The following is a 55,353-nucleotide window of genomic DNA, read 5'->3' as shown; positions in this document are numbered from 1 at the left end:
GCTACAAGCCGCAGGAAGCCAGCAAAGCGGTGTCGGCCATCAAGGACAAGAACCTGAGCAGCGAAGACATGATCCGCCGAGCCCTGAAGGGAATGATTTAAGTGATTGAAGCTGATCGTCTGATCGCGGCCACGGGCCCCCGTGACCGTGAAGAAATCCAGGATCGCGCCATCCGCCCCCTGAGCCTGGCCGACTACATCGGCCAGCCCACCGTGCGCGAGCAAATGGAGTTGTTCATCCAGGCCGCGCGTGGGCGCAGTGAATCCCTGGATCACACCTTGATCTTCGGCCCGCCGGGGTTGGGTAAAACCACCCTGGCCAACATCATCGCCCAGGAAATGGGGGTGTCGATCAAGTCCACCTCCGGGCCGGTGCTGGAGCGCCCGGGCGATCTGGCGGCGTTGTTGACCAACCTCGAACCGCACGACGTGCTGTTTATCGACGAAATCCACCGGCTGTCGCCCATCGTCGAGGAAGTGTTGTACCCGGCGATGGAGGACTTCCAGCTCGACATCATGATCGGTGAAGGCCCAGCGGCCCGCTCGATCAAGCTCGACCTGCCGCCGTTCACCCTGGTGGGCGCAACCACACGTGCGGGCATGCTGACCAACCCGTTGCGAGACCGTTTCGGTATTGTTCAGCGTCTAGAGTTCTATAGCACCGCAGACCTGGCGACCATCGTCAGCCGTTCGGCCGGCATTCTCGGCCTGCCCCTGGACCCCGAAGGCGCGTTTGAAATCGCCCGTCGGGCGCGGGGCACGCCACGGATCGCCAACCGCTTGCTGCGGCGCGTGCGTGATTTTGCCGAAGTGCGGGCCAAGGGGCATATCACCAAGCCTGTGGCCGACCTGGCGTTGAACTTGCTGGACGTGGATGAGCGCGGCTTCGATCACCAGGATCGACGGCTACTCTTGACCATGATCGAGAAGTTCGACGGTGGACCGGTGGGCGTGGACAGCCTGGCGGCCGCCATCAGTGAAGAGCGCCATACCATTGAGGACGTGCTGGAGCCGTACCTGATCCAGCAGGGCTACATCATGCGCACGCCGCGGGGCAGGGTGGTTACCCGGCATGCCTATTTGCACTTTGGGCTAAACATTCCGTCACGATTGGGCGAGATGCCCGTGGTAGACGAATTCCTCGATGCGGTGGACGATTAAAAAGGCTTTGTTCGTCGATTTATTCGAGGTTTGTGCTGTCCTAGTGGCTGGCGTCGTCATTCAGTCAGTGAAAATGTTTCAGCGAATGAAAAAACAGTTGCCTGAGCGGATTGGCAACCTGAGGAGTAAGCACTAGAGTATGCGCGCGCAAAACGGGGATCAGTCGTTCGCACATCGCTGTCGCGTTTATTACGAGGACACCGATGCGGGCGGCATCGTGTATTACGTCAATTACCTCAAGTTCATGGAGCGGGCTCGAACCGAGCGGCTACGGGAGCTGGGCTTTGCCCAATCCCAGCTGGCAGGAGAGGACCTGTTGTTTGTCGTGCATTCCAGCGAGGCGCGTTATTTCGCACCCGCGCGATTGGACGATGAGCTGCTGGTCAGCGCTGAAGTAATCGAATTGAACCGGGCCAGCCTGCGCTTTAAACAGCAGGTCAGGCGGGCTACGGATGCAACGCTGCTCTGTGAGGGGCAGTTTCTGGTGGCGTGTGTGCGCACCAATAGTTTGAAACCTCGGGCCATTCCCGAAACTCTACGTGCGGCCTTTGCTGCCGTGAGCGGCGCGGGTAAACAATCAAAGCAGGAGATTTAGCGTGGAACCTACCGTCGTCGACCATTCCTCCATGTGGAGCCTGGTCAGTAATGCCAGTGTCGTGGTTCAACTGGTGATGCTGATCCTGTTAGCCGCATCGGTTACATCCTGGGTCATGATTTTTCAGCGCAGCAACCTGCTGCGTGCCGGTCGACGAGCCCTGGAGAGCTTCGAAGAGCGCTTCTGGTCGGGTATCGACCTGTCCAAACTGTATCGCCAGGCGGGCAGCAACCCTGACCCGGATTCGGGCGTCGAGCAGATCTTCCGTGCCGGCTTCAAGGAATTCTCGCGCCTGCGCCAGCAGCCGGGCGTCGACCCGGAAGCGGTCATGGAAGGCGTGGCCCGTGCCATGCGTGTGGCCATCTCCCGCGAAGAAGAGAAGCTGGAGCAGAGCCTGCCGTTCCTCGCCACCGTGGGTTCCGTCAGCCCGTACATCGGCCTGTTCGGTACCGTGTGGGGGATCATGAACTCCTTCCGCGGCCTGGCCCAGGCCCAGCAAGCGACCCTGGCCACCGTGGCTCCGGGTATCGCCGAAGCCCTGGTCGCCACCGCGATCGGCCTGTTCGCTGCGATCCCGGCGGTAATCGCCTACAACCGCTTCGCCGCGCGCGGTGAAACCTTGATCAGCCGTTACTACACCTTCGCCGACGAATTCCAGGCGATCCTGCACCGTAAAGTGCACACCAGCGAAGAATAAGCAGGTAATTCCCAATGGCTTTAATCGCTCGAGCTCGCAAAAAGCGCAAGCCGGTCGCCGAGATGAACGTAGTGCCTTACATCGACGTGATGCTGGTGCTGCTGGTGATCTTCATGGTGACCGCGCCGATGCTCAATCAGGGCGTGAAGGTTGATCTGCCCAAGGTTTCCAGCGAAGCCTTGCCGCAGGACAACAACACTCAGGTCCTGACCATTTCGATCAAGGCTGACAAGACCTATTACTGGAACCTTGGCAGCGAAGTCGACACCCAGAAACAGCAGGACAAGGCCATGACCTTGCCGCAGATGACCGATGCCGTGACCAAGATCATCCGGTCCGGCAACGAGGGCGGCAAGCACACCCAGGTGTTCATTCGCGGCGATAAAGTCGTCGACTATGGCTCCGTCATGGGCGCCATGGGCGGGCTGCAGAAGGCCGGCGTCGGTAACGTTGGCTTGATTACCGAGGCGCCCTGATGCACCAACAGCGAGAGCCGTCCGCCTCGGAAAGCTTCTTCTGGCCTAGCGTCTGGGCAATTGCCCTGCACGTCCTGGTGTTTGGCATGCTGTTCGTCAGCTTTGCCATGACCCCGGACCTGCCGCCAGCCAAGCCGATCGTGCAGGCGACCCTGTATCAGCTGAAATCGAAAAGTCAGGCCACCACCCAGACCAATCAGAAGATTGCGGGTGAGGCCCAGAAGTCGGCTGCGCGCCAGACTGAAGTCGAGCAGATGGAACAGAAGAAGGTCGAGCAGGAAGCGGTGAAGGCTGCTGCGGAACAAAAGAAAGAAGAGGCGGCTCAAAAGACCGAGGAATCGAAAAAGGCTGACGAAGCGAAGAAGGCTGACGAGGCGAAAAAGGCTGATGAAGCCAAAAAGTCCGAGAAGGCTGCCGAAGCTAAAAAAGCTGAAGAGAAACAATTGGCTGATATAGCCAAGAAGAAATCTGAAGAAGAAGCCAAAAAAGCTGCCGAAGAAGAGGCCAAGAAAAAGGCCGCTGAAGAAGCCAAGAAAAAGATAGTCGAAGACGCGAAGAAGAAAGCCGCCGAAGACGCCAAGAAAAAAACTGAAGCAGACGAGGCGAAGAAGAAAGTCGCCGACGACGCGAAGAAGAAAGCTGCCGCCGACGCCAGCAAGAAAAAGGCCCAGGAAGCAGCGCGTAAATCCGCCGAAGAGAAAAAGGCCCAGGCCTTGGCAGATTTGCTCTCCGACACGCCGCAGCGTCAGCAAGCCTTGGCCGATGAGCGTGGCGATGAAGTCGCGGGCAGTTTCGATGACCTGATTCGGGCACGGGCAGCAGAAGGTTGGACACGTCCACCTTCGGCACGCAAAGGCATGACAGTAGTGCTGCAGATCGGCATGTTGCCGGACGGTACGGTGACTTCGGTCAGCGTGGCCAAGTCCAGTGGTGACGGTTCGTTCGACAGTTCGGCGGTCGCGGCGGTCAAGAATATTGGCCGGTTGACCGAGATGCAGGGAATGAAACCAAGCGACTTCGCTCCCTATCGTTCATTCAAGATGACATTCACACCTGAGGATTTAGCCTTGTGAGAAACCTTCTTCGAGGAATGCTTGTCGTTATTTGCTGCATGGCAGGGATAGCGGCGGCGGATGAAAAGAACATCCTGGTCACTAGCGGTAGCGATCGGGCCACCCCGATCGCCGTTGTGCCGTTCGGTTGGCAGGGCGGCAGCGTGCTGCCGGACGACATGGCCCAGATCGTCAGCGACGACCTGCGCAACTCCGGTTATTACGCGCCGATTCCGAAAGGCAACATGATCAGCCAGCCGACCCAGGCCAGCGAAGTCATCTTCCGTGACTGGAAAGCCGTAGGCGCCCAGTACCTGATGGTCGGCAGCATCGTGCCCGCCGGCGGTCGCCTGCAGATCCAGTACACCTTGTTCAACGTGGCGACCGAGCAGCAGGTCTTGACCGGCAGTGTATCGGGCACCGCCGAGCAATTGCGGGACATGGCCCACTACATCTCGGATCAGTCGTTTGAAAAACTCACCGGTATCAAGGGTGCTTTCTCGACGCGTCTGCTCTATGTAACGGCTGAGCGTTTCTCCGTAGATAACACGCGCTACACGCTGCAGCGTTCCGACTATGATGGCGCGCGGGCCGTGACCTTGCTGCAATCGCGTGAGCCAATCCTGTCGCCGCGCTTCGCGCCGGACGGTAAGCGCATTGCCTACGTGTCCTTTGAACAGAGGCGTCCGCGCATCTTCGTCCAGCACATCGATACTGGCCGTCGTGAGCAGATCACCAACTTCGAAGGCCTCAACGGTGCGCCAGCCTGGTCACCGGATGGTTCTCGCCTGGCATTCGTGCTGTCCAAAGACGGCAACCCGGATATCTACGTGATGAACATGGCTTCGCGCCAGATCAGCCGCGTAACCAGCGGTCCTGGTATCAACACCGAACCGTTCTGGGGTAAAGATGGTTCGACCATCTATTTCACCTCCGACCGTGGCGGCAAGCCTCAAATTTATAAAACGAGCGTGGGTGGCGGTGGCGCGGAACGCGTGACCTTTATTGGTAACTACAACGCCAACCCTAAGCTTTCGGCTGATGAAAAGACGTTGGTGATGATTCACCGTCAGGATGGTTTCACTAATTTCCGGGTTGCGGCCCAGGATTTGCAGCGCGGAACCGTAAAAATCCTTACAGATACCAACCTTGATGAGTCAGCCACTGTTGCGCCCAACGGCACCATGGTAATCTACGCCACCCGCCAGCAGGGCCGGGGAGTCTTGATGCTCGTGTCCATTAATGGACGCGTAAGGCTCCCGCTTCCTACCGCACAAGGCGAAGTCAGAGAACCATCCTGGTCCCCTTACCTGAACTGACGCGGCGCTACATGATTTGCTTAACACACTGGGGTTCATTAGGAGTTTCACGATGGAAATGCTGAAGTTTGGTAAGTTTGCTGCTCTGGCTCTGGCTCTGTCCGTAGCCGTTGGTTGCTCGTCTAAAGGCGGCGACAATGCCGGTGAAGGCGCAGCTGTTGATCCAAACGCTGGTTACGGCGCTAACACTGGTGCAGTTGACGGCTCCCTGAGCGAAGAAGCTGCTCTGCGCGCAATCACCACTTTCTACTTCGAATACGACAGTTCGGACCTGAAACCAGAAGCCATGCGCGCTCTGGACGTTCACGCGAAGGACCTGAAAGCTAACGGCGCTCGCGTTGTTCTGGAAGGTAACACCGACGAACGTGGTACTCGCGAGTACAACATGGCACTGGGCGAGCGTCGTGCGAAAGCCGTTCAGCGCTACCTGGTACTGCAAGGTGTTGCTCCAGGCCAACTGGAACTGGTTTCCTACGGTAAAGAGCGTCCAGTTGCTACTGGCCACGACGAGCAGTCCTGGGCTCAAAACCGTCGCGTCGAACTGCGTAAGTAATTCGTCATGCGAACGTGCCGTCGTGCTCTAACTGTATTGGCTCTCAGCCTCGCACCGCTTGCGGTGTGGGCTGCGGTTCCTGTGGAAGATAGCAACTCAGGCTATAACAATAGCGGGAGCAGTTATCCGCCAGCGGGTTATGGCACGAACGGCGCCTATGCTGGGGGGGCGGCTACGTCCGCTCCCTCGGCACAGGGCGAACTGTTCAACCAGCTGCAACGCATGCAGGATCAATTGTCGCAGCAACAAGGCACCATTGAAGTTCTGCAGAATCAAGTGAACCAGCTGAAGCAAGAAGGCCTGGAGCGATACCAGGATCTTGATCGACGTATAGGAGCCGGCGTTACACCTGCCGCTACTCCTGATAATTCTTCTGCCGGTGGCGCGCCAAGTGCCGCCACCGGTGGAGCAGCAGCAGGGGGCGCCGCCGCGGCCCCTGCTGCCAGCAGTGAACCGGGTGATCCGGCGAAGGAAAAACTGTACTACGACGCAGCCTTCGACCTGATCAAAGCCAAGGATTTCGACAAGGCCAGCAAAGCCTTTACCGCATTCCTTGGTCGCTACCCAAACAGTCAGTACGCGGGCAACGCCCAGTACTGGCTGGGTGAGGTAAACCTGGCAAAGGGTGATCTGCAGGGGGCGGGCCAGGCATTTGCCAAGGTCAGCCAGCTTTACCCCAAGCACGCCAAGGTGCCGGATTCGCTGTACAAACTTGCTGACGTAGAACGCCGCCTGGGTCACACCGACAAGGTCAAAGGCATTCTGCAGCAGGTCGTTGCCCAGTATCCGGGGACTTCCGCTGCACAGTTGGCTCAACGCGACCTGCAGCGCCTATAAGCGATGCAGTCCGTTTAGAAGAAACCCGCGCCTGGCGCGGGTTTTTTCGTTAGAATCCGCTCCCTTTTATGAAACACGCTTCCTGGGGTTGACGCGTTGGCGTAATTCCTTGAAGTGCCTGACGGAGGCGGACAGCCTGTTTAGCTGTTACGCCCGTGGCGACTATGCAAGACACATTACGCATCACCGAAGTTTTTTACTCGTTACAGGGTGAAACGCGAACGGCCGGCCTGCCCACAGTATTTGTGCGCCTGACTGGTTGCCCCCTGCGTTGCCAGTACTGTGACAGCGCCTACGCCTTCAGTGGCGGCACGGTGCGCACCCTTGAAGACATCCTGGAGCAGGTTGCCGGTTACCGGCCACGCTACGTCTGCGTGACAGGCGGCGAGCCGTTGGCGCAACCCAACGCCATCCCCTTGCTCAAGCAGCTATGTGACGCCGGTTACGAGGTGTCCCTGGAAACCAGCGGCGCTCTGGATATTTCCGCTGTGGACCCGCGTGTAAGCCGGGTGGTCGACCTCAAGACCCCGGGCTCCAAAGAGGCGCATCGCAACCTCTACGAGAACCTGAACCTGCTGACAGCCAACGATCAGGTCAAGTTCGTGATCTGTTCGCGCGACGATTACGACTGGGCGAGCACCAAGCTGATCCAGTATGGTTTGGACCGCCGCGCGGGCGAGGTGCTGTTCTCGCCAAGCCATCACGACCTCAACGCACGCGACCTGGCCGACTGGGTGGTGGCTGATAACCTGCCGGTCCGTCTGCAACTGCAGCTGCATAAATACCTTTGGAACGACGAGCCGGGACGCTGAAATGACCGAACAACCGATTGATCAAAAACGCGCAGTGATCCTGCTGTCCGGTGGCCTCGACTCCGCCACGGTGGTGGCCATGGCGCAGGCTGAAGGCTACACCTGCTACACCATGAGTTTTGACTACGGCCAGCGCCATCGCGCCGAGCTGAACGCCGCTGCCCGCATCGCCCGCGAAATGGGGGTTGCCGAGCACAAGGTCATTGGTCTGAACCTAAACGGCATCGGCGGCTCGGCCCTCACCGACAGCAGCATCGACGTGCCGGAAGCGCCCAGCGAAGGCATCCCGATCACCTATGTACCGGCGCGCAACACCGTATTCCTGTCCCTGGCCCTCGGCTGGGCAGAAGTGCTGAATGCCCGCGATATCTTTATCGGCGTTAACGCAGTGGATTATTCCGGTTACCCGGACTGCCGCCCAGAGTTCGTCGAGTCGTTCGAGCGCATGGCCAACCTGGCGACGAAGGCCGGCGTAGAGGGGCAGGGCTTCCGTATCCTGGCGCCGCTGCAGAACCTCAGCAAAGCCGATATCGTGAAGGCTGGCGTAGGACTTGGCGTCGATTACTCGCTGACTGTTTCCTGCTATCAAGCAGACGCTGACGGCCGCGCTTGTGGGAAATGCGACAGCTGCCGACTGCGCGCAGATGGCTTCCAAACGGCCGGAATTACGGACCCGACGCGTTATTTCTGATTTATTTCAAATAAGGTGTTGAATAATCCTTAGAAATCAGTATTATACGCGCCACAACACAGCGGGTCGTTAGCTCAGTTGGTAGAGCAGTTGGCTTTTAACCAATTGGTCGTAGGTTCGAATCCCACACGACCCACCATTTTTGGCGGTTTAGAAAATCCGGAAGGCCCACGCAAGTGAGGATTTCCGGGTTTTTTTTTGCCTTGTGAAAAAGTCGACGTGCCATGTCCCACCGCACGCAATCCGCCTTCCGATGCTGAAACGCGGCTCCGCTTATGCGTGCGTGCTGACGCGGAGGTCGCTTCGACCTATTCCCCGCCCAGCGAGCCGCCCAGCCGGCCCTTGATGACCTTTTGCAGGAGTAAGGCCAACGTCTCAGTGGCGTAGGGCTTTTGCAGCAGCACAAAGCGCTTGGTTTCTTCCTGGGCGATGCGCGCGTATTCGTCGTTGTAGCCTGTAGTGAGCACCACGGGCAGCCACGGGTAGAGTGCTTCGATTGCGTCGAGCAGTTCCAGGCCGCTCATACCCGGCATGGAGATGTCGGAGAACACCACCTGGAAACTTTCCGGGTTAGGGGCCAGGGCTTCCAGCGCGCTCTTGGCGTTCGGCACCCACAACACGTGAAAGCCCATCTGCTCCAGTGTTTGCGAGGTGTAGAGGCCAACGTCGGCGTTGTCCTCGACCATCAGCACGCACAAGTTCGAGACAATCGGTGCGCTAGGGTTGTCCTGGGAGGTCGGCATCGTGCTGGCCTCGACCTTGGGCAGGTACAACATAAACTGGCTGCCCTTGCCGCATTCGCTCTGCACCAGAATTTCCCCGCCCGACTGTTTGGCAAAGCCAAACACTTGCGACAAGCCCAACCCGGTGCCTTGGCCGATGCCTTTGGTGGTGTAGAAGGGCTCGAAGATGGCATCGAGTTTTTCCGGCGCAATACCTGTGCCGGTGTCGCTCAGCGTGATGGTCACGTAGTCGGCGACCAGCCCCGGGTGGGCACGTACCGACGGTAGCCAGGCGGCTGTCGCGACCTGGATGGTCAAGTGGCCATTGCCGGACATGGCATCCCGCGCATTGACCACCATGTTCACCAACGCGGTATCGAACTGGCTTTCATCGGCGTTGATAAAGCAGGGTTCATCCGGCACCTCGATGGTGACCTTGATCCGCGAGCCGGTCAGGCTGTCCATCATCTCGCCCACCCGCAACACGCTGTCTCCGACGTTGAACACTTCCGGGCGCAGGGCCTGGCGGCGGGCGAAGGTCAGCAGTTGCGCGGTCAGGCGGGCGGCGCGGTCGACCGTGTTGGCGATGGCTTCCACGTATTTGATGCGCCGCACTTCGCTCAGCGACGGGGTCTTGAGCAAGTCGGCGCAGGATTTGATCACCGTCAGCAGGTTATTGAAATCGTGTGCGACACCGCCAGTGAGTTGGCCAATGGTTTCCAGTTTCTGGGACTGACGCAGGGCGTCTTCCGACAGGCGTAGGGCGTCCTTGGCTTCTTCTTCAGCCTGGATATCACGGCCCACCGCATGGATGTAGTCGCTATCGGGCACGGCGGTCCAGGCGATCATGCGGTAGCTGCCATCCTGGTGGCGGTAACGGTTCTTGAAGTTCGGGAAGTTCTTGCCGTCTCCCAGGCGGCTGACTGCCGATGAGGAGTCGGCCAGGTCGTCCGGGTGTACCAGGGCCAGCAACTGGCTGCCCACCAAGTCGTGTTCGGTGTGACCGAGCATGCGAGTCCAGGCTGGGTTGACGGCGGAAATCACGCCGTCGAGTTGGGCCACCAGCATCAAGTCCGGAGACAGCCGCCAGATGCGGTCACGGTCGCGGGTGCGTTCTATCACCCGTTGTTCCAGGGATTCGTTGAGCTTGCGCAACGCCTCTTCGGCTTCACGTAGGGCCGTGATGTCGCGGGATACGCAGAGGATCTGTTCCGGTCGGCCGTTACTGCCCAGGATCGGGCTGACCTGTACATGCCACCACTTCAGGTTACCGGCCAGGGTCTGGGCCGGGCCGATAAAGCTGGCACTCTCGCCGTTTTTGGCGGCCTGTACGGCGGCCTTGGCGTCTAGGTTGCCTTGATCCTGCCAGAAATCGGGCCAGGAGCAGCCACGGATAGTGTTGAAGTCACTGACCTCCATGATTTTTTGGCCGCCTTCGCTCATGAACGTGAGGCGGGCATCGAGATCGAGTACTTTGATGCAATCGTTGATGCTGGCCAGTACGCGCTCGGTGAACGCTTCGTTTTGGCCCAGGCCGGAGGTGGCCAGTTCGCTGGCCTCAGAGCCCATCCCGACGGTGCTATTCATTTGAGTTTGGCCGAGCGGGTTAAATGGCCTTCATCATGTCATTAAGATACCTCCCCCCACCAGCGACTTCCTTACGCACTGCACTGCTTTTGCTGTGGGAAGGCATTCGATAATGCCGGCACGTTCTGTACATATTCCTACGAGCGATCGCGCGGTATGTGTTGCCGTGACTTACAGCTCCTGAGTCTGCGCGATGCGGCAAAAAGGCAGTTTTTTGACGTGGCTCTTTGCCACTTATTTCGGCTTTAATGCTGTCAATCGCGGCTTATCTTGACTAGATTGGAGGCTACTAAGCTTTTAAGACACGGACTGTCATGACTACGCTAACTCCGATCATCGCTAGCAATCCACTCATTGTTCGCGCGGCAGCCACACCGCTCGCCATTTCGGCGAACACTGTCGATGTCTCGCCGGTGCGACCTGCATCGGTGGTCAGCCTCGGTAATCCGGCTGCCGATGTCGTTGATATCTACTCCCGAGACGGGCAGATGCCGGGTCGGGAAAGTGTGCGGGCCTGGGAAAATAGCAGCCAGGACGCAGTCAGCAAGATCATCAATACCAGCTTTAACTCGGCCTCCACGGCCAGTCGCTACAGCGGCTTGGGGGCAGCATTGCTGGCGCAGTTCGCCAAAGGCGGCGGCGCGGGCATTTCACAGTCGGTGCTCAACACCACGGCCGACCGGGCCGGGGACGCCGGTGCGATCAAGGCCGACCAGACCGTGCTGCACAGTAAGGCCGAGAATCAGGTCAGCCTCAGCATCAAGACCGCCAGCGGCAAGACCGTCACCTTCAGCTTGTCGAGCCAGAAAGATGGGCTGGGCGTGCAGGCCACGGTGGAGGGGGGCGATTTAAGTGCTGACGAGCTCAAGGCCGTCGGTCAACTGGGCAGTGCCTTCCAAGCCTCGGTTGATGGGCTGACCGCTGTGCCGCCAAAACTCGACCTAAGCCAATTGACTCAGTTTGATTCAAAGGTGCTGGCGTCCGTAGACCTTAATGCCAAGGTGAAGTCCCAGGGCGGCGATGACCTGACTCTGGCTTTTCACGCCGACAGCCAGAGCCGCACCACACGCATGAGTGGCCCGGCGGGTAGCATTGACCTGGCGGTGGACCTGAAAAACGCGGCGATCCTCGGCGATGCCAAACAGCAGGCCAACGCGCTGAAAACCTACCTCGCCCAGTTCGACCGGGTGGAAAAGCGAGGGAGTGCCAACACTGACTTGATGGCGATGTTCAAAGACGCGTTCAGCGCCATGAACAGTAACTATCCACAAGGCGCTGGCGCCGTGGAAGCCTTGAGCAACAATCCGAGCGACAAAGGCTTGCTGACCGGTCTGGCTGACTTCAAGGCTTCCATCAAGCAGGCCGTAGACAGCTCCAACCCGATGCGCGCTTCAGAGGTCGACAGCTTTTCCTACAATGTGTCGCAGAAAACCCAGGTCAATGGTCGCAGCAGCGCGGATCGCAGCGTCACCCAGAACCAGCAATCGGTGCTTTCGGCGAGCTTCCACAAAGGCCTTGATGGTGGGAAACCGCCGGTGTTTGATGGCAGTCGCGAATCGCAGAATTACCTGTATGTGCAATTGCAGGACAGGGCCAGCAGCACCGCGAGCTTTGCCTACAAAGACGGCCAATTGACCCGTGCTTCCGTCACACAGTCGGCTTCCCAGAATACCCACACGCAGAAGTATGTGATGGCCAACCTGGTAGAAGACACCGTGGTGCCGAAGGAAGGCTCATCCAAGCGTGACTACCTGGCACTGCTCGAACACGCGGGCAGGGAAAGCAAAAAATCCAAGGATGCGCTGGAGCAGTCGACGTTGAAGGATGCATTGGCGAAGATGCATGACTCAGTCCTATTGCAGGATGATCCGGATGTGCTGATGCGCTGATGCGCTGAGGTTAATCGTGGTCAACGCGGGAAGGCCCAGTGATGGGCCTTCCCGCTTTTTTTTGTCCGACAGATGCGCCGCGCCGTGCCAGATTAGGCTTTTGAATCCATTCGATATTCTGTAGCCTTGCGCAGCTTCACCTTAACCCGTGCTTGATGACACATCACTTCGTCCGGCGGCGCCCGAAGGGCTCCAGAGCCGGTGGTACACTCGACTTTCGCGCAACGGCGCCTGCAGGTCTTGCGAACATGACGCAAATTTCCGAACGCCTTCTGGTTCAAGCCCACCTCGATGCCAAGCAGCCCAAGGCCCTCAGCGCCGAGGAAGAGGCCAGCCTGCGTACCGCCATCGCCGCCGAGCTCAAAGCTCAGGACGCGGTGCTGGTCGCCCACTTCTATTGCGACCCGGTGATTCAGGCCCTGGCCGAAGAAACCGGCGGCTGTGTCTCCGATTCCCTCGAAATGGCGCGCTTCGGCGCCGCCCACCCGGCCAAGACCGTACTGGTCGCCGGCGTGCGTTTCATGGGCGAGACTGCCAAAATTCTCACCCCTGAAAAACGCATCCTGATGCCGACCCTGGAAGCCACATGCTCCCTCGACCTGGGCTGCCCGGTGGATGAGTTTTCGGCGTTCTGCGATCAGCACCCTGAGCGCACCGTGGTGGTGTATGCCAACACCTCGGCGGCGGTCAAGGCGCGGGCGGATTGGGTGGTGACCTCCAGTTGTGCACTGGAAATCGTCGAAAGCCTGATGGACAACGGCGAGACCATTATCTGGGGGCCGGACAAACACCTGGGCACTTACATTCAGCGCCAGACCGGTGCCGACATGCTGCTGTGGGACGGTGCCTGCATCGTCCACGAAGAGTTCAAGTCCAAGCAACTGGAAGACATGAAGGCGCTGTACCCGGACGCGGCGATCCTGGTCCACCCGGAATCCCCGACCTCGGTGATCGAACTGGCGGATGCGGTGGGTTCCACCAGCCAACTGATTGCTGCCGCTCAGCGTTTACCGAACAAAACGTTCATCGTCGCCACCGATCGCGGCATTTTCTACAAGATGCAGCAGCTGTGCCCGGACAAGGTCTTTATCGAAGCGCCTACCGCCGGCAATGGCGCGGCGTGCCGCAGTTGCGCGCACTGCCCGTGGATGGCGATGAATACGCTGGAGCGCACGCTGCAGTGCCTGCGTGAGGGCAGTAACGAGATCTTCGTCGAGCCTTCGGTGATCCCGCAGGCTGTACGCCCGCTCAAGCGCATGCTTGATTTCACCCAAGCTGCGCGCCTGAAGCAGGCCGGCAACGCCTGACCCGGTCGAACATGTGGGAGGGGCTTACCCCCTCCCACATTTTGATCCGCACCAGCAGGGCGTTATTTTTTCCGCTTCGGAACCTGCACCAACCGCGTGTCAGAGTAGATGTCATGCCAGCTGCGTTTCTGCTTGTCGAACAGCGACCAGATAAAACCCAGCCCCACGCATAACCACGATGCGATCGACACCACAAAGCGCAACAGCGCCTGCCACAGGCTGATCCGCGAGCCGTCGGCGTTCTGTACGCGCACGCCCCACACCTGCATGCCCAGGGTCTGCCCGGAATGGGTCCAGAACTTGGCGAAGAAACCAAACAGCACGAAGAATAGAATCGTCGACAGCAACGGGTCGCCGTCCAGCGTGCCGGATTCGGTGAGGGTGCGCATTTTGGCTTCGCCCACGAACGCGATCCACACCAGCTTGTAGATAAAGGCCGTGACAATCAGCAGCGCAGTGCAGAGGAGGAAGTCATAGAACATCGCTGCCAGACGACGGCCCAGGCCAACGGCGGGAAATTCGCCTTGGGGGCTCAGCAGGGGTTTGGACATGGCAGGGCTCTCTGAAGAAAAAAGCATTTTACGGCGCAACACCCTTCACGCGCCCATAAAAAAACCCCTGATGTCACCATCAGGGGCTTTTTGTCGCAGGAAGGATCAGGCTTCGGGGATCACTTCATCAGCCTGCATACCTTTCTGGCCTTGCACGGCGACGAAAGACACTTTCTGGCCTTCTTTCAGGCTCTTGAAGCCGTTGCCCTGAATAGCGCGGAAATGTACGAACAGATCCGGACCGCTTTCTGGAGTGATAAAACCAAACCCTTTTTCGTCGTTGAACCACTTGACGGTACCGCTCTGACGTTTATCCGACATTTTCTTATTTCCTTGACGCTAAAAATGAATGACAGCCCCTTTCGCATGAAAGAGTACTGGGCTGGGTTGCAGGAAAGTAAGAGACGTCGAACGGGTTGTAGCAAACTTTGGCTACTGCCCAGGTCAGGTTTCAAGCGACCCATGCAAACACAGTGGACAAACTCTACGACAACTAATGCAGAAAAAACAAGCCCTGCAAAAAGCCCAGGTTTTGCTAGGCCTAGTGACATTTCGTTGAATACTCGTGTACCGACTTATTCGATAGAATTGGTCACTTGTTATAGGTTAACCCCTATAACAATGACTATCGAAAATGCACTGTTTTATGGCGGTCGCGTTACAGTTTAGTGCGCGTTATTGCGACCGCGTTACTTATAGAAGCAGTCAATCAGCCGCGGTAGTAACGTTGCGGCACAAATGGCATTTTACTTACACGTAGTGGCACCTTTTTCCCACGCACCAGTGCAGACACTTCGGTATCCAGCGCAATGAACGCGCTGTCCAGGTAGGCCATCGCCAACGGGCCACCGAGGCTTGGGCCAAAGCCGCCGCTGCAGACGCTGCCGATCACGGTGCCGTGTTCGTCGACGATTTCCGCACCTTCACGCACGGGCGTGCGCTCTTGAGGCAGCAGGCCGACACGTTTGCGGCTTACACCGGCTTGCTGCTGGGTAAAGATCCGGTCGGCGCCGGGAAAGCCACCCGCACGTGCGCCGTCAGCGCGACGGGCCTTGGAGATCGCCCACAGCAGGCTGGCTTCGATCGGGGTGGTGTCGGTGTTCATGTCGTGGCCATACAGGCACAGGCCGGCTTCCAGGCGCAGGGAGTCGCGGGCGCCCAGGCCGATGGCTTGTACTTCGGTCTCGGCCAGCAGGCTGCGGGCCAGGCTTTCGGCGGCGGCGGCGGGCACCGAGATTTCAAAGCCGTCTTCACCGGTGTAGCCGGAACGGCTGACGTAGCAGTCCACACCCAGCAGGCGCAGGGATGCGAACTGCATGAAGGTCATCTTGGCCACTTCAGGGGCCAGGCGCGCCAGTACTTTCACGGCTGCCGGGCCTTGCAGGGCGAGCAGGGCGCGTTCTTCGAACAACGGCTCGATGGTGCACTGGTCGCCAATCTTGGCGCGCAGGTGCGCCAGGTCCTGGTCCTTGCAGGCCGCGTTGACCACCAGGAACAGCTCGTCATTACCCAGGTTGGCCACCATCAGGTCGTCGAGAATGCCGCCCTGGTCATTGGTGAACATGGCGTAGCGCTGCATGCCTACCGGCAGGTCGATGATATCCACCGGCACCAGGGTTTCCAGGGCCTTGGCGGCATTGGCGCCGGTCAGGCGGATCTGGCCCATGTGGGACACGTCGAACAACCCGGCCTGATCACGGGTGTGCAGGTGTTCTTTCATCACGCCCAGCGGGTATTGCACCGGCATGTCGTAGCCGGCGAAGGGCACCATGCGCGCGCCGAGTTCGATGTGCAGCGCGTGCAATGGGGTTTTCAACAGGGTTTCGGTGGACATATTCAGCTCCTGAAAAACGTGCGGACGCGCGTCTAAGCGTCAGCACTCGATAATGTTGACCGCCAAACCGCCACGGGCGGTTTCTTTGTATTTGCTTTTCATATCGGCGCCGGTCTGGCGCATGGTGCGGATAACCTTGTCGAGGGACACAAAATGCTGCCCATCACCGCGCAAGGCCATGCGCACGGCATTGATGGCTTTGACCGAGCCCATGGCATTGCGCTCGATGCACGGCACTTGCACCAGGCCGCCAATCGGGTCGCACGTCAGGCCGAGGTTGTGTTCCATGCCGATCTCGGCGGCGTTTTCCACCTGGGACACGCTGCCGCCCAATACTTCGCACAGCGCACCGGCGGCCATCGAGCAGGCCACGCCGACTTCACCCTGGCAGCCAACTTCGGCGCCGGAGATTGATGCGTTTTCCTTGTACAGAATTCCGATGGCGGCGGCGGTGAGCAGAAAGCGCACCACGCCGTCTTCATTCGCGCCGGGGATAAAGCGCATGTAGTAATGCAGCACTGCCGGCACAATCCCGGCGGCACCGTTGGTGGGCGCCGTAACCACGCGCCCGCCATTGGCGTTTTCTTCGTTGACCGCCAGCGCGTACAGGTTGACCCAATCGAGTACCGACAACGGGTCGCGCAGGGCTGACTCAGGGTTCTTGCATAGCTGGCGATGCAGGGCAGCGGCACGACGCTTGACCTTCAAGCCTCCCGGCAAGATCCCTTCGTTGCGACAGCCGGCGTCCACACAGTCCTGCATCACCTGCCAGATCTTCAGCAGACCGTTGCGGGTTTCGGCTTCGGGGCGCCAGGCACTTTCATTGGTCAGCATCACTTGGCTGATGGACAGCCCGTAGGTGGCGCAATGACCGAGCAAGTCCTTGGCGCTCTTGAACGGGAAGGTCAGGGGGGTGGCGTCTTCGACGATCCGGTCGGCGCCGGCGGCGTCTTCATCCACCACAAAACCGCCGCCCACCGAGTAGTACTCGCGGCTGCGGATCTGGATACCGGCGGCGTCAAAGGCGCGAAAGATCATGCCGTTGGGGTGATAGGCGAGGGGTTTGCGAATCATCGCCAGGTGTTCTTTCTCGTTGAACGCAATGCTGTGTTCGCCGAGCAGGTTCAAGCGGCCGTCGCTGCGCATCTGTGCCAGGCGCGCGGCGATGGTTTCTGTGTTCACGGTGTCCGGGTGTTCGCCTTCCAGGCCTAGCAGCACGGCCTTGTCGCTGCCGTGGCCTTTGCCGGTAGCGCCGAGTGAGCCATAGAGTTCCACCTTGACGCAGGTGGTGGCGCTCAGCAGGTCGTCACGGCGCAACCCCTCGACAAAGCGCGCGGCGGCGCGCATTGGGCCGACGGTGTGGGAGCTGGAGGGGCCGATGCCAATCTTGAACAGGTCGAACACGCTTAACGACATGGGTTGTTCTCCGGTTTCTTATTAGGTGTCGGGTGTACCCGATCAAAGTGTGGGAGGGGGGCTTGCCCCCGATGGCGGTGTGTCAGTCGATCAATAGATAACTGATCCACCGCTATCGGGGGCAAGCCCCCTCCCACATTTTTGATCCGGTTATGCGTAGCTCTCGATTGAAGGGCACGCACACACCAGGTTGCGATCGCCGAACACGTTGTCGACCCGGCCAACCGGCGGCCAGTACTTGCCGTCGATCAACGACGCCACCGGGTACACCGCTTGTTCACGGCTGTAAGGGTGGCTCCATTCGCCCACCAGTTCTGCGGCTGTGTGCGGGGCGTTTTTCAGGGGGTTGTCGTCCTTGTCCAAGGTGCCGTTTTCGACTGCGCGGATTTCTTCGCGGATGGCGATCATCGCGTCGCAGAAGCGGTCCAGTTCTTCCTTGGATTCGCTTTCGGTCGGCTCGATCATCAAGGTGCCGGCCACCGGGAACGACATGGTCGGCGCGTGGAACCCGAAGTCGATCAGGCGCTTGGCCACGTCATCTACGCTGATGCCGCTGCTGTCTTTCAACGGGCGCAGGTCGAGGATGCATTCATGCGCCACCAAGCCGTTGCTGCCGGTGTAGAGCACCGGGTAGTGCTCTTCCAGGCGACGGGAAATGTAGTTGGCATTCAGGATCGCCAACTGCGAAGCGCGCTTGAGGCCCGCGCCGCCCATCATGCTGATGTACATCCAGGTGATCGGCAGGATGCTTGCGCTGCCGAACGGCGCGGCGCACACAGCGCCTTCCTTGTGTGCCATGGTCGCGTGGCCGGGCAGGAATGGGCTCAGGTGCGATTTGACGCCGATCGGGCCAACGCCCGGGCCGCCACCGCCGTGCGGGATGCAGAAGGTCTTGTGCAGGTTCAGGTGGGACACGTCGCCGCCGAACTTGCCCGGCGCGCACAGGCCAACCATGGCGTTCATGTTGGCGCCGTCGATGTACACCTGGCCGCCGTTGTCGTGAATGATCCCGCAGATCTCGCGGATACCTTCTTCGAACACGCCGTGGGTCGACGGGTAGGTGATCATCAGCGCAGCGAGGTGGTCGCGGTGCTCGATGGCTTTGGCGCGCAGGTCTTCGATGTCGACGTTGCCTCGGGTGTCGCAGGCGGTCACCACCACACGCATGCCGGCCATGTGGGCGGTGGCCGGGTTGGTGCCGTGGGCCGATGACGGGATCAGGCAGATGTCGCGGCGCTCATCGTCACGGCTCTGGTGATAGGCACGAATCGCCAGCATGCCTGCGTATTCACCCTGGGAACCGGCGTTCGGTTGCAGCGAGATCGCGTCATACCCGGTGGCCGCACAGAGCATGGCTTCCAGCTCGGTGGTCAGTTGCAGGTAGCCGGCGCTTTGTTCGGCTGGGGCGAACGGGTGCAGGGCACCGAACTCGGCCCAGGTCACCGGGATCATTTCGCTGGCGGCGTTGAGCTTCATGGTGCAGGAGCCCAGCGGGATCATGGTGCGGTCCAGCGCCAGGTCCTTGTCGGCCAGCTTGCGCAGGTAGCGCATCAGTTCGGTTTCGGAGTGATAACGGTTGAACACCGGGTGGCTGAGGATCGGCGACTGACGCAGCAGCGCGGCCGGCAGGCTGCCTTCGACCTTGGCGGCGAAGTCCGGCAGGGCTTTACCGTCGGCGAAGAGTGCCCACAAGGTTTCGATATCGGCCTGGGTGGTGGTTTCGTCGACCGACAGGCCGAGACGCTCACCGTCCACCACACGCAGGTTGATGCGCTGGGCGCGTGCTTGATCGTGCAGGGCGGCGGTGCGCGCGCCGGTGTTGAGGGTCAGGGTGTCGAAGAAGTGTTCTTGCTCGACCTTCAGGCCCAGGGCGCTCAAACCGTTGGCCAGGATCGCGGTCAACTGGTGAATGCGCTGGGCGATCTGGGTCAGGCCTTTCGGGCCGTGGTACACGGCGTACATGCTGGCAATGTTGGCGAGCAGGACCTGGGCGGTGCAGATGTTGCTGGTGGCTTTCTCGCGGCGGATATGTTGCTCGCGGGTCTGCATGGCCAGGCGCAGGGCCGGCTTGCCGAAGCGGTCGACCGAAACCCCGACCAGGCGGCCCGGCATGTCGCGCTTGAACGCATCCTTGGTAGAGAAGTACGCCGCGTGCGGGCCGCCAAAGCCCAGCGGGACGCCGAAGCGTTGGGCGCTGCCGATGGCCACGTCGGCGCCGAACTCACCCGGTGGGGTCAGCAGGGTCAGGGCCAGCAGGTCGGCGGCCACGGCCACCAGGGCATTGGCGGCGTGGAAGCGTTCGGTCAGCTCGCGATAATCAAACACGTCGCCGTTGCTGGCCGGGTATTGCAGCAGGGCGCCGAAGAATGGGCTGACATCGCTCAGTTCGCGCTCATCGCCCACCACCACGTCGATGCCCAAGGGCTCGGCACGGGTGCGCAGCACGTCGAGGGTTTGCGGGTGGCTGTGGATCGAGGCGAAGAAGGCATTGCTGCCCTTGTTCTTGCTCAGGCGTTTGCAGAAGGTCATGGCTTCGGCGGCGGCGGTGGCTTCGTCAAGCAGCGACGCGTTGGCAATCGGCAGGCCGGTGAGGTCGCTGATCAGGGTCTGGAAGTTCAACAGCGCTTCCAGGCGGCCCTGGGAAATCTCCGGTTGGTAGGGCGTGTAGGCGGTGTACCAGGCCGGGTTTTCCAAGAGGTTGCGCAGGATCGGCGACGGCGTATGGCAGTTGTAGTAGCCCTGGCCGATGTAGGTCTTGAACAGTTGATTCTGACTGGCGATGGCCTTGATCTTGGCCAGGGCCTCGGCTTCGCTCAAGCCATCTTCCAGGCCGAGCACGCTGGTGCCCTTGATGCTTTCCGGGATCACACTGGCGCTCAGGGCTTCCAGGGAATCAAAGCCCAGGCTGGCGAGCATCTGCAGCTCATCTTCCTGGCGCGGGCCGATGTGGCGGGCGATGAATTCGTTGGCGGTGCTCAAGTTGATCGTCATGGCGCGCTCCTCAGGCTTGTGCGTTGGCTTTGATCAGGCGGTCATACGCATCCTGATCCAACAGCGTAGCCACTGCATCGGCATCGGCGGGTTTAAAGCGGAAGAACCAGCCTTCGCCCATCGGGTCTTCGTTGACCAGTTCCGGGCGGCCCTCCAGCTCGGCGTTCACTTCGAGGACGTCACCGTCCAACGGCATGTACACGCCACTGGCGGCTTTGACTGATTCCACGGTGGACGCTTCGGCGCCCTTGTCGTAGGCCTGCAACTCCGGCAGTTGCACGAAAACCACATCACCCAGCGCGTTTTGCGCGAACGCGGTGATACCTACGGTGACGCTGCCGTCAGCTTCGGCGCGCAGCCATTCGTGATCTTCAGTGAAACGCAACTCGCTCATGGAAACTCCTCGGGGCCAGATTCGTCTGGTGGACGGGATTGGAATAATGGGGAGTTACTTAGCAATATCGCGGCCAATGTCATTAATCACTTATAAATCAATAACTTGATAAAAGTGGCCTGCGCGATCGCGCCTGAGGCTGTAGCGATTTCGCTACACTTCGCCGCAAGAAAAAAAGCCTATGTGGATCAAAGCCTTGCATGGCGCGCAAAAAGCAGGGTTGTAGCGATATCGTTACGCTGTAGCGCTTTCAGTACAGATCAAGGTCGTATTTGATGACACGCTGCCCCTCCCCCATTTGATCCGTGTTCAGTCAGGGCTTGTTGGGGATGCCGTATTTGCGCAGGCGATGGGCGATAGCGGTGTGGGAGGTGTGCAGGCGGCTCGCCAACTGGCGGGTCGACGGGTAGCTGGTGTAGAGCTTTTCCAGGAGGCTGCGTTCGAAGTCTTCCACGGCCTGTTCCAGGCTGTCGATTTCGCTGTCGCTCTGGCGTGCGACCGAGGTGCCGGCGATGTCCAGGTCGCCGATGTCCACCAGGCTGCTTTCGCAGATGGCGGCGGCGCGGAAGATCACGTTCTGCAACTGCCGCACATTGCCCGGCCAGCGGTTGCCCAGCAATGCCGGGTAAGTACCGGGCGCCAGGCGGCAGACCGGGCGCTGGATCTGCGCACAGGCCTGCTGCATGAAGTAGCGTGCCAGCAGCAGGATGTCCTGGCCTCGCTCGCGCAGGGGCGGCACTTCGACATTGAGGACGTTGAGGCGATAGAACAGGTCTTCGCGAAAGGTGCCCTCGGCGACCATCTTTTCCAGGTCGCGGTGGGTGGCGCTGAGGATGCGCACGTTCACCTTCACTTCACGGTCGCCGCCTACTCGGCGAAAACTACCGTCATTGAGAAAGCGCAGCAGCTTGGCCTGCAGGTACGGCGACATTTCGCCGATCTCATCGAGGAACACCGTGCCCTGGTTGGCCAGTTCCATCAGCCCCGGCTTGCCGCCGCGCTGGGCCCCGGTGAAGGCGCCGGGGGCGTAGCCGAACAGTTCGCTTTCGGCGAGGTTTTCCGGTAGCGCCGCACAGTTCAACGCCAGGAACGGCGCACTGCAGCGCGCGCTGATAGCGTGGCAGGCCCGCGCCACCAGTTCTTTGCCGGTGCCGGTCTCGCCCTGGATCAACAGCGGTGCATCGAGCACCGCGACGCGCTGCGCACGCGCCTTGAGGGTGCGAATCGCCGGCGACTCGCCGAGCAGCGCATCGAAGCCTTCCGCATGGTCGTGGTGCAGGGCCGACAACTGTTCGCCGATGCGGTTGGGCTGGTAGAGGCTGAGCAGGGCACCGGCATCGGTGATCGGCGTGGCCTCCAGCAGCAGGGTCTGGCCATTGACGCTGATCTCGCGCAGAGGCAAGCGAAAGCCTTGCTCCAGCAAGGTGTCGAGCAATGCCGGGTCGTTGAACAGCTCGCTGATGCTTTCGCCGGCCGGTTCGCGACCGTACAGGGCGATCAACGCCGGGTTGGCCAGCAGGATCTTGCCCGCACTATCCAGGGCCAGCACCGGGTCGGTCATGGCCGCGAGCAGTGCGTCGAGTTGCAGGTGGCGGCGTTGGCCGGGGAGGATGTCCACCACCGTCACCGCCTGCACGCCGTTGACGCTGAACAGCGCGTCCCGCAGCTCTTCGAGGACTCCGGCGCTCAGGGTCGGCGCGTCGATGTAGACATTGGGCGGGATCATTTCTACCGCGTCCAGGTTGAGATTGCGCCCACCGAGCAAGGCCAGGACTTCCTGGGTAATGCCGACGCGGTCGATGAAGCTGACGTGGATACGCATGGGGCGGCTGACAATTCTGGGGAGCGAGAGGCGGCAAGTATGCCAGACAGGGGGGGAGATCAAAAATGTGGGAGGGGAGCAAGCCCCTCCCTCATTTTGACCGAGTTATGCGAGGTGTTCGGGTTTGACCGGATCACCCGGTTTTACATTCAACTGATGCCGAACGTCCTCGAACATCAAGTCGTACTGCTTGTGCATATCGCCGTTGAGCGTCGCGATCTTCGGCATCCCGTACTTCTGCGCGATATTCATCGCATGCCGGGCAAAGTCGAACGCCTGGTCCTTGGGCAGGAAAAACTCTTCCTTGAGGTCGTTGCCCTGCACCGAGCCATGCAGCTTGAACAGCATCCCCTGGCCTTCCTTGGGGTGCTGGCTGACTTCATAGTCGATGTGCAGGTTGTAGCTGTAGTCGGCGTTGTTCAGCGCGTGTCGTTCGATGTGCAAATGCCCGGGTTCAAAGGTAGCCATAGGCGTTTTTCCTCAACTTCACAGATAACGGATGCCTGGGGTTGCCGTGCTGATACGGGTGCCGGCGTGGCCCTGGACGATGGCTTCGATGTCCGAGAGTGAACCGATCACAGCGGTTTTGCCAGTCTGGCGCGCGAACTCGCAGGCCGCTTGCACTTTCGGCCCCATGGAACCGGCGGCGAAACCAAGCCTTTCCATTTCATCCGGGTGGGCCTGGCCGATGGCCTTCTGGGTCGGCTTGCCGAAGTCGATAAAGGCGGCATTGACGTCGGTGGCAATCACCAGCAAATCGGCTTCCAGTTGCGAAGCCAGCAGCGATGAGCACAGGTCCTTGTCGATCACGGCCTCGATGCCCTTGAGCTTGCCGTCTTCGCCGTACATCGTCGGGATACCGCCACCGCCGGCGCAGATCACGATGCTGCCTTTTTCCAACAGCCATTGGATCGGGCGAATTTCGAAGATGCGTTTCGGCCGCGGGCTGGCGACGACGCGGCGGTATTTATCGCCATCCGGGGCGATGGTCCAGCCTTTTTCAGCGGCGAGTTTCTCGGCTTCGGCCTGGGAGTACACGGGGCCGATCGGTTTGCTGGGTTTCTTGAAGGCCGGGTCGTTGGCGTCCACTTCAACCTGGGTGAGCAGGGTGGCAAACGGGACTTCGAAGTCCAGCAGGTTGCCCAGTTCCTGTTCGATGATGTAGCCGATCATGCCTTCGGTTTCCGCGCCGAGCACGTCCAGCGGGTACGGCGAGACGCTGGTGTAGGCCGCCGCCTGCAACGACAGCAGGCCGACTTGCGGGCCGTTACCGTGGGCGATCACCAGCTCGTTGCCGCAATGGATCTTGGCAATCTGTTCGGTGGCGATTCGGATATTGGCGCGTTGGTTGTCCGCTGTCATGGGTTCACCACGGCGGAGGAGGGCGTTACCGCCCAGTGCAACGACGATACGCATAATGCAATCCTTCTAGAGTTCAGCGTGTGAACACAGGACTAAGTGTGGGAGGGGGCTTGCTCCCGATGGCGGGCTAACATTCAATACTTGTATCGACTGATACGCCGCTATCGGGGGCAAGCCCCCTCCCACATTGACTGTGTTCCAGCAGTAAAAGTTAGATATCCGCCAACGTCGACACCAGGATCGCCTTGATGGTGTGCATGCGGTTTTCCGCTTGCTCAAAGGCGATGTTGGCCGGGGATTCAAACACCTCTTCGGTCACTTCCACGCCATTGGCCAGGTTCGGATAACGTGCGGCGATGTCCTTGCCAACCTTGGTTTCGCTGTTATGGAAGGCCGGCAGGCAGTGCATGAACTTCACCCGAGGGTTGCCCGAGGCTTTCATCATCTTGGCGTTGACCTGGTACGGCAGCAGTTGCTCGATACGCTCGTCCCACGCTTCAACCGGCTCGCCCATGGACACCCAGATATCGGTGTGGATGAAGTCCACGCCCTTCACCGCCGCGACAGGGTCTTCGGTGATGGTGATGCGCGCGCCGCTTTCCTCGGCAAAGGCCTGGCACTGCTTGATGAAATCTTCGTGTGGCCACAGGGCTTTCGGCGCGCCGATGCGCACGTCCATGCCCAGCTTGGCGCCGATCATCAGCAGCGAGTTGCCCATGTTGTAGCGGGCGTCGCCCAGGTAGGCGTAGCTGATGTCATGCAGCGGCTTGTCGCTGTGTTCGCGCATGGTCAGGGTGTCGGCGATCATTTGGGTCGGGTGGAATTCGGCGGTCAGGCCGTTGAATACCGGCACACCGGCGAACTTGGCCAGCTCTTCGACGATTTCCTGCGCGAAGCCACGGTATTCAATGGCATCGAACATCCGGCCGAGGACGCGGGCGGTGTCTTTCATGCTTTCTTTGTGGCCGATCTGCGACGACATCGGGTCGATATAGGTGACGTGGGCGCCCTGGTCGTGGGCCGCTACTTCGAAGGCGCAGCGAGTGCGGGTCGAGGTTTTTTCGAAGATCAGTGCGATGTTCTTGCCCAGCAAGTGCGGACGCTCGGTGCCGGTGTATTTGGCGCGTTTGAGGTCGCGGGACAGGTCCAGCAGGTAGTTGAGCTCGCGAGTGGTGTGGTGCATCAGCGAGAGCAGGCTGCGGTTGCGCATGTTGAAAGCCATGGTGGATCTCCTTCTGTTTAGGTTATCCCCTTGGCCGACGCCTCGTGAGCGGCGGCCAAGGCGTGAAAATTAATAATCGATTGGGTCGCGGATGATCGGGCAAGTCATGCAGTGGCCACCGCCACGGCCACGGCCGAGTTCACCGGCGCTGATGGTGATGACTTCCACGCCGGCCTTGCGCAGCAGGGTGTTGGTGGAGGTGTTGCGGTCGTAGCCGATCACCACGCCAGGCTCCAGGGCTACCACGTTGTTGCCGTCGTCCCACTGCTCGCGCTCGGCGGCGAAGCTGTTGCCGCCGGTTTCGACGACGCGCAAGGCCTTGAGGTTGAGCGCTGCGGCTACGGTGTCGAGGAAGTTGGTTTTCTCCCGTTGGATATCGATGCCGTGCGGCTTGCTTTCGTCAGGGCGCAGGGTGAAGGCGACGATCTGGTTGACCACTTCAGGGAAGATGGTGACCAGATCGCGGTCACAGAAGCTGAACACGGTGTCCAAGTGCATCGCCGCGCGGGATTTTGGCAGGCCGGCAACGATCACTCGTTCCACGGCTTTGTTTTTGAACAGGTTGCGCGCCAACTGGCCGATGGCCTGGTGGGACGAGCGCTCCCCCATGCCGATCAACACGACGCCATTGCCAATCGGCATGACGTCACCGCCTTCCAGGGTGGCAGCACCGTGTTCCAGGTCAGGGTCGCCGTACCAGATCTGGAAGTCCGCGTTGGTAAACTCGGGGTGGAATTTGTAGATGGCGCTGGCCAGCAGGGTTTCCTGACGTCGCGCCGGCCAGTACATCGGGTTCAGCGTCACGCCACCGTAGATCCAGCAAGTGGTGTCGCGGGTGAACTGGGTGTTGGGCAGCGGCGGCAGAATGAAGCTGGAGTGGCCGAGGAAATCGCGGAACATCTCGATGGTCTTGCCACCGAAGCTGCTCGGCAGGTCATCGGCCGACACGCCACCAATCAGGAACTCGGCGGTCTTGCGTGGCTCCAGGCTGCGCAGCCAGGAGCTGACTTCATCGACCAGGCCCAGACCCACTGTATTGGCGGTGATCTTGCGTTCCAGAATCCAGTCCAGGGCTTCGGGGATGGCGACGATATCGGTCAGCAGGTTGTGCATTTCCAGCACATCAATGTCCCGCTCGCGCATCTTGGTGACAAAGTCGAAATGGTCGCGCTTGGCCTGGGCCACCCACAGCACGTCATCGAACAGCAATTCATCGCAGTTGTTGGGGGTCAGCCGCTGGTGGGCCAAACCTGGGGAGCACACCATGACTTTGCGCAGTTTGCCGGCTTCGGAATGTACGCCGTACTTCACTTTTTCCGTGGTCATTACAGATCCTCCAGTGAACAACAATTACATAGTCAGGAAGCCGGCGTAGAGGCCGTAGGCAGCCACCAGGGCGCCAACAACCACTGCGGCGAAAATCAGCTTCTCGACGTTGGTGAAAATCGGTTTGCCCAGTTCATGCTTGGCCTTGGCGAACAGGATCGCGCCAGGGGCATAGAGCAGGGCGGAGAGCAGCAGGTATTTGGTGCCGCCGGCGTAGAGCAGCCAGACCGCGTAGATCAGTGCGATCGCGCCGATGATCAGGTCCTTCCTGCGGTCGGCCGAGGCGTTTTCGTAGGTTTCGCCACGTACCGCCAGCAACAGCGCATAGGCTGCCGACCACAGGTAAGGCACCAGGATCATCGAGGTGGCGAGGTAGATCAGCGACAGGTACGTGCTGGCGGAAAACAAGGTGATAACCAGGAACACCTGGACCATCGCGTTGGTCAGCCACAACGCGTTGGCCGGTACATGGTTGGCGTTTTCCTTACGCAGGAACTCCGGCATGGTGTGGTCTTTGGCGGCGGCGAACATGATCTCCGCACACAGCAGCACCCACGACAGCAGTGCGCCGAGCAGCGAGATGATCAAGCCGACGCTGATCAGCACCGCGCCCCAGTGGCCCACGACGTGCTCCAGCACGGCAGCCATCGACGGGTTCTGCAACTTGGCCAGTTCCGGTTGGGTCATGATGCCCAGCGAAAGTACGTTCACCAGCATCAGGAACAGCAGCACGGTGATAAAACCGATCACGGTGGCCTTGCCCACGTCGGAGCGTTTTTCGGCCCGCGCCGAGAAGATGCTCGCGCCTTCGATGCCGATGAACACCCATACGGTGACCAGCATCATGTTGCGCACCTGGTTCATCACGCTGCCCAGGTCGGGGTTTTTCAGGCCCCAGATGTCAGCGGTGAAGATGTCCAGCTTGAATGCAAACACCGCAATCAGCACGAACAGCACCAGCGGCACTATCTTGGCGACGGTGGTCACGAGGTTGATGAACGCCGCTTCCTTGATCCCGCGCAGTACCAGGAAATGCACGGCCCACAGCAGCACCGAGGCGCCAATCACTGCGGCCGGGGTGTTGCCCTCGCCAAAGATCGGGAAGAAGTAGCCGAGGGTGCTGAACAAGAGTACGAAGTAGCCGACGTTGCCCAGCCACGCGCTGATCCAGTAACCCCAGGCAGACGAGAAGCCCATGTAGTCGCCGAAACCGGCCTTGGCATAGGCGTATACGCCGCCGTCGAGGTCGGGTTTGCGGTTGGCCAGGGTTTGGAATACAAAGGCGAGGGTCAACATGCCTACAGCAGTAATCACCCAACCGATCAGAACGGCACCGACATCGGCGCTGGCTGCCATGTTTTGCGGCAGGGAGAAGATCCCGCCGCCAATCATTGAGCCCACGACAAGTGCAACCAGTGCACCAAGTCGAAGTTTTCCGGGAGATTCAGACATTGCATAACTCCAATGCAGGAGAAGAGAGAGCACAGAATAATTCTGTGTGCTATTCAAACAACTGACTTAGATCACATCATTGGCACATTCCATTGTGAATTAATGACTTAGGCCGAAAATGCTGCGAGCGCAAGGGCTTGGCGCAGCACCTTGTAGTAGAGCCTTTATGCGCTGTTTATTGTTAAGGTTTGCTAATTGCAGAGACATTTCAAGCTAGCCCCTTTTTGTGAATGTGCAAACTTTTTCCAGGGCGATTCGGCAAACCATTGATGTTCATAAAGTTCAATACATATTTAATTTATAAATTTCCCTAAACTCTAGTTATTGACATGCCTTTGGGTTATTAGAACCCGCGTTTTGTTCGCAATACCTGATAAACGCGGGAGCTCTCGTGCAAATTAGTTGAGTACACAATCGTTCGCTCATTTGTTTTTGACTCTGGAGAGTTCATGTCGCAATCGTCTGAAAAGCTTCGACTCAGCGCCTTGATCGCCCTGGTGGTGGGCTCCATGATCGGCGGGGGGATTTTTTCCCTGCCACAAAATATGGCCGCGCGCGCCGAAGTCGGCGCGGTATTGATCGGCTGGGCGATCACCGCCGTGGGCATGCTGACCCTGGCGTTTGTGTTCCAGACCCTGGCCAACCGCAAACCCGAGCTGGATTCCGGGGTGTATGCCTACGCCAAAGCCGGTTTCGGCGACTACATGGGCTTCTCGTCTGCCTGGGGTTACTGGATCAGCGCGTGGATGGGCAATGTCGGCTACTTCGTACTCTTGTTCAGCACCCTCGGCTACTTTTTTCCGGTGTTCGGCGAGGGCAATACGCCGGTGGCCATCGGCTGCGCCTCGCTGTTGCTGTGGGCCGTGCATTTCCTGGTGATGCGCGGGATCAAGGAGGCGGCATTCATCAACCAGATCACCACGGTGGCCAAGCTCGTACCGTTGCTGATGTTCGTGGTCATCGCCGGCGTGGCATTCAAGGCGGATATCTTCACGGCTGACATCTGGGGCTTGGGCAAGCCGCAATTCGGCAGCGTGGCGGACCAGGTGCGCAATATGATGCTGGTCACGGTGTTCGTGTTTATCGGCATCGAGGGCGCCAGCGTGTATTCGGCGCGGGCGCAGAAACGCTCCGACGTGGGCCGGGCCACGGTGATCGGGTTTCTCGGCGTGCTGGCGCTGCTGGTGCTGGTGAACCTGCTCTCCTTGGGCATCATGAGCCAGCCGGAACTGGCGAAATTGCAGAACCCGTCCCTGGCCGGCGTGCTGGAGCACATCGTCGGGCCCTGGGGCGCGCTGCTGATCAGCATCGGTTTGGCGGTATCGCTGCTGGGCGCGTTGCTGTCATGGGCGCTGCTCTGCGCGGAAATTCTCTACGCCACGGCCCATGACAAGACCATGCCGGCCTTCCTGAAAAAGGAAAACGCCAACCAGGTGCCGGTCAACGCCCTGTGGCTGACGAATGTGATGATCCAGATATTCCTGGTCATCACGTTGTTTTCCGAAAGCACCTACACCACCCTGATTTACCTGGCCTCGTCCATGATCCTGGTGCCTTACCTGTGGTCGGCGGCCTACGCGGTGTTGTTGAGCGGGCGCGGGGAAACCTACGAAGGCGCCCAGCGCCAGCGCCTGAAAGATCTGCTGGTGGGCCTGATTGCACTGGGCTACGCGGTGTGGCTGCTCTACGCCGGGGGGCTGAAGTACTTGTTGCTGTCGGCGTTGCTGTATGCGCCGGGCGTGGTGTTGTTTGCCCTGGCCAAGCGCGAGCAGGGCCAGCCGTTGTTTACCCATGTGGAAAAAGGCATTTTTGCCTGTGTGATGGCGGGCGCGGGGTTGGCGGCATATGGGCTGTATAGCGGGGTGTTGCGGTTATGAGACTTTGGCGTTTTGATCAGCGCAACTGTGTGGTGTGGTGAGCTGGGTGGATTGATCGTGCGGGTGAGGGCCTTATCGCGGGCCAGCCCGCTGCCACATTCGGCCACGGTACAAATGTGGCAGCGGGCTGGCCTGCGATGGCGACCTTCAATTCACCACTGAGGCCGGTGCGACCCCAACTCTCCCGCCGGCAAATCCCACTGCAACGGTGTGCCGCTGATGGCCAGCGGCGCGAGCAATCGGTGCGCCGGTCCCCAGGCCGTTTGTTCCTCCACCAATCCCTGATCTTCAGGTGCCTCGGCCCGCAATGGCGGTTGCTCCGGAACCGGTCCGGCGTCCAGCAACAATTTTGCCGTGCGCGCCAACGACAACCGCGCCGAACCGCCACGGCCGGAGGCCAAGCGCTCGCGCAGTGCCTGGATGGCGCTGGCTGCCATCAAGTAGCCGGTGGCGTGATCCAACGCCTGCAACGGCAGCGGCACAGGTTTATCCGCGTGTTTCCAGGCCATGCCCGCGTCGGCGATGCCGCTGCTCATCTGCACCAGGCTGTCGAAGCCCCGGCGGTTGCGCCACGGCCCGCTCCAACCGTAGGCATTGAGGCTCACGTCGATCAGGCCGGGGGCGAGTTGTTGCAGTGTGCTGGCGGTGTAGCCCAGCTGCTCCAGGGCGTCGGCGCGGTAGCCGTGGAACAGGATGTCGGCCTCTTTGAGCAGACTTTCGAAAACCTGGCGGTCTGCGGCGGTTTTCAGGTCCAGGCGCGCGCAGCGTTTGCCCAGGGTCATTTCCGGCACTACGCCTGGCTCGTTCCAGGTCGGTGAGTCGATGCGCAGCACGTCCGCACCCAGCCCAGCGAGAAAACGGCTGGCGACGGGGCCGGCCAATACGCGCGTCAGGTCCAGCACCTTGATACCGGCCAGTGGTCGGGCCGCTGAGCCGCGCCAGGGTTTAGCGGTGGTGGTGTCGAAACTCTGGCGCTGAACCAAGGCCTCTGCATTCACCGCCAGGCCCTGCGGATGGGTTTGCCAGGCCTGCCACGTGCGCATCTGCGCGGCGCACCCGCCGGCCTCGACAATCGCCTGCTCCAGTTCAGCGGCATTCCAGGCCGCGACCTTGCTTGCCATCTGCGCACGCTCGGCGACCCTACCGAGCACCTGCTCGGCAGCGGCACGGTGATGGGGCGCGTTGGTGTGCAAGCGAATCCAGCCGTCGGCGCTGGCGTAGTCTCCGGCCACCGGGTCCCACAGGGGTGGCACTTGCCAACCGACGGGGCGGATCGAGGAAGAGCACCAGAACGAGGCGAGGCGTCGGTCCACGCTCACGCTGGGCAATCGCCCGGTCTGTTGCAGGATGAGGTGGGCAACGGCCTGACCGGCGGCGCCGATACTGGCGCCGGCCAGGTCGGTCACGGCGAAGATCGAAGGCAGGGCGCCGGCCTCGGTCAAGGTCAGTGGGGTGAGCGGTAGATCGAGTGCGGCTTGGATGGGAGTCAGCAGGTCAGTCATCGAAGGCCCTCCATAAGAGAAGGGCCACTATAGAAGATCATCACGCCGGTGTGACAACCCCCGGCGTCAATGGCAGGTCGATACTGGCGCTAAAACCGCCGTCGGGATGATTGGCCAGGATCAGGTTACCGCCATGGCGTTCCGCCGCCCGCCGTGCAATCGCCAGGCCCAGGCCGTGGCCCTGCGCCGTTTGGCCGGGCGCGCGGTAGAACGGCTCGCCCAACTGGCTCAGGTGCTCGGCCTCGACGCCGGGGCCGTGATCGCGCACGCTGATCAGGATGCGTTCGCCCAGGCGGCGAGCCTGCAATTCGATCGGTTGGCCTGGCGGATTGAAGCGCTGGGCATTGCGCAGCAGGTTATCCACGGCGCGTTCGATCATGGTCGGCCAGCCTTTGAGGCGCAGGTCGGGATCGGCGTTCAGTTGCACCACCTGGTCCGGCGCGCTGAGTTGGGCGTCCTTTTGCAGGGTCTTGAGCAGCGGGATGAGGTCCACCTCTTCGGCGCTGGCGTTGTCGGCGTCGACCCGGGCCAGTACCAGGATTTCGCTGATCAGCGCTTCCAGGCGGTCGCACTCGCGGGTCAGGCGTGGCCAGAGTTTTTCGCGCTCCTCGGGCCCGGCACGTTCGGCCAGGGCCAGGGCGATACGCAGGCGGGCCAGGGGCGAGCGCAGTTCGTGGGACACGTCCCGCAGCAACTGGCGCTGGCTGCCGATCAGGCTCTGCAGGCGCGCGCCCATGCGGTTGAAGTCGTTGGCGAGGACGCCGAATTCATCGCGGCGGTTGGCCAGTTGCGCCAGGCTGTTCTGCTGGTAGGTGGCCTGGCCGAGGTCATGCACCGCGCCGCGCAGACGGCTCAAGGGGCGGGTGATGGACAGCGTCACCAGCAGGCTGAACAGGGTCAGCACCACCAAGGCAATCGCCAATGCGCTCAACGGCCACATCAGGCTGTTGCGGTGCCAGGCGTCCAACTCCGGATGGGGGATGCGGTAGATCAGCAGGTAGGTGTCGCCGGTTTTCTCGCTGGTGTACTCGGCGGTCAGGCGCCGCCAGGGCAGGTGGCCATCCTTGCTGTCGTTCTGCCGGGCTTCGAAGGCGGCGGCGCGGCGCGGAAAGGTGCCGCGTACCACGGGCTCGCCGCTTTCGTTGAGTACTTGCACGTCAATGTGGTACTGGCGCTTGCGCTGTTGCAGCAAGTCTTGCGCGGCGTCCTCGCCCTGGGCTTCGTAGAGCTGGGTCCACTCTTGGGCCAGGTTATTGAGACCGGGATGGCGGCTGAGAATCCAGGCGTCCTGGTTGAGCATATGCCCCAGTAGGATCGACAGCCCGGCAACCAAGGCGATGGCCAGCCAGAAACTGGCCAGGATACGCCAGAACAATGAACGCACAGGAAACCCTCAAACAGGAAAAGCCCAGCGGCGCGAACCGCTGGGCTGGGGCAGTGAAGCTAGAACATTATTGCGCTTTTTGCGGCTGCTGCGCTTTCCAGGCCTGGAATTCCTTCCACTCGGCGCGGCGTTGTTCTTCCTTCTTGACGATCTCGTCGAATTTCTTCTGCTGGTCAGGCTTGAGCACGGCACGGACGTCGGCCTGGGTTTTCTGCCTGCCGGCGGCGATTTCATCCTGCATGGCTTTCTGGTCAGCGGCCGGGAGTTTGTCCAGGTACTTTTTGACCAGGTCTTTGCGAGCGTGCCATTGGTCGCCCATCAGCTTGCCGATCTGCTGGCGTTGTTCCTTGCTCAAATCCAGCTGGCTGAACGGGCCACCTTTGCCACGCGGACCGTGTTCACCGTCAAAGCCTGGACCCCCCATCATGTGGCCTTCAGGGCCGCCCATCGGGCCTGGGCCTTCAGGCATTGCTGCCATGGCAACGGTGGGCAGGGCTGCGGCGAACATCAGGGCGATTAGGGTCTTGCGCATGGTGATTCTCCTGTCTCTATTCCGGTGAGTCCGGATGTGAGTAGATTACGGAGATCAAGGTCAGCGGCGGTCAGGTGTGGGTAAAGCTTGGGTAAAGAGGGTTTTGGTGGAAGCTGACAAAACCCTGGGGGCCGAGCAGATCAAATGTGGGATCAGCGTGTTGCTGGGCTCATAGGCTGTAGTAGTAGCCGCGGCTGCGCAACGCCACGATCCGTGGCCGGCCATCCGGGTGCGGGCCGATCTTTTTGCGCAGGTTGCTGACGTGCATGTCGAGGCTGCGATCATAGAGGGTCAGCTTGCGGCCGAGGGCGATCTGCGCCAGTTCCTGTTTATCCAGCGGTTCGCCGGGCTGGCGCAGCAAGGCTTCGAGCAGGCGGCTTTCGGAAACGGTGAGGGTGAATTCCTGATTGTCGATGCTGACCACGCCGCGCACCGGGCTGAAGCACAGGTCGCCCAGTTCCAGTTGCGTTGACACGGCGGCCGGGTGGCTGCGGCGCAACACGGCGCGCAGGCGGGCAGTCAGCTCCCGTGGGTCACACGGCTTGGCCAGGTAGTCGTCGGCGCCCAGTTCCAGGCCGAGGATACGGTCCAGCGGCTCGCCCCGGGCCGACAGCATCAGCACCGGCAGCTCCGGATGGTCGTTGCGCAATTGCTTGAGCAACTCCAGACCACTGCCATCGGGCAGCATCACGTCGAGCACCACGGCCGCCGGGGCGCTGTCGGCCAAGGCTTTGCGGGCGCTCAAACCGTCGTGGCAGGCGCGCACCTGGAAGCCTTCCTGGCTCAACCAACTGGTCAGCAGCTCGCAGAGCTCCTGGTCATCATCTATCAGTAACAGCTCGCTCATGACTCACTCAATTTAGCCATTGTCGACGGCGACGGTGCCCACCGCTGGCGAAGATCCCGCACAGCAGGGCGATCAGTGCGACGGCCCCGCCGGTGACAAACCACTGCTGTTGCTCGGTCAGCCATCGGGTCAAGCCGCCGCCCTGTGTCTCTTTGAGTTGCTGGGCCAGGCGTTGGTTCTCTTGGCGCAAGCGACTCAGCTGGGCGCTTTCACGGGCAGCATCCGTGGTTTGCAGTTGCTTGCTCAGTTCTTCACGCAGCCGCTCGCTTTCTTTCAAGCGTTGCTGCAATTCGGTGATCTGGCTGCCGGCACTCAAGGACAGGGGCGTAGAACTGCCGGTGTTTGAGGTTTCTTCAGCGTGGGCCGTAGCCCCGATCATTAACACTGCCAACAGACACAACTGACGTAAGCGCATCGGAACTCCTGATTCCACACGAATATTCAGAACGTTGTCGGCAGGTTACCCAGAATAATGAGCAATTAGGAGTGCGCCGAACCGAATTGGTTCGGCGCGACCGGGGTCAAGGCAGGACTTGCTTGAACGGTTTGATCACTACATCCGCGTAGACGCCGGCCGCCATATACGGGTCAGCCTTGGCCCAGGCTTGGGCATCGGCCAGGGACGCGAACTCGGCAACGATCAGGCTACCGGTGAAACCGGCAGCGCCCGGGTCGTTGCTGTCGATCGCCGGGTGCGGGCCGGCCAACACGATGCGGCCTTCGGCCTGCAGCACTTTCAGGCGCTCGACGTGAGCCGGGCGCACGGACAGGCGTTTTTCCAGCGAGTTGGCAACGTCGGTGGCAATGATGGCGTAGAGCATGTCAGTCCTCGGTTTTCGGCGTAGTGGGGTCGGTTTCATGCAGGTGGCGCGACAGGTAGATGCCCTGGCCCACCAGGAACAATACGGTCATGCCCAGGCTGCCGAACACCTTGAAGTCGACCCAGTAGTTCTGGAAGGTGAAGGCCACAAATAGATTGGCGCCGCCGCAGAACAGGAAAAACACGATCCAGGCCACGTTCAGGCGTGTCCACACCGGCTCCGGCAGGGTCAGGGCATGGCCCATGATCCGCTTGATCAACAGGCGATCGCCAACGAAGTGGCTACCGATGAACGCCAGGGCGAACAGCCAGTTCACCACCGGGGCTTTCCATTTAAGGAAGGTTTCGCTGTGGAAGGCCAGGGTCAGGCTGCCGAAGACCAGGCAGGCGACCAGGGTCAGCCATTGGCTTTTTTCGAGTTTGCGCTGGGAGATGAAGATGGCGCCGTAGACCACGATGGAGCTGATGATCAGCACGGCGGTGGCGCTGTAGATGCCCCCGAAGGTCAGTTCATGGCCGGCGAGATCGATGACCCTGGGGTCGAGTTTGTAAACGATGAAAAACAGCAACAGCGGGATGAAGTCGATGAATTGTTTCACAGTAAGAGCCAGAAGCTGGATGTGGCGGCATAATAACAAACATCCTTGGTAGCGAAAGCGCCACCTGACTTGAGGTTACACACTTCCGTGAATGTTGATTTGCACTGCCACAGTACGGCCTCCGATGGCGCCCTGGCGCCTGCGGTATTGGTTGCGCGTGCGTTTGAAAAAGGCGTGCGAGTCCTGTCGTTGACTGACCACGATACCCTCGAAGGCCTCGACGAGGCCCGCGAAGCCGCCCAGGCGCTGGGCATGCAACTGGTCAACGGCGTGGAATTGTCCTGCACCTGGGGCGGCGCCACCATTCATGTGCTCGGCTACGGTTTTGACCAAAAAGCCCCCGCGCTGGTGGAGGCCATCGCCCAATTGCACGATGGCCGCTGGCTGCGCTCCGAAGAAATAAGCCGCAAGCTCGGCCTCAAAGGCATGCCCAACGCCCTCGACGGCGCCCGGGCTATCCAGCAGGAACTGGGCGACAGCGGCAACGCACCGGCCCGGCCGCATTTCGCCGATTGGATGGTGCGCGAAGGGTTTGTCCGGGACCGCGCCGAAGCCTTTCGCAAATGGCTGGGCGCCGGCAAACTGGGCGACGTCAAGCAGCATTGGCCGACCTTGGACGCCACCGTCGAGACCCTGCGGGCCTCCGGGGCCTGGGTCAGCCTGGCACATCCCTGGCATTACGATTTCACCCGCAGCAAGCGTCGCAAGCTGATTGGCGACTATATTGGTGCGGGCGGCCACGCAATTGAAGTGGTCAACGGGCATCAACCCGCCGAACAGGTTGGCAGCCTGGCGATTCTTGCCCGCGAATTTGGTCTGCTGGTCAGCGCCGGCAGTGACTTTCATGGCCCAGGCGGCTGGTCCGAGATCGGCGAATATCGCCCGGTCCCGGAAGACTTGCCGCTCTTGTGGGGGCGATTCAAGCATGACCCCATTATTGCCACCGTCTGAACAGGTAGAGCACGTGAGTCAATTCTTCCAGATTCATCCGGAAAACCCTCAGCCACGCCTGATCAAACAGGCCGTGGAGATCATTCGCGCCGGTGGCGTGGTGATCTATCCAACTGATTCGTCCTACGCCATCGGTTGTCAGATCGGCGACAAAAACGCGGTCGAGCGTGTCAGACGCCTGCGTCAGCTGGACGACAAGCACAACTTTGCGCTGATCTGCAGCGACCTGTCCCAATTGGGCCTGTTCGCCAAGGTCGACACGGGCACCTTCCGCCTGCTCAAGGCCCATACGCCGGGGCCGTACACCTTTATTCTCAACGCCACCCGCGAAGTGCCGCGCCTGTTGCTGCATCCGAAGAAGCGCACCATCGGCCTGCGTGTGCCGGAACACCCGATCGCCCTGGCGCTGCTGGCCGAGTTGGGCGAGCCGCTGATGAGCGTGTCGTTGATCATGCCCGGCGCCACCGAACCGCTGGAAGACCCCTACGAGATGCGCCAACTCCTGGAAAAACACGTCGACCTGATCATCGACGGCGGTTTCGGCGGCGGCAAGGCGTCAACCGTGATCAACCTGGCCGACGGCGACCCCGAAGTGATCCGTGTCGGCTGCGGCGACCCCGCGCCGTTTATGGTCGAGGCCTGAATGTCGGCCGTGGAAACCGTCGACAGCCAGGCCGGCGCCCAGCAGGAACTGCCGTTTGCCATGGTGTATGGCCAGGCGGTCATGGAAATGCCGCTGGACCTGTACATCCCGCCGGATGCCCTGGAAGTGTTCCTTGAAGCCTTCGAAGGTCCGCTGGATTTGCTGCTGTATTTGATCCGCAAGCAGAACATCAACATCCTCGACATCCCGGTGGCGGAGATCACCCGTCAGTACATGGGCTATGTCGAGCTGATGCAGTCGGTGCGCCTGGAACTGGCCGCTGAGTACCTGGTGATGGCCGCCATGCTCGCCGAGATCAAGTCGCGCATGCTGTTGCCGCGCTCGGAGACGGTCGAGGCCGAAGAAGACGACCCGCGCGCCGAGCTGATCCGCCGCCTGCAGGAGTACGAACGCTTCAAGGCCGCCGCCGAAGGCATCGACGGCCTCAGCCGCGTGGGCCGCGATGTGGTGGTGCCCAAGCTCGATGCGCCGGAAGCCCGGGCGCGCAAGCTGTTGCCGGACGTGAGCCTGGAAGAGTTGCTGATGTCCATGGCCGAGGTGCTGCGCCGTGGCGACATGTTTGAACACCACCAGGTCAGCCGCGAGGCATTGTCCACCCGCGAGCGCATGAGCGATGTGCTCGAACGCCTCAAGGGCGGCGGTTTTGTGCCGTTTGTCGAGCTGTTCACCGCCGAAGAAGGGCGCCTGGGGGTGGTGGTGACCTTTATGGCGATCCTCGAGCTGGTCAAGGAGTCCTTGGTCGAGTTGGTCCAGAATGAGCCTTTTGCGGCTATCCACGTGCGGGCGCGAGCCGAATAAAGAGCTGAATCGATGAATCTGACTGAACCCCGCGAACTGGCCCCGCTGCTGGAGGCCTTTCTTCTGGCTTCGGGTAAGCCGCAATCCCTGGAGCGCCTGTTCGAACTCTTTGAAGAGGCCGAACGCCCTGAACCGCCGGTTTTCAAGAAAGCCCTGGAGATTCTGCGCAAGTCCTGCGACGGCCGTGCCTTTGAGCTGCGCGAAGTGGCGTCGGGTTATCGCCTGCAGATCCGTGAGAAATTTTCCCCGTGGGTCGGCCGCTTGTGGGAAGAACGCCCGCAGCGTTATTCCCGGGCGATGCTGGAAACCATGGCGCTGATCGCCTATCGCCAGCCGATCACCCGTGGCGAAATCGAGGACGTGCGCGGCGTGGCCGTCAACAGCCATATCGTCAAGACGTTGCTGGAACGCGAGTGGATTCGTATCGTCGGTTACCGCGACGTGCCCGGCAAACCGGCGATGTTCGCTACCACCAAGGTGTTCCTCGACCACTTCAACCTGAAAAACCTCGACGACCTGCCACCGCTGGCCGAATTGCGCGAGATGGAAACCGAGCCGGTACTCGACTTCGACGACGCCCCGGTCCCGGCGAGCCTGCAGGAACTGGCCGACGCCTCCGCCGAACCGGAAGAGCCGAAGGACGAAACCAGTTTCCACACCTTGCTGCTGGAATTGGACGACATGGAGCAGGGCATCAAGACCGACTTCGATGATTTGCTGCGTGATGGTGCGGCAGCGCCGGACGCCCAGGAGCTGCATGTTGAGGGGGCGGCTGAAGTTGAAATTGAAATCGAGTCCGAGTCCGAGCCTGAGCCCGAGGAAGACATCCTCGGCGTCGCCCAAGCCCGCGAAAAACTCCTGGCGGCCGTCGCCGCCCTCGAACAGCCGCCGCTGAGCGACGAAGAAGACGAAGCCCGCGCCCTGGCCGAAGCCATCGAGGCCGAGCGCCGCCAATTCGAAGACTGACGCGGTCCAATGTGGGAGGGGAGCAAAGCATGACTTCAACCAAAGACCCCTGCATCAGCCTGTGCAAGTTCAACGCCGACATCTGCGTCGGCTGCGGCCGCAGCAAGCGTGAGATCCGCGCCTGGAAGAAGCTCGACAAAGTCGACAAGCGCACGGTGCTCGCCGAAGCCGAGCTGCGCCTGTTGGCGTTGGGTGCCACCGGTCGGCGGAAAAGCCGCTGACTCGGCACTTATCGACTAGTCTCTGATGCGCAACGCGCGCCATGCGCGTATGATTCGCGACCCTTTGGCGATGTATTCGCCCAAAGCCCCGCTTTCAACACTCTTCAGGCCACGCCTGAATCGACCCACCGGGAGGTGCTTAAGATGAACGACAAAGACCAGAACGACAGCCAGGAAATCGGCCCTGCAGGCGAAAAACTGCAAAAGGTGCTGGCGCGTATCGGCGTGGGCTCGCGCCGCGACGTCGAAGCCTGGATCACCCAGAAGCGCATCAAGGTCAACGGCGTCGAGGCCACCCTCGGCCAGCGCGTCGACCTGCACGATGCAATCACTATTGATGGCAAGGTCATCAAGCGTGAAGAGGCCGCCGAATCGGTGCGCCGCGTGATCATGTACAACAAGCCCGATGGCGAGATTTGCACCCGTGACGACCCGGAAGGCCGTCCGACCGTGTTCGACAAGATGCCTAAGCCAAAAGAAGGCCGCTGGATCAACATCGGTCGTCTCGACATCAACACCACCGGCTTGCTGATGTTCACCACCGACGGTGAGCTGGCCAACCGCCTGATGCACCCATCCTACGAGATGGACCGCGAATACGCCGTGCGTGTGCGTGGCGAAGTCGATGACGAGATGATTGCGCGCCTCAAGGCCGGCGTCGTGCTGGAAGATGGCCCGGCGAAGTTCACCGACATCAAGCAGGCTCCAGGCGGCGAAGGGTTCAACCACTGGTATCACTGCGTGGTGATGGAAGGCCGTAACCGCGAAGTACGTCGCCTGTGGGAATCCCAGGGCCTGGTGGTCAGCCGCCTGAAACGCGTGCGTTTCGGCCCGGTGTTCTTGAACTCCGACCTGCCGATGGGCCGCTGGCGCGAAATGAGCCAGTACGAAGTCGACATCCTCAGTGCCGAAGTGGGCCTGACGCCAGTCGCGATGCCACAGATGAACGCCAAGAGCAAAGACAAGCTCGACCGTATGCAGCGTAAATCGTCGCGTCCGGTTGCGCGTACCGAGCGCGTCGCTCGCACCCTGCGCCCGGCGCTGAATGCACCGGCTACCGGCGGGCGTATTTCCCGTGAGCCGCACATTGAAGGTGAGCGTCGTCCAACGGCGCCATCGCGTCAGGAAGGCGAACGTGCGCCACGCACTCCGCGTCCTGCCGGCCGTGGTGAAGCGCCAAGCGGCGGTCGCGGTAATCGCGGTGAAGCCGGTCGCGGTGAGCCCGCAGGTCGTCCGGCAGACAACGCTAGCACCAAGCGCCCAGCCAAGCCCGCGCCGAAAAAGCGCCCAGGCTTGAAACTGGTGGCGGACGAGCCGTCGGGCAAGCGCCGTGGCGCACCGGCCGGTTCTGGCCAGCGTCCGGGTTTTGGTCGCAAGAAGCCGCAGTGATGTAAGCGCTGCATAAAAACGCCAACCCTCGGGTTGGCGTTTTTTTTGGATCTGCATTTGCAATGCAATCAACGGTGGGAGGGGCGGTGGATTTGATCAGAACGCAAAGGTGCCATCGAACACCGGCTTGTCATCCAGCGCCAACACCCCACTGGCGAAGATCAAATCCAGGTGATGGCTGCCTTTCTGCCCGCCACCCAACCCAAGGTGCAAGCCGCAGTGGCGTTCTTCGAACCCGGCGTTGCGCGCATACAGATCCTTGACCCCTTCATTGGTACCGATCCCCAGTTCCTCCACGCGGCGGTTCGATGGGTTGGCGTTCAGGTACTTGTTGAAGTCGTCCGCCAGCCCGGGGATGTCACTGGCGACGCTGCAGATGGTCGAGTTTTCGATCCACAGCTCCAGCGGTGATTGCAGCACGCCATATTTGCGCGCGAAGGGGATGGTGCTGAGGAAGGTGCCGACAAACCGCACCTGACCATTGATGGCCTCGCTGTGGGTGGCGATCTCGCCGGGGGCCAGGTCATGGTTGCCGATGCCGTTGATATTGGTCCACTTCTTGATGCTGTTCAGCGGCGCTTGCAGGCGTGAGCCGTGCCGGTCGGTGAAGCTCAGCAGCGTGGCCTGGGACATGCGCCGGATCAGCGTGGCGTTGAGGTCGGCGATGCGTTGTGGCTCGACGCTGAAGGTGTCGTAGAAATAGTCGCCGTAGTCCTTGAACAGCAGGGATTTCTTCCAGTGCTCGGCCATTACGCCGTGCAAGGCGTGGATAAAGTCCGGGCCTTCGGCGCGGGGGTTGGGCAGGGTCGAGGCGTCGTAGAAAAACAGGTACAGGTCGCAGGTGTCGATGGCCTCGGCCAGGGTGGCGCTGGGGGCCAGGTCCAGGCGCTGCACCTGGAGGTTGAAGCGCGCGGCACTGCTGTGGGTGATCGCCTGGGCAATGGCCTCGTAGCGTTCGGTATGGCCCAACAGCACGGTCGGACAGCTCAAGCCGCTGAGGGCCGGGTGGTGGGCGAGGTAGTAGAGAAAGTGTTCGACGGCGCGGGCCTTGTCCATGACGAGTGTCCTTCTGTGCCTTGGGTAAGGGGGCAGGTGCAGCGCACTGCACCTGCCGGATGCCTGCCGGGGGTTAGAAAGGCCACATCGCCGTGCCAAAGGGCACGACGGCATCGGCTTGCATCATTTCAACGGCGGCCTCATGGGTCGGCGCTTCAAACCAATCGTCGAGTTGCAGTTCGGTTTCCAGGTCGTTTTCCAGTGCTTGCATGGTGTATCTCCTAGAGGACGTTGTTTGAGAACGGCTTGCCCGCGGGCTTCGCTGGGCAAGTGAAAGAACCTAGGTGAGAGTGTTTCGGAATGCAAAAAATTTATTGACACGGTCTCATTTGGATTTTTTGTTCTGTTTTAATTCGCGATTTTTTCCCCATGCAAAACAGCGCACTGGGGCTGGCGACTGCTCGGATATTTCCTACCGCCAATTATTTGTGAACTGACAGATACAGGCTGGGTGTAACGCCAGTTTTCCGCGCTGTAACGATTAATTTACGTGAAGCGCGCGCGGTATCGGGCCGGCGCAGCGCTGTAAGGAATAGCTGACAGATTGTCGCGGTTGCTCGCCAGGGCCGTCCGCAAGCGGTCGAGCGGTGTACAATGCGCCGCGTTTTACTGTGACCCCCTTGCGTAACCACGCAAAAGGCCAAGACCTCAGGGTTTATCCACCCTGATCACTCCGCCTGGCCACGAGCCAGACGGGTTCGATTTCGTCACAGATAAAAACAAACAGGTGACGCATGACCGTTAGAACGACGCTGTATTCCTGGTGCCTGCGCTGGGGTTTGAGCGGCGCTGCTTGAGTCGCACATCAAGGCAGCAACCTGCATTCAACATTATCAAACCTTGCGTGAGAGCCTTTTCATGAGTGGACCCGATTCCTCTTCAGGCGAACTGAAACGTGGCCTGAAAAACCGTCATATCCAGTTGATCGCCCTCGGTGGTGCCATCGGCACCGGCCTGTTCCTGGGCTCGGCCGGGGTGCTCAAATCCGCCGGCCCGTCGATGATCCTGGGCTATGCCATCTGCGGCTTTATCGCCTTCATGATCATGCGCCAGCTCGGCGAAATGATCGTCGAAGAGCCGGTGGCCGGTTCCTTCAGCCACTTTGCCCACAAATACTGGGGCGGTTTCGCTGGCTTCCTGTCGGGCTGGAACTGCTGGATTCTGTACATCCTGGTGGGCATGTCGGAGCTGACGGCTGTCGGCAAATACGTGCATTACTGGTGGCCGGAGATCCCGACCTGGGTGTCAGCGGCGGCGTTTTTCGTGTTGATCAACCTGATCAACCTGGCCAACGTCAAAGTCTTCGGTGAGGCTGAATTCTGGTTTGCCATCATCAAGGTAGTGGCCATCGTCGGCATGATCGCCCTGGGCAGCTACCTGTTGGTCAGCGGCAGCGGCGGCCCGCAAGCCTCGGTGAGCAACCTGTGGGCACACGGCGGCTTCTTCCCCCACGGCGTGGGCGGGTTGGTGATGGCCATGGCGCTCATCATGTTCTCCTTCGGCGGCCTGGAAATGCTCGGCTTTACGGCGGCCGAAGCCGACCAGCCACGCACCGTGATCCCCAAGGCGATCAACCAGGTGATCTACCGCATCCTGATCTTCTACATCGGCGCCCTGGTGGTGCTGTTGTCGCTGACGCCGTGGGACAGCCTGTTGGTCTCCCTCAACGCATCCGGCGATGCCTACAGCGGTAGCCCGTTCGTGCAGGTGTTCTCGATGCTCGGCAGCAACACCGCCGCGCATATCCTCAACTTTGTGGTACTGACCGCCGCGCTGTCGGTGTACAACAGCGGCACCTACTGCAACAGCCGCATGCTGCTGGGCATGGCCGAGCAGGGCGACGCGCCGCGGGCGTTGGCGAAGATCGACAAGCGCGGCGTGCCGGTGCGTTCGATCCTCGCATCGGCGGCGATCACCCTGGTGGCGGTGCTGATGAATTACCTGATCCCGCAACATGCGCTGGAGCTGTTGATGTCGCTGGTGGTGGCCACGCTGGTGATCAACTGGGCGATGATCAGCTTCTCCCACTTCAAGTTCCGCCAGCACATGAACCGCACCGGCCAGGTGCCGTTGTTCAAGGCGCTGTGGTATCCGTATGGCAACTACGTCTGTCTGGCGTTCGTGGCGTTTATCCTGGTGATCATGTTGATGATTCCGGGGATTCAGGTCTCGGTGTATGCGATCCCGGTGTGGGTGGCGTTCATGGGGCTGTGTTACTGGATCAAGAACAAGCGCAGTGCGGATCAGCGCCCGGCGACGGTAATGCCGGCGGTGGAATGACCGTTCGATGCTGTCGAGCAAACCCGGCCCTGTGCCGGGTTTGTTGTTTGAAGGGATGGGCGGGGCGCATTCGCGTATCCTTGGGCTCCCCTTAGAGGAACCCGTTGCTCATGCTGGTGATTTCCAACAACGTGCACCTGCCCGACGCCGAGATCGAGCTGACCGCCATTCGCGCCCAGGGCGCCGGCGGGCAGAACGTCAACAAGGTGTCGAGCGCGGTGCATCTGCGCTTTGATATTCCGGCCTCGTCGTTGCCGGAATTCTACAAGGAACGTTTGCTGGCGCTGCGCGACAGTCGGATTACCAGCGACGGTGTGCTGGTGCTCAAGGCCCAGCAATACCGCACCCAGGAACAGAACCGCGCCGATGCGCTGGAACGCTTGGTGGAGTTGATCCTCAGCGCCACCAAGGTGGAGAAGAAACGCCGCCCGACCAAACCGACCCTGGGTTCGAAGAAACGCCGCCTGGAGTCCAAGACCAAGCGCGGCAGCATCAAGGCCGGGCGCGGCAAAGTCGACTTCTAGGCGTCGCGCGCCTTGCGGGCCATGGGCGCTTGCCGGTACAGGTAGACACTCAGCAGCAACCCGCCCAAGGCGGCGAGGGCGGCGAACAGGAAAATCGACGCAAAGCCAAAGCCGGCCGCCACGGCCCCGGCCAGCGGGCCGGTGATCCCCAGCGACAAGTCGATAAACAGCGAGTACGCACCCACCGCTGAACCCCGGCTGGATGCAGGCACCAGATTGACCGCCTCAACCCCCAGCGCCGGAAACACCAGGGAAAAGCCAAAGCCGCTCAACGCCGCGCCCGCCAGTGCCAACTGGGCATCCGGCGCCAGCCACAGCAACAGCAGGCCAAGCACCTCCACCGACAGGCAGGCAATCGCCACGCGAAAGCCGCCGATGCGGTTGATCAAATTGCCAAACAACAGGCGCGCGCCGATAAAACTGGCGCCGAACAGGCTCAGTGCCCACACCGCGTTATCCCAATGCTGGGTGGTGTAGTACAGAGTGATGAAGGTGGCGATGGTGCCAAAACCGATGGAGCCCAGCGCCAGTGCGCAACCATGGGGCAATACCCGGCCCAGCACGTTCATGAAGGGCAGGCGCACCCCTGCAACAATCGGTGCCGGCTCTTTACGCCAAGCCAGCAGCAGGCCCACCGCCGACAGCAGCAGGATACTCACGCCCATGCTCCACAAACCGAGGTGACTGACCAGCAGCACCCCCAACGGCGCGCCGACTGCCAGGGCGCCGTAGCTGGCGATGCCGTTCCACGAAATGACCTTCGCCGTATTCGCCGCACCCACCCGGCCAATGCCCCAGCCGATGGCGCCCGAACCCACCAGGCTTTCAGCACTGCCCAGCACCAGGCGACCGATGAGCAGGCTGCCCAGGCTCAGCGCCGGCAGGCTGGAAAACCACGCCGCGAGCAACATGAACACCCCACTCAGGCCGCAGCCCGCCAGGCCGATCAGCACAGCGCGCTTGCTACCCAGATTATCGATGATGCGCCCGGCATACGGGCGGCTCAGCAGGGTGGCCAGGTATTGCACACTGATCACCAGCCCGGCGATCACCGCGCCAAAGCCCAGTTCACTGTGGACATAGCCCGGCAACACGGCCAGGGGAATGCCGATATTCAGGTAGCCGATAAAGGTGAACAGCACGATGGAAACAACTTGCAGCGTGACCGCCATGGGGCGCTGGGTATCTGGCATGGGAAGGGTCCATTGTCGCAGCAGGTAAAGATAGGCTGCTAATGATACCGATGCTTTGGCCCGCGCAGGGCAGTAAAAAGTCAAAGCGCCACTCTAAACGGCGTCAGGACCGGGCGGGGGCGAGCATTTGCGTGGTGACCAGGGCGGCCAAGGCGTTTTCCTGGGTGCCGAAGCGCTTGAGCAGGAGGGCTTGTTTGTCCGCGCTGAGACGGTTCCAAACGTCGACCATCTGCAGGGCAGTGTCGAGTACGGCGGTGTCGGGGCGATCGGGGTGCTTATCGGTCATGGCGGGTATCTCGGGAAATTCAGGCAGTGTGGAAAGCGCTCAAAGCTGCGCTTTCCACACGGTCTGGTACAGCGTCAGTCCTGGCTTTTGCGGTCGACTGGTTTTGCTTCTTTGGCCTCAGGCTGCTTGGCGCTGGCCTGCTGCGGTGTTGGCTGCTCAGTTGGGTGCACGCTTGGGAAGGGGAGATTAGGTATCTCGTGCATCGTCGTCGCTCCTCGCAAAGTCTGTTTTTTTCAATCGCAGGTGATTCCGCGCTCTCAAAAAGCCTTGGCAGGATACAGCACTGTAAATGACAAAAAGACTTTTATATCGACGAATGGACAAACCTTCAGCGTTCAAGCGCAAGTGACAAGACGTCACACCGCTAGAACGGCACCTTCCCCAGGATCATGTCGCGGTACATCACGAAATCCCCCAGCAGGCTGTAGAGCGGATGTTGGAAGGTTGCCGGGCGGTTCTTTTCGAAGAAGAAGTGACCCACCCAGGCGAAGCCGTAGCCGGCGATGGGCACCGCGAGCAGCAGGCCGACGGCGCCTTTGCCCAGGGCATACGCCAAAAGCCCAATCACCAGCGTGGTGCCGATAAAGTGCAGGCGTCGGCAGGTGCTGTTGCCATGTTCCTTCAGGTAGTACGGGTAAAACTCGGCGAAGCTGTTGAATCGCTTGATGTTTTCCACGGTGGCGGGCCCTTTGATTGTTATGCCGTCGAACACTTGTTCGGCGGGGAGCTTATTTGAGTCTAGAGTGATCAGTGGTAACAGCCAGTGACATTAGATGCCACTTTAGTATCCTTGGTTGCGGTCGCGTAAATTGCGGCCTGTAGAGGTGATGTTGTCATAACCTTGGCATTAGCTCCGAAAAGAGCCTCTGCCTTGCTGCCTGCCCCGGTATCCGCCGACGGCATCCAGCGACCATAAATCCTTGCGATCATGGTCCAATCTTTGTGCCCCATCTGACTCGCCACCCACATCGGATGCTCTCCGGCAGAAAGCATCATTGACGCGTAGGTATGGCGAGTTTGGTACGGCCTGCGGTAGCGCACGCCTGACTTCTTCATCGCTGGAAGCCAAAGCAGCTTTCTAATGCGCCCAGACTCTTCCCATGGCTCGCCACTATGCGGGTTCAAAAATATCCTTCCCCCCGCCAAAAATGTCAGAGCCTTCTGCTGCGTCAGAGCATCCAGGGCAGGCTTCAACAATTTCACCGTCCGACGGCCGCTCGCGGTTTTCGGTGTCTCCGGCGAATTCGCTGCTCGCGTTTTGGCGCGAACAATGCGAACCGATCCGCCAATCCAATCTACATCCCCCCACTCCAAGGCAATAAGCTCGCTCGGGCGAAGGCCCGTCCAGAACGAGAAGATCATCTGTGCGCGCTGATCCCGTGGTGTCGCAGCCAGAAGGGCTTCCTGCTCTTCGACGGTGAACGGATCGACATCATCGTCCTCCTTTAGCTCTTCCCTGTTCTTGTAGTTCCACCCGACCATCGGATTGATCTCCAATATCTCGTCTTCTACCGCATCATCAAGAGATGACCGCAAACAGCTCTGCAGGTTGGTCATCGTCTTGTTTCCGGCTTTGTACTGCGAAAGTCTGTCCCTGACGTGCTTTCGGGAAAGCTCTCCCAATGAAAGGTGGCCGAACATCGGTATCAGCCGCCCGGCGATCATCTCCCGGTAATGCTCGGCGGTGCTGGATTTGAGCTGAGCCTTTTTCTTGTCCAGCCACTCAATCAGGTACACGCCCAGATTCTGCCGATCCTCCGGCGTTTTGAAAGCCATGGCCTTCTTTGAATTTGGGAATGTCTTGGCGTAATCAAATGTGCCGCCGAGGATGGCGTGCTCAATTGCTGCCTTATGTAGCTCGGCCTTTTTCAGGTTAGCGGCGGTGGGCTTGAGCTGGACCCTCTCCCGGCACCGGACGCCCTGGTATTGGAATGTGATCTCGATACTACTTGCAGACGCGGCGCGGACGCCTCCCCCATCTCTACCCATGAGTAATACCCCTCAACATCTATAAGTACCCGGCCGTCTGGCGCTTTCTTCCAGACGGCGTGCTTCGGCCAAATGCCGTCACGGATTTTGGTTCGGATGGCATCTGGTGTATAGCCAGACTCTCGCGAGAATTGCTCGACGGTCTTGTATCTGACTGGCCCGCTCATAGCTCGCTCCCACAGCCCATTCCGGGCCATGCTGAATTGATGGTCATTTGGTGTCCTTGCCGCGCTGGGCGGCAGAAGGGGTTATTCCCAGTCGGGACTAAGTTTCAGTGGGGTTCCGGGGATACATTCAAGCGTTGCCAGATTAAGCAGCGTGAAGTAGCCGTTTCCGTCAGCCATCCAGCCGCCCGTGTCGATGTGATGCACATTGCCCAGCACCATCGGCTGACGAAGCGGGGTATGCCCGACGACCACAGCGCGCATATCGCTGACCGGCGTCATGTCGCGATTCTCGGCACGGGACCGGGACCACATGCAGGTGTTCTGGACCAGCTTCAAGCGCTTGTTGCTCTGCGGCGCCTCCAGTTCGGCGCGCAACTGATCCCATGACGGGAAAGGGCAATCCGCATGCAGGATGCCGATCAGGCCGCCGGCCGTCTCGACCTCGATGGCGATAGGGATATCGCGGAACTGCGTCGCGAACTCACGTTGCTCATCCCATGCCAGGCCAGCGAACCATGAGCCGCCGTTGTAGACCCAGTTGTCGACGTCGCAGGTATCGAAGCGCACCACGTAGTCGTCATGGTTGCCGCGAACGGGGTGAAACCAAGGCTTGGCAAGCCAGTCGATCACGGCGCGACACTCGGGCCCGCGATCAACCAGATCGCCAACGCTGAATAGCCGGTCAACAACAGGGTCGAACCCTGCCGCATCGAGCGCAACCTGAAGCCTGGTGAAGTGCCCGTGAATATCGCCAACTGCGAAATCCCGGCCAGCAGTGTTTGCGGCGAAGCGCTTCACGCGCGACACCTCGATAGTTTCGAACATGCAGGAATACCTCGCCCGCCGCTCACCGGCAGACATGTAGGGGGATTGGGGTTAGGGAAGCGTGCTGCCGATTTGTGCTGCTACGACGGTGATTGCCTGGCGGAGCGCGCCACCTCGATCCGCGTCGTCGGTCCAGCCGATGTTCTCGCCGAAGCCGCGCCGCTCGACCATCACGTATTGCAGGTTGGTGAACCAGAGGACGCTGAGCTGAAGCACGACCGCTACGCGCAAGGCCTGGGCATCATCGCTGAGTGGGTTCCATTGCTCCCGGCCTGAGTCTGGATCGTCGTAGTAGAAGGCATCGCTCCCGCGCCGATACTCCAGCTCGAAGCCTATGGCCTTGGCTGACAGCTTTAACAGCTCATGGTCCGTCATGGCCTTGGCCCTCGGTAGATGAACACGTAGACGAACCAGAGGGTGGCGATCATAGTAGGTGTGCTCCTGCTTCAAGTAGACCGTCGCGGTCTTCGCGCAGGTTGTCTCTTTCCTTGCGCAACGCTTCGTTCTCGGCGATCAGGGCCAGGACTGTGGCAGGGTTGGCGGCGGCTATGAAGCGCGCTGTAGGGCAGTCTCCATGCTCTTCGAAGGTTTCGCACACGGTCTCACAGTCATGGTTAACGACCTGCTTGATTCCGCCATGCTGGTACCACGGTCCTTCTGGTGCGGCCTCAGCCATCCGCTTCAGTTCGGTGTAGTCGGCCATCAACATTCACTCCAGTTCATGGCCTGGATGTATTCGCACGGAACCACCAGTGCGTCCGGCGGTAGGGTGTTTTCGATCCTGGCATCGCCGAAATAGCCTATGGCAGCCTTGGTGCGCTCAAGCGCCAGCTGGGCATGGCCGCCGAGTATTCCGCCACCAGAGCCTGCGAAAAGAGCCAGCTCATTCATTTATCCTCCGTGCAGCCGACAACCTCGCCGGCTGGCGTGATTCGTTGATATGGGGTATTACGGGTGACCGGCATGGAGCCGGCACCGAGTATGAGAAAATCTCAACGCGCAAAATGAGCGGATTTAGAAGGGATACATATGCGAACCACTTGGCTAGAGCGCCTGTCTGTTGGGGCTTCCAGCGGCTTTTTTATTGGCGGGGCGTGGGCAGGATTTACAAACGATCCTGCCTGGCTGAATCGGTGCGGATCATTAATCATCGTCGTCGGGGTAGCAGTAGCTGCCTTCAAGCTAAAAGATATTCTTCATCAGCAAATTTCCGATTTTCGAGCGAAAAATGAGGCGGCTCAGCTTAAGCAGCTGTATGACGCCTATGAAAAGTTTTGGGGAGGGCCTCTTGATCCGGCTTTCAAGGAAAAATTAACCGCGAAAGTCAAAGCGGAGACCGAGCGTACTTTCCTGGACTACATCAACCGTCGAGTCGATCGGGTGAGGCGCGTCGAGATCACGCTGTTGATCTTTGGAACCCTGACTAATGGTTTCGGTGACTGGGCAATCAAACAGGTCCAGTCTGTTCTCTGACCTCGGCACGCGAGGTGTGGCTGGAGCTGGTAGCGGATTGCTCAGCAATGAAGTAGTCCCAGGCTGCTTTATCGCCGTGGGCCACATACCATTTCAGTTCTGTGCTTTCTTCGGTGTCAGTAACAGAACCGCCGTACTTGGCGCCAGGGAAAGTGAATAGCCCTTTGTTGCCGCACCACGGGTATCCGCCGGTGAACTCGGTGAAAGTGACACCGGGGCGCTCTGCTGCTACCCGAACCTTGAATTTTTCAAATCTGGCATTGCGGGCCGCGACCTCGGCTTCGTGCCCGGTCTTACAGTCCGCAGAGCAGTAGACCGCGCGACCATCGAACACCAGGTCCAGTGCAATATCGGTTTCGGTCTCTTCATCCCAATAGCTGGCATCACTGTCGCACCTGGCGCCGCAATGGTTACAGCCGAACCACCAGCCGGCGTCGATGTAAGCCTTCGCCGTAATAAAGCGCTGGCCGGCATATTGGTCAGCCCAATGAGCGCGACGGCAGGACACCGCGCCGAAGTCTGTGCCAATCTCATCCGCACCCTGGCGTCGAGCCGCTGCGTTCGAGGTGGCGAACTGGATATTGGATTCTTCGGGGTCGTTGGTCTCTACGGAGTAGGCCAGCACCTTACGCGATGCCGGATCGACTTTAGGCTTGCTCATGGATTATCTCCAGTCAGGCGCCGCCCTCCGTTACCGGATGCGACAGTAGTGTGGGATTCAATAGAGAAGGTGAACCAGTTGGCAGAATGCAGGTCCACCGAACACGAGGATTGGTAATCAGAGCCTGTCAGGCTTCATCATCATAAAAATAATATGGAGGGGGCCATGAGCTGCCTGATTTGCGCCGGAAGCGCTGAAAACATCCTGGTTGGTGGCGACTTTGAAGAGCGCGACTGCCCTTCATGCGGCCATTATCGAATTTCCAGAGCACTGGTTTTAACGCTCATGGAGCAGGGCCAGATTTTCGATGTGAATAAAATGCGGGATTGGCTGGCTGAAAAGCGCAAGCTCGTCGATATTCCTGCCATTGAAATCCATGAGGTACTGCTCGTTCCCTGAGATTTGTCCGAAAGGAATCAATGGCGGGCCCGGCTTATCAGTTCGGCTCGATGATCTCGTCGCCCGGGTCTTTCTGGATCGCGAGTAGGCTTTTATTGCGAAATTCCCGCGCCACGTTTTCGGATATCTTGAATTCGTGGCGCGGCGGATCAAGTAGGGCTCTGGACTTGGCGCCCAGCGCGTGCAGGTGATGAATCATCAGTGTCATCGCCTCGCCCTGCTCAGTAATGCCTGACCACTCCATCAGGTCGGCCAGGGCCTGGCGGGTGCCGGGGCGAACCCTGAGCCTCAATTCCTCTTCGGCAAGTGCCACACGCTTCCTGGCAGTTTTGGCAGACCGCTCCTGTACTGATTTGGCCATGGCCTACCTCTTCTATTCCGCTGGCCGGCAGTGCGAGCCATGTTTGGTGTCTTCGCTGCTGGACCACACGCTTGACCTTGCTCATGGGTGGCACACCTCCATCAGTCGGAAGCGCGCACCTGTGTAAGGTCTGGCAAGCAAGCGTTGCCTGGGTACCGAGTAAACCGCCCAGGCTTGCTTACTGCATGCGGCCATCATCGCGGCGTATTTGATGACGCTGAGTGCGTCGGCAGATTCGCGAGCGTGCATGTCAGGCGCCGTTGAGGTGGTGGTGAGGGGCGAACGGGATGTCGTCGTCGAAGCTGTCGAAGTCCCGAGCAGCGCCTTGCTGGCTTTTTTGCGGCGCCGACTGTTGCTGGCGTGGCTGCTGGCGTGGCTGCGGCGCACTCTCGGCCTGCGGCGGCGGTCCTGCGAACTTGATCACGATGACCCTGCCAGTTAGCTTGAATCCCTCGCCTCCTGCAGTCTTGGTGAAAGTCTCGACGTGCGCGTCGTCGATAGTGAAGTGGATCTGCTGCCCCTTGATCAGGTACGGCGCCAAGGCTTCGGCCTGCTTGCCCCAGAGCGTGGCATCGATCCACTGGGTAGGCTTCTTGTTGTCAGCACCTTTGCGGCCGTACTCGCAGGCGATTGCCAGATTGATGACTGCGGTGCTGTCTGGTGTGTAGCGAAGCTCTGCGTCACGACCAATACGGCCGACGTCGGTAAGTGTTGGCATGGGATGTCCTTAAGCTGCGATGCCGAGCACGCGATTCATGCGCTCGTCGAGGATTTCGTAGAAGGTTTTGGTGCGCTCGGCGAGCTTCCGGATCATTGCCTCGTCGCGATAGGCTCGTTTGACGAACAGTGGCATGCCCGGCCAGTAGCTCACGAAGTCGATCCACTCGCGCTCCGAGACCCAAAGTCCGCCCTGGCACTGGGCGATGTGGTCTTTCGGTATTTCGTTGGAGAGGATCACGCCGACTTGGAATTTCGGCAGTTTCGTCTTGATCTCGCACAAGCCGTCTTCATCGATCAGTGAGTCTGGCGAGTAGCCGACGCCGTGGTTCAGGATGATCCCGACCTGGCTGGTGGTTACTCCCGTCTGCGACTCAAAGAGCTGTCGGCCGACGCCTTCCAGTTCGTGTCCGCGCTCGGTGTGGCGATTGCCCTGGAAGGGGTCAGCGGCTTCGCCAGTGATGCGCTCGCCGATGAGTGTGTCCATGTAGGTGAATGCGCCCGCGCCGAACCCGGCCTCACCCTTGCCGTTGACCAGAAGACTGTCCAGCTCGGAACAGGTCACGATACCCAGACGAAGATCCAGCCACTCCTGGGTGCCTTGCTCGACGTTACTGATTATCTTCATTGCCTTTGTCCTCGGTGGGCTTACTGTTTTGGGTGGCGGACTTCGTGAGCATTGCGAGCACCTGGTCAAACAACGATTTCTCAACCGATGCCGGGGTGCCGTGCATTTTTTTGAATGCGTCCTTGGCTTTGTCGCTGCACTTTTCCAGCAGCATGGCGAGCTGGGCGGCCTGGGCAGAAGTGACGCGTGGTGTTACCTGGGCAGCCGGGCCGTTGCCGTCGTCGTCTTCACCAGTAGTGGTGATGTTCAGCAGTAGGCCGGCGGTGTACCGCTTGCCATAGCTGACACTTGAGGCCACTGCCTGCACGCCGTTTTTGCTGCCGGAGGCGTCCACCGGCAAGACGATCGATGTCACCTCACGGTGACCGGCGCGATGACTGAGCACGCCTTCAACTTCAATGCCTCGCTCATTGCGCGGAGTGCGGAAGGTGATGGCGAAGCCGTACTTGGCCATCGCCGGCTTGATCATTTCGTTCACGTCCTCCCAGAGCGCGTAGGTGCTTTGGATACGACCATTCTTGTCCTTGATGCCGCCGCGCTCGCCGATAACGGGCATTTCTTCCTGCAGTTGGGCCAGGGCATTGTCGTATTGCTGCTTGGCCTGCTGTGCCTGGAAGCGCTCATGCATCAGCATCAAGCGCTCCATCTTGTCGATGTCAGCGTCGGGGCTCATGGCCACTTGCTGGATGATCGCCATGATGGTGGCTGATTCGGCTTGAACGGCCGGCACGCGCTCGACGTTTTCTGTCAGTGCAAGATTGCTCATGGCGACCTCAGAAGGAGATTGTGACGTTAGGAATTAAGCCTTTGCGGATCAGGTTGATCACGGCGACGGCCTGAGCTTCGGGAATGCCTGCGCTCATTACCGCCTCTTTCGCAGATTTGAGTACGGCGGTTTTATGTGCGATGTCGGCTTCACGAGCAGCGGCTTGGCGATTTATCTCGTCAGCGGCTGCATTGGCTCGGGCGATCTCAGCCAATCTGGCGCGCTCGGCAGCTTCGACCTGACGTGCTTCCGAGTCGATTCGCTCTTGATCAGCGCGTTGCTCTGCGGCGATTCGGTCAGTGTCGGCCTGAGCCATCGCTTGCTGGTGCCGGCGCTCGTCGTCGATCTTCTGTTGAGCGGCGCGCTGCTCTGATTCGATCTTGTCCCGATCGGCCTGGGCTGCGGCGCGCTCGGATTGCTCGGCGGCAAGCCTCAGCTCCAGCTCCCGGCGATCCGCTGCGGCCCTGGCGTCTGCCTCACGCTTGATTGCAGCATCGCGCTCAGCTTGGGCGCGCTGATCAGCCTCAGTACGGGCCTTTTCAGCGGCGGCGCGAGCAATCTCTGCTTCGCGGTCGCGCTGGTTCTGGGCTTCTGCTTCGGCGCGCAGCCTTACCAGTTCGACTTGCTCAGCCTCGTATTGCTGGCGGGCAGCGAGAGCGGTGCGCAGCTTGGTCAGTGTCGACTCCTTGGCCCGTGCGGCTTCGGTTTCGAACTCCTCCCACTGGTCACCCATCTGAATGGCTTCAACCGATGCGATGGACTCCAGCAGGACGGCAGCGTTGACGTCGGAGAGGTCGAGACAGAAGTCATGAATGACCTGGACCGAATCTACATGCCGATCCTTGCGGGCTTGCTCAGCTGTCTCCCAGTCGGTCAACGGCTTACGCACCTCCTCCTGCCATGTGCTTAACAGGTCACGAACACGCTTGCGCTCAGCGTCGATTCTCTTCGGGACATCCTTTAGCTCGGCGACAAGCTCTTTGCCCAGGTTATCCAGTTTCGTTTTTGATCCCGCGAGGTCGTAAGCAATGGAGCGATACGCGGCCTGGCCTTTCTTGGTTTTCACGTCAGGAGCCGAGGCGTTGAACTTGTCGATTTCTTCCCGGACGCTTTGTAGGTACGGGTCGAGGCCGTTGGGGGCGCTGAATACTGCCAGGGCTACTTCTTTAGCTGGCAGGATCGCCAGTTGTTGTTCTGCGGACATGAGGATGCTCCCGCGCCATCCTTGCGGGGCGCTGTGTGGCGTTTGTTATTGGGTGATTCGATCAGCTAGGGCGCTGAGCAACATCAGGAAGGTGAAGAGGGCGAGGACAGAGAAAGAGCCGCGCCAGATGAGAGCTCTTCTGGCTCTTTGTTTGGCGCTCATCTGAAGTCCTTCGTTTCTATTCCAAGGCGAATATCCAGATCTAAT

General features: G+C 60.3%; 60 protein-coding genes and 1 tRNA gene (1 of these 61 only partly in view). 25 read left to right on the top strand and 36 right to left on the bottom strand.

Features of this window, described 5'->3' with window-relative positions; translation table 11 throughout:
* The 12 genes from ruvA to ACP7CJ_RS08730 form a co-directional block, all read left to right on the top strand.
* On the top strand, positions 1-101 hold the 3' portion of the coding sequence (ruvA, locus tag ACP7CJ_RS08785) for a Holliday junction branch migration protein RuvA (protein ID WP_247400514.1). 511 nt of this gene lie to the left of the window's left edge; 101 of the gene's 612 nt are visible here — the last part of the coding sequence; the start codon falls outside the window, past its left edge; the stop codon is at positions 99-101.
* Positions 102-1,160 carry a Holliday junction branch migration DNA helicase RuvB gene (gene ruvB / locus ACP7CJ_RS08780; protein WP_276194620.1) on the top strand — a complete coding sequence of 353 codons (1,059 nt, stop codon included), beginning with the start codon at positions 102-104 and terminating at the stop codon, positions 1,158-1,160.
* Positions 1,161-1,299: 139 nt separating this feature from the next.
* Positions 1,300-1,755, top strand: coding sequence for a tol-pal system-associated acyl-CoA thioesterase (gene ybgC, locus ACP7CJ_RS08775; RefSeq protein ID WP_276194619.1), 456 nt, complete (start codon positions 1,300-1,302; stop codon positions 1,753-1,755).
* A gap of 1 nt (position 1,756) precedes the next feature.
* Positions 1,757-2,452 carry a protein TolQ gene (gene tolQ, locus ACP7CJ_RS08770; RefSeq protein ID WP_017847129.1) on the top strand — a complete coding sequence of 232 codons (696 nt, stop codon included), beginning with the start codon at positions 1,757-1,759 and terminating at the stop codon, positions 2,450-2,452.
* 23 nt (positions 2,453-2,475) lie between these two features.
* Positions 2,476-2,928, top strand: a complete 453-nt coding sequence (gene tolR / locus ACP7CJ_RS08765; protein WP_161630238.1) for a protein TolR — start codon at positions 2,476-2,478, stop codon at positions 2,926-2,928.
* A complete protein-coding gene (gene tolA / locus ACP7CJ_RS08760) occupies positions 2,928-4,001 on the top strand; it encodes a cell envelope integrity protein TolA (RefSeq protein ID WP_276194618.1) in 1,074 nt (357 codons plus the stop codon). The genes tolR and tolA overlap by 1 nt, the downstream gene beginning before the upstream one ends.
* A gap of 17 nt (positions 4,002-4,018) precedes the next feature.
* Positions 4,019-5,299: a Tol-Pal system beta propeller repeat protein TolB gene (tolB, locus tag ACP7CJ_RS08755; RefSeq protein WP_174555573.1), complete on the top strand. Its 1,281-nt coding sequence runs from the start codon at positions 4,019-4,021 to the stop codon at positions 5,297-5,299.
* A 52-nt stretch (positions 5,300-5,351) separates the two neighbouring features.
* The gene (gene pal / locus ACP7CJ_RS08750) at positions 5,352-5,852 is read left to right on the top strand and encodes a peptidoglycan-associated lipoprotein Pal (protein WP_003209827.1); all 501 of its coding nucleotides are present in this window, start codon (positions 5,352-5,354) and stop codon (positions 5,850-5,852) included.
* A 6-nt stretch (positions 5,853-5,858) separates the two neighbouring features.
* Positions 5,859-6,689 carry a tol-pal system protein YbgF gene (gene ybgF, locus ACP7CJ_RS08745; RefSeq protein WP_276194617.1) on the top strand — a complete coding sequence of 277 codons (831 nt, stop codon included), beginning with the start codon at positions 5,859-5,861 and terminating at the stop codon, positions 6,687-6,689.
* A gap of 164 nt (positions 6,690-6,853) precedes the next feature.
* Positions 6,854-7,501, top strand: coding sequence for a 7-carboxy-7-deazaguanine synthase QueE (queE, locus tag ACP7CJ_RS08740; protein ID WP_426100138.1), 648 nt, complete (start codon positions 6,854-6,856; stop codon positions 7,499-7,501).
* Positions 7,502-7,517: 16 nt separating this feature from the next.
* Positions 7,518-8,192 carry a 7-cyano-7-deazaguanine synthase QueC gene (queC, locus tag ACP7CJ_RS08735; RefSeq protein WP_426100276.1) on the top strand — a complete coding sequence of 225 codons (675 nt, stop codon included), beginning with the start codon at positions 7,518-7,520 and terminating at the stop codon, positions 8,190-8,192.
* 63 nt (positions 8,193-8,255) lie between these two features.
* Positions 8,256-8,331, top strand: a tRNA-Lys gene (locus tag ACP7CJ_RS08730).
* A 169-nt stretch (positions 8,332-8,500) separates the two neighbouring features.
* Here the strand turns inward: ACP7CJ_RS08730 and ACP7CJ_RS08725 are convergent.
* Entirely contained in the window at positions 8,501-10,501 is a 2,001-nt protein-coding gene (locus tag ACP7CJ_RS08725; RefSeq protein WP_247400493.1) for a hybrid sensor histidine kinase/response regulator, read from the bottom strand.
* 488 nt (positions 10,502-10,989) lie between these two features.
* Between ACP7CJ_RS08725 and ACP7CJ_RS08720 the strand changes: the two genes are divergently transcribed.
* Together ACP7CJ_RS08720 and nadA are read left to right on the top strand one after the other, a co-directional pair.
* Positions 10,990-12,390: a lactate dehydrogenase gene (locus tag ACP7CJ_RS08720; RefSeq protein ID WP_426100274.1), complete on the top strand. Its 1,401-nt coding sequence runs from the start codon at positions 10,990-10,992 to the stop codon at positions 12,388-12,390.
* 248 nt (positions 12,391-12,638) lie between these two features.
* Positions 12,639-13,697 carry a quinolinate synthase NadA gene (gene nadA / locus ACP7CJ_RS08715; protein ID WP_276194614.1) on the top strand — a complete coding sequence of 353 codons (1,059 nt, stop codon included), beginning with the start codon at positions 12,639-12,641 and terminating at the stop codon, positions 13,695-13,697.
* Between the two features lie 62 nt (positions 13,698-13,759).
* On the opposite strand, the gene ACP7CJ_RS08710 is transcribed toward nadA, so the two are convergent.
* The 12 genes from ACP7CJ_RS08710 to arcD (ACP7CJ_RS08655) form a co-directional block, all read right to left on the bottom strand.
* Positions 13,760-14,248: an RDD family protein gene (locus ACP7CJ_RS08710; protein ID WP_276194613.1), complete on the bottom strand. Its 489-nt coding sequence runs from the start codon at positions 14,246-14,248 to the stop codon at positions 13,760-13,762.
* 105 nt (positions 14,249-14,353) lie between these two features.
* On the bottom strand, positions 14,354-14,569 hold the full coding sequence (locus ACP7CJ_RS08705) for a cold-shock protein (RefSeq protein ID WP_247400485.1): 216 nt from the start codon (positions 14,567-14,569) through the stop codon (positions 14,354-14,356).
* 388 nt (positions 14,570-14,957) lie between these two features.
* Positions 14,958-16,082 carry a glycine cleavage system aminomethyltransferase GcvT gene (gcvT, locus tag ACP7CJ_RS08700; protein WP_426100137.1) on the bottom strand — a complete coding sequence of 375 codons (1,125 nt, stop codon included), beginning with the start codon at positions 16,080-16,082 and terminating at the stop codon, positions 14,958-14,960.
* A gap of 39 nt (positions 16,083-16,121) precedes the next feature.
* A complete protein-coding gene (locus ACP7CJ_RS08695; RefSeq protein WP_253398452.1) occupies positions 16,122-17,498 on the bottom strand; it encodes an L-serine ammonia-lyase in 1,377 nt (458 codons plus the stop codon).
* Between the two features lie 150 nt (positions 17,499-17,648).
* A complete protein-coding gene (gcvP, locus tag ACP7CJ_RS08690) occupies positions 17,649-20,489 on the bottom strand; it encodes an aminomethyl-transferring glycine dehydrogenase (RefSeq protein ID WP_426100136.1) in 2,841 nt (946 codons plus the stop codon).
* Positions 20,490-20,499: 10 nt separating this feature from the next.
* Positions 20,500-20,883 carry a glycine cleavage system protein GcvH gene (gene gcvH / locus ACP7CJ_RS08685; protein ID WP_247408160.1) on the bottom strand — a complete coding sequence of 128 codons (384 nt, stop codon included), beginning with the start codon at positions 20,881-20,883 and terminating at the stop codon, positions 20,500-20,502.
* 313 nt (positions 20,884-21,196) lie between these two features.
* Positions 21,197-22,705 carry a sigma-54-dependent transcriptional regulator gene (locus ACP7CJ_RS08680; RefSeq protein WP_276194610.1) on the bottom strand — a complete coding sequence of 503 codons (1,509 nt, stop codon included), beginning with the start codon at positions 22,703-22,705 and terminating at the stop codon, positions 21,197-21,199.
* A 105-nt stretch (positions 22,706-22,810) separates the two neighbouring features.
* Positions 22,811-23,173, bottom strand: coding sequence for a DUF5064 family protein (locus tag ACP7CJ_RS08675; RefSeq protein WP_247404757.1), 363 nt, complete (start codon positions 23,171-23,173; stop codon positions 22,811-22,813).
* 18 nt (positions 23,174-23,191) lie between these two features.
* Positions 23,192-24,121: a carbamate kinase gene (arcC, locus tag ACP7CJ_RS08670; RefSeq protein WP_426100135.1), complete on the bottom strand. Its 930-nt coding sequence runs from the start codon at positions 24,119-24,121 to the stop codon at positions 23,192-23,194.
* A gap of 157 nt (positions 24,122-24,278) precedes the next feature.
* The gene (locus tag ACP7CJ_RS08665; protein WP_247404751.1) at positions 24,279-25,289 is read right to left on the bottom strand and encodes an ornithine carbamoyltransferase; all 1,011 of its coding nucleotides are present in this window, start codon (positions 25,287-25,289) and stop codon (positions 24,279-24,281) included.
* A gap of 69 nt (positions 25,290-25,358) precedes the next feature.
* On the bottom strand, positions 25,359-26,615 hold the full coding sequence (gene arcA / locus ACP7CJ_RS08660; RefSeq protein ID WP_247404748.1) for an arginine deiminase: 1,257 nt from the start codon (positions 26,613-26,615) through the stop codon (positions 25,359-25,361).
* Between the two features lie 24 nt (positions 26,616-26,639).
* Positions 26,640-28,067 (bottom strand): arginine-ornithine antiporter, encoded by a 1,428-nt coding sequence (gene arcD / locus ACP7CJ_RS08655; RefSeq protein WP_247404746.1) that lies wholly within the window; start codon positions 28,065-28,067, stop codon positions 26,640-26,642.
* Between the two features lie 449 nt (positions 28,068-28,516).
* On the opposite strand from arcD (ACP7CJ_RS08655), the gene arcD (ACP7CJ_RS08650) reads away from it, so the two are divergent.
* Positions 28,517-29,944, top strand: a complete 1,428-nt coding sequence (arcD, locus tag ACP7CJ_RS08650) for an arginine-ornithine antiporter (RefSeq protein ID WP_276194609.1) — start codon at positions 28,517-28,519, stop codon at positions 29,942-29,944.
* A gap of 152 nt (positions 29,945-30,096) precedes the next feature.
* Here arcD (ACP7CJ_RS08650) and ACP7CJ_RS08645 read toward each other — a convergent pair whose 3' ends face one another.
* From ACP7CJ_RS08645 to ACP7CJ_RS08615, 7 genes are all read right to left on the bottom strand, one after another.
* On the bottom strand, positions 30,097-31,446 hold the full coding sequence (locus ACP7CJ_RS08645) for a CoA transferase (protein WP_426100134.1): 1,350 nt from the start codon (positions 31,444-31,446) through the stop codon (positions 30,097-30,099).
* Between the two features lie 40 nt (positions 31,447-31,486).
* Positions 31,487-32,830 carry a sensor histidine kinase gene (locus ACP7CJ_RS08640; RefSeq protein WP_276194607.1) on the bottom strand — a complete coding sequence of 448 codons (1,344 nt, stop codon included), beginning with the start codon at positions 32,828-32,830 and terminating at the stop codon, positions 31,487-31,489.
* Positions 32,831-32,897: 67 nt separating this feature from the next.
* A complete protein-coding gene (locus ACP7CJ_RS08635) occupies positions 32,898-33,362 on the bottom strand; it encodes a Spy/CpxP family protein refolding chaperone (protein ID WP_276194606.1) in 465 nt (154 codons plus the stop codon).
* A gap of 169 nt (positions 33,363-33,531) precedes the next feature.
* Positions 33,532-34,209 carry a response regulator transcription factor gene (locus ACP7CJ_RS08630; RefSeq protein WP_169883602.1) on the bottom strand — a complete coding sequence of 226 codons (678 nt, stop codon included), beginning with the start codon at positions 34,207-34,209 and terminating at the stop codon, positions 33,532-33,534.
* Positions 34,210-34,216: 7 nt separating this feature from the next.
* The gene (locus tag ACP7CJ_RS08625; RefSeq protein ID WP_426100133.1) at positions 34,217-34,624 is read right to left on the bottom strand and encodes a translation initiation factor 2; all 408 of its coding nucleotides are present in this window, start codon (positions 34,622-34,624) and stop codon (positions 34,217-34,219) included.
* Positions 34,625-34,730: 106 nt separating this feature from the next.
* Entirely contained in the window at positions 34,731-35,030 is a 300-nt protein-coding gene (locus tag ACP7CJ_RS08620) for a YciI family protein (protein ID WP_276194604.1), read from the bottom strand.
* 1 nt (position 35,031) lies between these two features.
* Positions 35,032-35,628 (bottom strand): septation protein A, encoded by a 597-nt coding sequence (locus ACP7CJ_RS08615; RefSeq protein ID WP_276194603.1) that lies wholly within the window; start codon positions 35,626-35,628, stop codon positions 35,032-35,034.
* Between the two features lie 87 nt (positions 35,629-35,715).
* Here ACP7CJ_RS08615 and ACP7CJ_RS08610 point away from each other — a divergent pair, with 87 nt between their 5' ends.
* From ACP7CJ_RS08610 to rluB, 6 genes are all read left to right on the top strand, one after another.
* On the top strand, positions 35,716-36,579 hold the full coding sequence (locus ACP7CJ_RS08610) for a PHP domain-containing protein (RefSeq protein ID WP_276194602.1): 864 nt from the start codon (positions 35,716-35,718) through the stop codon (positions 36,577-36,579).
* A gap of 13 nt (positions 36,580-36,592) precedes the next feature.
* Positions 36,593-37,222: an L-threonylcarbamoyladenylate synthase gene (locus tag ACP7CJ_RS08605; protein WP_276194601.1), complete on the top strand. Its 630-nt coding sequence runs from the start codon at positions 36,593-36,595 to the stop codon at positions 37,220-37,222.
* A 120-nt stretch (positions 37,223-37,342) separates the two neighbouring features.
* Entirely contained in the window at positions 37,343-38,041 is a 699-nt protein-coding gene (locus ACP7CJ_RS08600) for a segregation and condensation protein A (protein WP_178115112.1), read from the top strand.
* 12 nt (positions 38,042-38,053) lie between these two features.
* The gene (gene scpB, locus ACP7CJ_RS08595; protein ID WP_426100132.1) at positions 38,054-39,007 is read left to right on the top strand and encodes an SMC-Scp complex subunit ScpB; all 954 of its coding nucleotides are present in this window, start codon (positions 38,054-38,056) and stop codon (positions 39,005-39,007) included.
* Positions 39,008-39,036: 29 nt separating this feature from the next.
* A complete protein-coding gene (locus ACP7CJ_RS08590; protein ID WP_247406128.1) occupies positions 39,037-39,228 on the top strand; it encodes a DUF1289 domain-containing protein in 192 nt (63 codons plus the stop codon).
* A 144-nt stretch (positions 39,229-39,372) separates the two neighbouring features.
* Complete coding sequence (rluB, locus tag ACP7CJ_RS08585; protein ID WP_276194599.1) at positions 39,373-40,617, top strand: 23S rRNA pseudouridine(2605) synthase RluB; 1,245 nt, start codon at positions 39,373-39,375, stop codon at positions 40,615-40,617.
* 96 nt (positions 40,618-40,713) lie between these two features.
* Here rluB and ACP7CJ_RS08580 read toward each other — a convergent pair whose 3' ends face one another.
* Both ACP7CJ_RS08580 and ACP7CJ_RS08575 read right to left on the bottom strand, forming a co-directional pair.
* Positions 40,714-41,673: a leucyl aminopeptidase gene (locus tag ACP7CJ_RS08580; RefSeq protein ID WP_426100131.1), complete on the bottom strand. Its 960-nt coding sequence runs from the start codon at positions 41,671-41,673 to the stop codon at positions 40,714-40,716.
* Between the two features lie 73 nt (positions 41,674-41,746).
* On the bottom strand, positions 41,747-41,884 hold the full coding sequence (locus ACP7CJ_RS08575; protein ID WP_003175756.1) for a hypothetical protein: 138 nt from the start codon (positions 41,882-41,884) through the stop codon (positions 41,747-41,749).
* A gap of 647 nt (positions 41,885-42,531) precedes the next feature.
* Between ACP7CJ_RS08575 and ACP7CJ_RS08570 the strand changes: the two genes are divergently transcribed.
* Complete coding sequence (locus tag ACP7CJ_RS08570; RefSeq protein WP_426100130.1) at positions 42,532-43,953, top strand: amino acid permease; 1,422 nt, start codon at positions 42,532-42,534, stop codon at positions 43,951-43,953.
* A gap of 110 nt (positions 43,954-44,063) precedes the next feature.
* Complete coding sequence (gene arfB, locus ACP7CJ_RS08565; RefSeq protein WP_017847165.1) at positions 44,064-44,477, top strand: alternative ribosome rescue aminoacyl-tRNA hydrolase ArfB; 414 nt, start codon at positions 44,064-44,066, stop codon at positions 44,475-44,477.
* Here the strand turns inward: arfB and ACP7CJ_RS08560 are convergent.
* The 8 genes from ACP7CJ_RS08560 to ACP7CJ_RS08525 all read right to left on the bottom strand — a co-directional run bounded on the left by ACP7CJ_RS08560 (position 44,474) and on the right by ACP7CJ_RS08525 (position 49,828).
* Positions 44,474-45,670 carry an MFS transporter gene (locus tag ACP7CJ_RS08560; protein WP_276194590.1) on the bottom strand — a complete coding sequence of 399 codons (1,197 nt, stop codon included), beginning with the start codon at positions 45,668-45,670 and terminating at the stop codon, positions 44,474-44,476. The genes arfB and ACP7CJ_RS08560 overlap by 4 nt on opposite strands.
* Before the next feature lie 103 nt (positions 45,671-45,773).
* Complete coding sequence (locus ACP7CJ_RS08555) at positions 45,774-45,956, bottom strand: hypothetical protein (RefSeq protein ID WP_276194589.1); 183 nt, start codon at positions 45,954-45,956, stop codon at positions 45,774-45,776.
* Positions 45,957-46,320: 364 nt separating this feature from the next.
* Entirely contained in the window at positions 46,321-46,632 is a 312-nt protein-coding gene (locus ACP7CJ_RS08550) for an Mpo1-like protein (protein ID WP_426100129.1), read from the bottom strand.
* 71 nt (positions 46,633-46,703) lie between these two features.
* Positions 46,704-47,945, bottom strand: a complete 1,242-nt coding sequence (locus ACP7CJ_RS08545; RefSeq protein WP_426100128.1) for an Arm DNA-binding domain-containing protein — start codon at positions 47,943-47,945, stop codon at positions 46,704-46,706.
* Between the two features lie 248 nt (positions 47,946-48,193).
* Entirely contained in the window at positions 48,194-48,937 is a 744-nt protein-coding gene (locus ACP7CJ_RS08540) for a metallophosphoesterase (protein WP_426100127.1), read from the bottom strand.
* A 51-nt stretch (positions 48,938-48,988) separates the two neighbouring features.
* Entirely contained in the window at positions 48,989-49,312 is a 324-nt protein-coding gene (locus ACP7CJ_RS08535; protein WP_426100126.1) for a hypothetical protein, read from the bottom strand.
* A gap of 49 nt (positions 49,313-49,361) precedes the next feature.
* On the bottom strand, positions 49,362-49,640 hold the full coding sequence (locus ACP7CJ_RS08530) for an ead/Ea22-like family protein (RefSeq protein ID WP_426100125.1): 279 nt from the start codon (positions 49,638-49,640) through the stop codon (positions 49,362-49,364).
* Positions 49,640-49,828 carry a hypothetical protein gene (locus tag ACP7CJ_RS08525; protein ID WP_426100124.1) on the bottom strand — a complete coding sequence of 63 codons (189 nt, stop codon included), beginning with the start codon at positions 49,826-49,828 and terminating at the stop codon, positions 49,640-49,642. The genes ACP7CJ_RS08530 and ACP7CJ_RS08525 overlap by 1 nt, the downstream gene beginning before the upstream one ends.
* 138 nt (positions 49,829-49,966) lie before the next feature.
* Between ACP7CJ_RS08525 and ACP7CJ_RS08520 the strand changes: the two genes are divergently transcribed.
* Positions 49,967-50,410 carry a hypothetical protein gene (locus ACP7CJ_RS08520; RefSeq protein ID WP_426100123.1) on the top strand — a complete coding sequence of 148 codons (444 nt, stop codon included), beginning with the start codon at positions 49,967-49,969 and terminating at the stop codon, positions 50,408-50,410.
* Here the strand turns inward: ACP7CJ_RS08520 and ACP7CJ_RS08515 are convergent.
* The gene (locus tag ACP7CJ_RS08515) at positions 50,385-51,071 is read right to left on the bottom strand and encodes a hypothetical protein (RefSeq protein ID WP_426100122.1); all 687 of its coding nucleotides are present in this window, start codon (positions 51,069-51,071) and stop codon (positions 50,385-50,387) included. The genes ACP7CJ_RS08520 and ACP7CJ_RS08515 overlap by 26 nt on opposite strands.
* A 165-nt stretch (positions 51,072-51,236) precedes the next feature.
* Between ACP7CJ_RS08515 and ACP7CJ_RS08510 the strand changes: the two genes are divergently transcribed.
* The gene (locus ACP7CJ_RS08510; RefSeq protein WP_426100121.1) at positions 51,237-51,470 is read left to right on the top strand and encodes a hypothetical protein; all 234 of its coding nucleotides are present in this window, start codon (positions 51,237-51,239) and stop codon (positions 51,468-51,470) included.
* Between the two features lie 37 nt (positions 51,471-51,507).
* Here ACP7CJ_RS08510 and ACP7CJ_RS08505 read toward each other — a convergent pair whose 3' ends face one another.
* The 5 genes from ACP7CJ_RS08505 to ACP7CJ_RS08485 form a co-directional block, all read right to left on the bottom strand.
* Positions 51,508-51,831: a hypothetical protein gene (locus tag ACP7CJ_RS08505; RefSeq protein WP_426100120.1), complete on the bottom strand. Its 324-nt coding sequence runs from the start codon at positions 51,829-51,831 to the stop codon at positions 51,508-51,510.
* Positions 51,832-52,081: 250 nt separating this feature from the next.
* Entirely contained in the window at positions 52,082-52,549 is a 468-nt protein-coding gene (locus tag ACP7CJ_RS08500) for a single-stranded DNA-binding protein (RefSeq protein ID WP_426100119.1), read from the bottom strand.
* A 9-nt stretch (positions 52,550-52,558) separates the two neighbouring features.
* Positions 52,559-53,176, bottom strand: a complete 618-nt coding sequence (locus ACP7CJ_RS08495) for a lambda exonuclease family protein (RefSeq protein WP_426100118.1) — start codon at positions 53,174-53,176, stop codon at positions 52,559-52,561.
* Positions 53,160-53,942: an ERF family protein gene (locus tag ACP7CJ_RS08490; protein ID WP_426100117.1), complete on the bottom strand. Its 783-nt coding sequence runs from the start codon at positions 53,940-53,942 to the stop codon at positions 53,160-53,162. The genes ACP7CJ_RS08495 and ACP7CJ_RS08490 overlap by 17 nt, the downstream gene beginning before the upstream one ends.
* Before the next feature lie 7 nt (positions 53,943-53,949).
* A complete protein-coding gene (locus ACP7CJ_RS08485; protein WP_426100116.1) occupies positions 53,950-55,146 on the bottom strand; it encodes a hypothetical protein in 1,197 nt (398 codons plus the stop codon).
* Positions 55,147-55,353: the final 207 nt, after the last annotated feature.

The organism is Pseudomonas sp. PSPC3-2 (genome assembly GCF_049897085.1).
Classification (GTDB): Bacteria; Pseudomonadota; Gammaproteobacteria; order Pseudomonadales; family Pseudomonadaceae; genus Aquipseudomonas; species Aquipseudomonas paraveronii.
The sequence above is the reverse complement of the archived record's forward strand: the minus strand, read 5'-3'. Positions and strand labels throughout refer to the sequence as shown.

Coding starts and splice junctions, on each gene's coding strand:
- ybgC (WP_276194619.1), top strand. CDS start 1,300: ATGCGCGCGCAAAACGGGGATCAGTCGTTCGCACATCGCTGTCGCGTT.
- tolA (WP_276194618.1), top strand. CDS start 2,928: ATGCACCAACAGCGAGAGCCGTCCGCCTCGGAAAGCTTCTTCTGGCCT.
- tolB (WP_174555573.1), top strand. CDS start 4,019: ATGCTTGTCGTTATTTGCTGCATGGCAGGGATAGCGGCGGCGGATGAA.
- pal (WP_003209827.1), top strand. CDS start 5,352: ATGGAAATGCTGAAGTTTGGTAAGTTTGCTGCTCTGGCTCTGGCTCTG.
- ybgF (WP_276194617.1), top strand. CDS start 5,859: ATGCGAACGTGCCGTCGTGCTCTAACTGTATTGGCTCTCAGCCTCGCA.
- queE (WP_426100138.1), top strand. CDS start 6,854: ATGCAAGACACATTACGCATCACCGAAGTTTTTTACTCGTTACAGGGT.
- ACP7CJ_RS08725 (WP_247400493.1), bottom strand. CDS start 10,501: ATGAATAGCACCGTCGGGATGGGCTCTGAGGCCAGCGAACTGGCCACC.
- ACP7CJ_RS08720 (WP_426100274.1), top strand. CDS start 10,990: ATGCCGGGTCGGGAAAGTGTGCGGGCCTGGGAAAATAGCAGCCAGGAC.
- nadA (WP_276194614.1), top strand. CDS start 12,639: ATGACGCAAATTTCCGAACGCCTTCTGGTTCAAGCCCACCTCGATGCC.
- ACP7CJ_RS08710 (WP_276194613.1), bottom strand. CDS start 14,248: ATGTCCAAACCCCTGCTGAGCCCCCAAGGCGAATTTCCCGCCGTTGGC.
- ACP7CJ_RS08705 (WP_247400485.1), bottom strand. CDS start 14,569: ATGTCGGATAAACGTCAGAGCGGTACCGTCAAGTGGTTCAACGACGAA.
- gcvT (WP_426100137.1), bottom strand. CDS start 16,082: ATGTCCACCGAAACCCTGTTGAAAACCCCATTGCACGCGCTGCACATC.
- ACP7CJ_RS08695 (WP_253398452.1), bottom strand. CDS start 17,498: ATGTCGTTAAGCGTGTTCGACCTGTTCAAGATTGGCATCGGCCCCTCC.
- gcvP (WP_426100136.1), bottom strand. CDS start 20,489: ATGACGATCAACTTGAGCACCGCCAACGAATTCATCGCCCGCCACATC.
- gcvH (WP_247408160.1), bottom strand. CDS start 20,883: ATGAGCGAGTTGCGTTTCACTGAAGATCACGAATGGCTGCGCGCCGAA.
- ACP7CJ_RS08680 (WP_276194610.1), bottom strand. CDS start 22,705: ATGCGTATCCACGTCAGCTTCATCGACCGCGTCGGCATTACCCAGGAA.
- ACP7CJ_RS08675 (WP_247404757.1), bottom strand. CDS start 23,173: ATGGCTACCTTTGAACCCGGGCATTTGCACATCGAACGACACGCGCTG.
- arcC (WP_426100135.1), bottom strand. CDS start 24,121: ATGCGTATCGTCGTTGCACTGGGCGGTAACGCCCTCCTCCGCCGTGGT.
- ACP7CJ_RS08665 (WP_247404751.1), bottom strand. CDS start 25,289: ATGGCTTTCAACATGCGCAACCGCAGCCTGCTCTCGCTGATGCACCAC.
- arcA (WP_247404748.1), bottom strand. CDS start 26,615: ATGACCACGGAAAAAGTGAAGTACGGCGTACATTCCGAAGCCGGCAAA.
- arcD (WP_247404746.1), bottom strand. CDS start 28,067: ATGTCTGAATCTCCCGGAAAACTTCGACTTGGTGCACTGGTTGCACTT.
- arcD (WP_276194609.1), top strand. CDS start 28,517: ATGTCGCAATCGTCTGAAAAGCTTCGACTCAGCGCCTTGATCGCCCTG.
- ACP7CJ_RS08645 (WP_426100134.1), bottom strand. CDS start 31,446: ATGACTGACCTGCTGACTCCCATCCAAGCCGCACTCGATCTACCGCTC.
- ACP7CJ_RS08635 (WP_276194606.1), bottom strand. CDS start 33,362: ATGCGCAAGACCCTAATCGCCCTGATGTTCGCCGCAGCCCTGCCCACC.
- ACP7CJ_RS08630 (WP_169883602.1), bottom strand. CDS start 34,209: ATGAGCGAGCTGTTACTGATAGATGATGACCAGGAGCTCTGCGAGCTG.
- ACP7CJ_RS08625 (WP_426100133.1), bottom strand. CDS start 34,624: ATGCGCTTACGTCAGTTGTGTCTGTTGGCAGTGTTAATGATCGGGGCT.
- ACP7CJ_RS08620 (WP_276194604.1), bottom strand. CDS start 35,030: ATGCTCTACGCCATCATTGCCACCGACGTTGCCAACTCGCTGGAAAAA.
- scpB (WP_426100132.1), top strand. CDS start 38,054: ATGAATCTGACTGAACCCCGCGAACTGGCCCCGCTGCTGGAGGCCTTT.
- ACP7CJ_RS08590 (WP_247406128.1), top strand. CDS start 39,037: ATGACTTCAACCAAAGACCCCTGCATCAGCCTGTGCAAGTTCAACGCC.
- rluB (WP_276194599.1), top strand. CDS start 39,373: ATGAACGACAAAGACCAGAACGACAGCCAGGAAATCGGCCCTGCAGGC.
- ACP7CJ_RS08580 (WP_426100131.1), bottom strand. CDS start 41,673: ATGGACAAGGCCCGCGCCGTCGAACACTTTCTCTACTACCTCGCCCAC.
- ACP7CJ_RS08575 (WP_003175756.1), bottom strand. CDS start 41,884: ATGCAAGCACTGGAAAACGACCTGGAAACCGAACTGCAACTCGACGAT.
- ACP7CJ_RS08570 (WP_426100130.1), top strand. CDS start 42,532: ATGAGTGGACCCGATTCCTCTTCAGGCGAACTGAAACGTGGCCTGAAA.
- arfB (WP_017847165.1), top strand. CDS start 44,064: ATGCTGGTGATTTCCAACAACGTGCACCTGCCCGACGCCGAGATCGAG.
- ACP7CJ_RS08560 (WP_276194590.1), bottom strand. CDS start 45,670: ATGCCAGATACCCAGCGCCCCATGGCGGTCACGCTGCAAGTTGTTTCC.
- ACP7CJ_RS08555 (WP_276194589.1), bottom strand. CDS start 45,956: ATGACCGATAAGCACCCCGATCGCCCCGACACCGCCGTACTCGACACT.
- ACP7CJ_RS08545 (WP_426100128.1), bottom strand. CDS start 47,945: ATGGGTAGAGATGGGGGAGGCGTCCGCGCCGCGTCTGCAAGTAGTATC.
- ACP7CJ_RS08540 (WP_426100127.1), bottom strand. CDS start 48,937: ATGTTCGAAACTATCGAGGTGTCGCGCGTGAAGCGCTTCGCCGCAAAC.
- ACP7CJ_RS08535 (WP_426100126.1), bottom strand. CDS start 49,312: ATGACGGACCATGAGCTGTTAAAGCTGTCAGCCAAGGCCATAGGCTTC.
- ACP7CJ_RS08530 (WP_426100125.1), bottom strand. CDS start 49,640: ATGGCCGACTACACCGAACTGAAGCGGATGGCTGAGGCCGCACCAGAA.
- ACP7CJ_RS08525 (WP_426100124.1), bottom strand. CDS start 49,828: ATGAATGAGCTGGCTCTTTTCGCAGGCTCTGGTGGCGGAATACTCGGC.
- ACP7CJ_RS08520 (WP_426100123.1), top strand. CDS start 49,967: ATGCGAACCACTTGGCTAGAGCGCCTGTCTGTTGGGGCTTCCAGCGGC.
- ACP7CJ_RS08515 (WP_426100122.1), bottom strand. CDS start 51,071: ATGAGCAAGCCTAAAGTCGATCCGGCATCGCGTAAGGTGCTGGCCTAC.
- ACP7CJ_RS08510 (WP_426100121.1), top strand. CDS start 51,237: ATGAGCTGCCTGATTTGCGCCGGAAGCGCTGAAAACATCCTGGTTGGT.
- ACP7CJ_RS08505 (WP_426100120.1), bottom strand. CDS start 51,831: ATGGCCAAATCAGTACAGGAGCGGTCTGCCAAAACTGCCAGGAAGCGT.
- ACP7CJ_RS08500 (WP_426100119.1), bottom strand. CDS start 52,549: ATGCCAACACTTACCGACGTCGGCCGTATTGGTCGTGACGCAGAGCTT.
- ACP7CJ_RS08495 (WP_426100118.1), bottom strand. CDS start 53,176: ATGAAGATAATCAGTAACGTCGAGCAAGGCACCCAGGAGTGGCTGGAT.
- ACP7CJ_RS08490 (WP_426100117.1), bottom strand. CDS start 53,942: ATGAGCAATCTTGCACTGACAGAAAACGTCGAGCGCGTGCCGGCCGTT.
- ACP7CJ_RS08485 (WP_426100116.1), bottom strand. CDS start 55,146: ATGTCCGCAGAACAACAACTGGCGATCCTGCCAGCTAAAGAAGTAGCC.